This window comes from Paenibacillus sp. AK002 (genome assembly GCF_053903045.1).
The window spans coordinates 734,215-791,885 of record NZ_CP096377.1 but is presented as its reverse complement, the minus strand read 5'-3'; the positions used below and the strand labels follow the sequence as shown (position 1 = coordinate 791,885).

Here is a 57,671-nt window from a genome sequence, read left to right as displayed (position 1 = left end):
GATAACAGGCGGGAGACGCAGGCTACAAGGTAACGTTCGGTTTAGACCAAAATGATCCTGGGGCCCATTGCAGCCGTTCTTACTTCTTTCTGGTCGCAATCGCCTCTGCCGTTTGTTTAACGGCCTGATGCCCGAATACGGCGAACGCCCCCGCAAGGATGCCTTGGATGATATTCTCCACGCTCCAGCCGATCAAGCCGGTTGTCAACAGGATGGATACGACCATAACCACATATACGATGCTCCAATTCGGAACCTTTGGCGTTTGCTTCAGCACGTATCCGATCACCCAACAAGCGGCAACGACCATGAACAGCCGCGGATCGATCAGTTGAAAAATGACGCTCCATTCCATGACAAACCCACCCTTTCCATTCATTTTCTACATCCTATTCCTAGAGCCTATGTATCGGCTTGTACTTATATCCTTATTCCCGCAGGCAAAATAATAGAATCTGCCGATGGAATTCGTGATAGGTTCATGGATGGGCAGACGAAGCGCCAATCGCGTATTCCCGGGTGGGGGGAATACGTAAAGATATTCTTTGAAGTGGCTTTGAAACTAAAGGTCATTGCCTGCCGCTTCAATGATCCCGCAGATCCAGTCGGTCAACCGCCGATCCTTCTCTTCCTGACTGCAGTCCGTTGGAAAGGCAAGGTAGTGCTGATGCTCGGGAATCCGGGGTATCCCCTTCTTCATGACGGCATCCGCCCTGGTATCGTTTTGGTATTCTATAAAACGAAGATCCCTTCCGTCCAATGTCTGATAGGCATAACAGCTGTACTCGATTTCGTCGATGACGGTCCAGTGATGTCCCTGCTTCCTGGGATTGCACAACACATGCGTGCCCTTCAGCTTGTTCAGTGAGTATAGAAAGCCTTGCAGCTGGGCCTCTGTTAAGTGGTAGTCATCCAAGTAATACCGCTGCGAGACTCTGTCCGCATTCGTGTCGATGATCTGATAGTTTAGAATAAACGCAGCCCCTTTGCGCAGCACCGGATCGAAGTAATCCTTCTGAATCCGGCCCTTATGACGGGAAAGACGATCAGACACCAGATCATCCATGTTGCTATGGTCCAGGTTATGACCGAAAGTGATCAAGAACTTGCGATTCTTCATGCAGAACTCTCCCTTATATGACCGATAAAGTGCCAGTATATTCCACCCATTATTATACAAAACAAGGCAGCCTCCTCACCAACGGAAGCTGCCTTGCTCTTAAACCTGTTCAAATATCCCCAATTCCAAACCACATTAAATGTTATACCTTGCTAACCTCGGCTTCATCCGCTACCGCGGCCTCGGTCTCGGTCGTGGACTGACCCTGCCATAACAGCTGCATCTCTTCGCTCGTGGCGAGCAGCTCGGCCAAGCTCCCCTCCGCTTCGATCCGTCCATCCTTCATGACGATGATATGATCGGCCTTGGACAGAGCCGCCCTGCGGTGCGATACCGCAATGCAGGTGACGTCACGCTCCTTGAACATTCCCTCCCATACCAGCTGCTCCGTCTCCACGTCCAGCGCGCTGGACAGATCGTCGAAGATGTACAGATCCGCGCCGGTCATCAGCATGCGCGCCGTGGCCGCGCGCTGGATCTGTCCCCCCGACAGCATGACGCCTCTCGGGCCGACAAACGTCTCCAGCCCTTGATCCAGATTCTCGATGTCCTTCTCCATGACGGCCAGCCGAACGGCCCGTTCCAGCGCTTCCTCGGCCCGCTCTTTCTTCCCTTGCACGATGTTCTCTCTCAAAGGATCGCTGAACAGCCTTGGAACCTGCGGGGTATAAGCCGCCCGAGGGGGCATCAGGAAGGTAGCCGGATCGACTTCTTCCCCGTTCCAGCGAATCGTGCCCGCCTGCTTGGGCAGCAGCCCCAGCAGGGTCCGGACAAGCGTCGATTTCCCGGCCCCGATTCGGCCGGTCACCACCAGAAACTTGCCGCGCTCCAGGCGGAGTTTGATATTCGATATCCCATTCTCCGAATTCGGATAATGATAGGATAAATTCTTTACCTCCAGCTCCTTGAGCTTCTCCCCCGGCTCCCTTCGAATGAGAGGCAGTTCCGGAGGATCTTCGTTCAGATACGTTTCCCTCGCTTCAATAATCCGGTCCTCCTCGCCGGGGCGGAACAGCGAGCGCATACGGTCAAAGGAAACCTTCAGCCGTTTGTGCTGGAACACCATATATCCGAACAAGGAAATGCTGAACCCGATATTGGCCAGGTACGTCGTAAACAACGCAAAATCCCCGACGGTGAAATGCCCGGCTTGCATCTCGGTTGCGCACATCAACAGGATCAGCCCCGTACAAATGCTCAGCACATGCTGGTTCAGGGACCGCATCCATTGTTTGAACAGATTATCCTTCAGCGCCGCCTGCCGGCGGTCCTCATTCAGCTTCGTGAAGCGTTCATGGACATGATCCTCGGCCTGCCCGAGCTTCAAGGCTTGGACCGCGCCGAAGGTTTCGGCAATGAAGCTGGTGATTCGCCCCGTAGCTTCCCGGTTCTTCAGGCCGTAACGCCGCGCGCGGTTGCCGGATAAATTGTTCAGCAGCGTGACCACTACGAGCGGCAGCACGGCCACCAGCATGATTTTCCAGTTAATGCTTGCCATGATGACAACGGATACGAGCGCAAAAACAAGGCGTCCCCAAAAATCCACCCAGGACTCCACGTATTCCACAACTTCATCCACGTCATCGCGGAAGCGGCTCATCGCCTCCCCTGGAGAAGCCGGCAAATTCCGTCCCGGCCAGCGCATGATCCCCGCCAGCATGTTGGTGCGCAAGATAGCCTGGATATGATAAATATACGTTACCCATTGATAGAAAGCCGCAAAGAACGTCCCCACCCGCGTAACCCTTACAACGGCAATAAAAATCAAAGGAACGGCCAGCCATACATAATCCGTGGAATTCGATGTGGCCCGGTCGAAAAACCACTGCATTCCGAGCCCGATCAATAACGGCAGCGAATGAAAGATGCACCACAACAAACCATTGATTAAAAATAATGAGGGCTTGAATCGAAACAGCCGCCCTATAAAACCCGTGATGGTCACGCCAGCTCCTCCTCTCTGCCTGTACTCAGCAGTCTCGCATAATGCGATGCCGGATCTAACGCAAGTGCTTCCCGTGCGCCGAATTCCAGAATTCGCCCGTCACCCAGCACCATGATTTTATCCACCTGCTCCAGGGTAGCCAGCCGATGCGCGATGACGATGCCCGTACTGCTGCTCATCAGCTGATCGACGGCTGCCTGCAGCATGGTCTCCGTTGCGGCGTCCAAGCGTGAAGAGGGTTCATCCAGAATCACGAGGCTCGGCTGCGTCAAAAATACCCGGGTTAACGCAAACAGCTGTGCTTCCCCGGCGGACAACGAGGCCCCGCCTGTGGTCAGATGCGTATCCAGACCTTCCGGCTGCGCATCGATCCACTGCCGAAGCCCGAGACGCTCCGTCGTTTCCAGGATGAATTCGTCCGACACGCCGTAATCGAACAGCGTCAGGTTGTCGCGCAGCGAGCCGTCGAACAGCTGCACATCCTGCGTAACCATCCCCACCCGGCGGTAAAGCGCGGGCAGCTTCAGCTTCGTGATATCCGTGCCTCCGACGCGGATGACCCCGCTGTCGATGTTATACAGCCGAAGCAGAATGCGGCTGAGACTCGACTTCCCGCTGCCGGTACGTCCGATGATCCCCAGGCGTTCACCCGGCTTTACTTCAAAGTTAATGTCCTTTAATACCGGTTTATCCGCGTTGTAACTGAAGTTGACGCCCTCAAACTCCAAACCGAGCGCGCCTTCGGGCAGCTCTTCCTGCTCCCCGTCCACGATCTCGCTCTTGTGGGACAGCAGCTCTCTGGAGCGCAGCATGCCGGATTTCGCTTTCTGAAACTCCTGCACTTGGTCGCCCAGCATCTCGATCGGATCGTTTAACATCTGCGTATATTGATAGATCAGGAACAGGGTTCCCAGCGTAATTTCATCGATCAAATAATAGCGTACCCCCAGTAACAGGACTGCGGTAACCGCCAGGGCAAACAGGATCACCGTGGTGTTCCAGGGTACGACGCGGAGCATCCAGGCTTTTCTCCCCTTCAGGAACACGCTGCGCATCAAGCGGTGAAACCGGTTCATGACGTACGGCACGTTGCCGTTCGCCTGAACATCCTCGATGCCGGCGATGCGTTCCTCAATCAATCCGAACAGCGAAGCGCTGGCTTCCCGTTCGTTCTTGGAGGAATTGACGCCCATATTCCGGATGAACACCATGAACAGAATGGACAGCAGCGTGAACACCGTCATAACGATCGCGATGGGCAAATTGACCGTAAACATGAATCCCAATATGCCGGCAAGCAGTACGAAGCTGCCGATCACCTGCACGATGAACATCGCAAAGAAATTCGAGATATTCGTCACGTCTCCGTCAATCCGCTCAATCATCTCGCCGGGCGTTTTCACATTATGAAACCGCATATCCAGCCGCAAGCAATGCTTCAGAAGATCACCGCGGAGACGGTTCGTCGCGCGCCATGAAATATCGTTCCCCAGATAACTGACAGCTACGGTAATCAGCTGGTTAAACACAGCCACTACCAGGAATAATCCCGCAAGCTGGATCAGCGTGGCTATCACGCCTCCGCCGGCTGCCGTGTCGATAAAGCGTTTGACAATCTGCGGATTCAGCAGCTGCAAGCCGGTCGACGTCAGCAGCATGGCGAGCAGCAGGATCAGCCGTCCTTTTACCGGCTTCAAATACCGAAGCAGCCATGACATGGATACCTTTTCTTTTTTGGGCACAGTGCCCACCCCCATATGCAAGCAAGTATATACGGACCGTCATTCCCCAAACACAGGCATGCCCGGCAGTAAATCATTACCAGTCTACATGAAAACCCCGATCATTCCTAGGTAAAGAATAATTATAATGTGATGATCGTTTATTCTTAATTGCATAAGGAATAAACCGTACAACTGCACGGCCTCTCCGCAAATATATACAATTGAAGGAGGCCGCTTCCGTCTTTTCTTCCTATATAAATCTAGCGAGTCAATACCCGCTTCAAAAAAAAGCGAATCCGATAATTCAGCATACTCGTATATGTATAATAGAGTGACGTGCAACTTTTTGGAGGTGGGCATAATGAATACTGGGATCAGTGGATTAGACGGACTGGATGAAGAGAAGCTATCAGAAATTCGCGAAAATGCCGCAAGGCTCTCGGACATGAAACAAGAGGTGCCCGTGGAAGAACTGTTCTCGGAATCATTTATTCAAAGACATACGAAGTTTTCTTCCATCGATCACTTGCTGAAGGCCGCTGGATACGAGGGAAGCACCGATGAAGATTTTGACGAATTCATACAAGGTCGCACGATTAACCCGTTTATCGTTGAGCATACCCCATTTCGCAGCTGGCAGGATTTTCAGGAATTAGCCGTATCCGCTTATATTACGAAATGGCTGGGATTGTAAATATTCCATCAGTACCGTACCCTAGGTCTTTCCTCTCATAAGGGAAGACAACCAAAGAAGCCCCTCTAACCGATGTTAGAGGGGCTTCTGATATATTATTTAAAAGGGGTGCTTCTATCATATGCCCGAAATATTAAGGGGAGCTTAAATTACGATTAAAGAGACATAAATTGTTCATCATGAACGCATCCTTGTGCATCTGCATCAAGGGTGCGGCTCCATTCGCTTGTGGGAGACACGTCATTCTAAAAATCCCCGGGCCATGGCCTATTCGGTCGTCACCGTAGCCGTTTTGGTCTTGTTATCCCATCCCACCTTGGCGCCTAATGCCTCACCGATGGCCCGGAGCGGTACATAGGTCACGCCATTCTCCAGCCTGCCATCTTCGATCTGCTTACCGTTTACAATGACATTGACCTTATCGCTCACCTCAGTACCCCCCTCTTTCTTCTGAAGTCCCAGGTATTTGGCAATGCCGTTTACATGGCCTCTCGCCAGAGCGTCCATCACGTCCTGCCGTTTCAGCTTGGCTGCATCCGCTGCCACATCGATAAACAGGTTCTCGGTCAACACCGCAGGCATTTTAGATTCACGGACCATATGCAGGTTAGCCGCCTTCTGTCCTCGATCGCTTGCCCCGTAGGATGTAATCGCGCTCATGACCTCCGAATGAATAACATTCTGGAGTTTTACCGAACCAGGGCTTGCGGAGGTATATCGATATGACTCGAAGCCCCCTGCACCGCCGCCTGCGTTACAGTGGATGCTTACCAGGATATCGGTACCGGCGGCGTTTGCCTTATGGGTCCGTTCCGCCAATTCCAGAAACACGTCGGAAGATCGGGAGAGGTATACCTGAACGCCGTCGTAATCGGCTTCCAATCGTTTCTTCACGGCCAGGGACAGCGCTAATACGATATCCTTTTCCTGCAGCCCGTTTCCGGTGGCTCCGGCATCCTTTCCGCCATGTCCTGCGTCAATCCAAACCTTTTTCACGATCATTCACCGCCTTTGTAGGTTGTTGAATAGCCTGGTGGCTAAATACAGCGAAGTAGGCCGCGTCCCTTTCTTCCGCTCATGCTTTCACGTTTACGAGGCAAGCAACTATAGATCCTACTGCAAGGACGAGTATAATATATAAGATACTCCAATGAGGTACGGTCGGTGTTTGCTGGAGCCTATATCGAATGGCCCGGTTACGGTTTTGAGCTGACCTCTTGTGCCCAGCCCCAAGCTTCATTTCATCCGGAATCCCTGATATTATGCATACAATGGAACTTTCCCGGAGATTGCCGTCATGTTTGGCAAGGCGGTGATTTCATCTGTGTTACTTCTATTCTAACCGATCGGAGACGGGTTATATGTCTGGATTCGTACTTATCGTGTTCGCTGCAGCTCTTATCATTCGTGGTGTCATGAGGATACGCAAACCCACATGGGGGTCCTTATATAAAATGTGGAACATAAAGTATGGGTCGGAGCCTGATTCCGACTACATTCACTATATAAAATCCAGCGGAACTCTTCTGGTGGTTCTGGGATCGATCGTACTCGTATCCGGGGTTCTGATGGTTATATTTTGAGCTCCATAACCGATACTTTCATCCCTTTAGGATTTAAAAAGCCCTGCCGACATGAGTCGGCAGGGCTTTTTGTTACGCGAAAGAAACGAAATTATACCCAGAAAGAAGCAGTAATGATGACCAACAAGATGAAGAGAACAAGAATCGCTCCGACAGAGTTATAGCCGCCGTATCCAACTTCGCCCATGAGATTCCCTCCTTTGCTTACGATACGATATAACGTATTCAAAATTTCATGAAGTGTCAGGGCGCATGTACTGCTCATAGACAAAAAATACCTCCGCCAGCCTCTGCCAGCGATCCAAGTGTCACTCGGCGACGAGATTTCCTGTTCAGTCAGGCGGTCATTTATTTTCAATCCCGGTAAATCAAATTTGGCACGATACGTATATAGACAAGCTCGGCAATTAGCTCTATCACGGTTTGCGTGACGATTACCGCAGCTGCAATCGTAGCCATTTCCTCGGGCAGAGTAAATGCTAAAGGAAGAACGACTAATGAATTCCGTGTCCCTGCACTAAATATAAGAGCTCTCCCATCCTTGGGTCCGATTCGAAAAAACGCCGAAGTCGCTCGTGAAATAAATGGCGTCATGATATGGAATAGAACATAAATGGGAATAACCGCTATGATAACGTTGAGATCTTCATACACCCTCCCGATTTGTGAAGCAATGACTACAAAAAGAACGAGTGCCATAAAGGGTACTGGGAGCCATGCGGTTAATTGCAACGATTCTGAACCCTTGGCACTTTTCTTAGCCCAGAACTGTGCAGCTACAGCAAGAAGCAACGGGACGATGATCAAGAAGATAAACGCCTCGACAAATGGGCCGACCTTGACCACTTCTGCTGCTTCCGAGCCAAGGAAAAGCCACAAGTAAAACGGAAGCATAATGATTTGTACTACAAAAAGGATCGGTGTGGATGCAAGAATCAATCGCTCATTCCCTTTCCCTAACTGTGTAAAAACAATAACATAATCAATGCATGGCGTCAGAAGCACAAGGCAAACACCAAGTAAAACGGGAGCCGGTTGAGGAAATACCAAGGTTAGAATATAGACGAGAACCGGTGTTAGAACAAAATTCACAAGCAATAGAGCTCCTATAAAACGCCCGTTGGATAAAGCCTCCCTCAGCTTAAGGAATGGAATTTGACAAAACATGCTGAAAAGAAGAATGGCAATCAGGAATGATATGGCAGGCTCAACAAACATGCCTATGGCGGGACTTAATAAGCCAATTACTGCACCTAATATCAAGGCTGCTGCATAAACGCCTATTTGATTCTTCTCTACACTCTCCAGTCTAAGCATTTGTCCACACTCCACTTTTTACCCGAATTATATCACGGGACCGGCATGGCACTGTAAAATACCGCTTTTGAGGCCGCGCTGCTCTCAACCATTGCTATACCCTATTTAGCACACCCATCTCTGAAAGGGATTAAAGGCGTCCTAACCATATATGGCTAACAGGAAGGTAACTCAAAATCTGAAAGCGCAGTCTAAGGTGTCCACGTCTTAGCTTACCGTTTGTCTTAAGTTATAGGCCCCAGCCCATTTCCGAATCGTTTAATTAGGCGGCAGCATAGGATAATCGGAAAATGATGAAACGATAAAAGGAGAATGAACATGTACCGCGATCCATGCTACCCTTATCAAGCGCTTGATCCAAGATATCAATACTGGAACGATTACAACCGGCTTCATAACTTGAATCCTTATTATTTCAGTTGGTATGATGCCAGTTGGAATCGTGATCATGAAGATATTCAAATAACGGATTATGGACGAGGACCACTTGTACTGAATATTGATCAAGCTGCGAAACAAAACAATACGTACCGAACCGCTTTATGGACAGGGAAGCACTTACAAGTGACCCTAATGAGCATTCATGTTGGAGATGACATTGGACTAGAGGTTCACCCCACAACCGACCAATTTATACGCATTGAACAAGGTCAAGGGCTTGTTCAAATGGGCGATAGCAAAAACAATTTAGATTTTCAACAAATGGCCTATGATGGCTATGCCATTATGATACCTGCTGGAAAATGGCACAATGTAACCAATATGGGCAGCGTACCGCTAAAAATATACGTGATATATGCCCCTCCTGAGCATCCATTTGGCACGGTCCATGAAACAAAAGCAGAGGCCATGTCTGCTGATTAGATCAAGATAAGGGGTAAATGAACGGATTACACAATAACGACTCGGCGATTTGTTAATCTTAGGGTTGTATAAATATATATAAGCCGTTAGAAAGATGAAGCCCGTCAGCTTAATGCTGGCGGGCTAAAGTGTAATACTAAAAATATATAAAGAGACTAAAAAACATAAACAACACGGAATGATGGATAAGAACAGTTTGCTATCTTCACTTTCCCCTCTTTTCACTCCTACAATGTGCATCAGGTATCCGGCACTTACAGACAGTGTTACAAACCCTAAATATAACGTTTTGTGAGAACTGAACCAAACGCATATAACAAAAATAAAGGCTATCCACGTGAATATATATCTCAAAGCTTTAAAAGGTTTATCCCCCAAAATATCACCTCAAGAAAATGTTGCATTCACCTTCTGTACCAACCATTCCATCCATTTCATATCATATCACGCTCCTTCGGAGAAATAAAAAGCCGCTCCAGGAAGGAACGACTTCAGATATTTTAACGAGGTTGGGCAGATTATGACATAAGGTGACGTATTTGAGGTCTATACTGGATGGTAGATTAACGTTACGAAAGGAGAAATAAATCATGACACGAAGAATAATTTTAGATTTAGCGGTTACTTTGGATGGTTTTATTGAAGGGAAACATGGTGAAGTTGATTGGTGCATTATGGACCCTGAGATGGGGTTTAATCATTTTTTAAATCAAATCGATACCATTCTATATGGAAGAAAAAGCTATGATTTATGGGGACATTTCACTCCGGAAATTGGACATACGGATTCTGAAAAAGAGTTTTGGGAATTGGTTCATAGTAAAGAAAAGTATGTGTTTTCCAGGACGCAAAAGGGGACTGATCATAAAGCAATATTCATAAATGATAGCATTCTTGAAGAAGTAAATAAATTAAAGAATAAGCCTGGTAAAGACATCTGGCTGTACGGCGGAGCAAGTCTTATTACGACTTTTATCAATTTGGGACTTGTTGATGAATATAGATTATCCGTTCACCCTGTTGTTTTGGGAGAAGGAAAACCGCTGTTTGTGGATTTAAAACAGAGGTTGAATTTAAAAATGGTGAATACAAGAACGTTCTCCTCAGGCGTTGTACAACTAATTTATCATTTTGATGGGAACGAATAATATTACACATTCGCCAACACGAACAAATAACGGCCCGGTTCCCGAATGATGGAAAGCCGCGCCGTTATTGACTTTATGAAGATGCTGGTGAAGGGAATTGAACCCCCGACCTACGCATTACGAGTGCGTTGCTCTACCCCTGAGCTACACCAGCACATGTGGTTCGATGATATTCCTCTCGAAACAACAAAAATTATTATAATACTTCGGCAGCAAAATGCAAGTCCTAATCTAACGGGAATATCCACCGAATTTGGCGGCATTACCCGCCTAACTTCTCCTGCACGGATTGGATCTTCTGTTTGCTCGAGGAGACCTGGTCCCTGCGGTCGTCAATTTTAACGGAAGTCGATACGCGCTTTGCCCCGGACAGAAAAGGCGCTTCATGCAAAGCCTCAATCGCCCGCCAGATCATGTTAAGCTCTCCCTCGATGATCGTGCTCATCGATGTCAGCTCATAGGAAATCCCGTCCTGCTGTTTCAATATTCGCTGCATCTCGGCGACATAAGCGCTTAAACTCGTGGTTGCGGTTCCGATCGGAATCACCGTTACCTCTGCTATTGCCATCTGAACAACCTCCCTCGTCATATCTCAATCATGTGATACTCTTCCATTTTCCAATTCCAATTCCGGATACGGATATCATACCAATTTCGGTCCGCCATATCAAAGCCCTTCAATTTTAGCTTCACACAAGATATAGTGTATCCTGACCGCCTCATCCATACGGCTATATCCTATTTTGTCAAAACGAGAATATACGCGGTATCTGCGCAGAAAAGGTCGCATTTGGTCACAATCCAGGAAATCTTATCGCCTTTTGACAGTTTCTTAACTGGCACAATGACCGCTCGTTTGCTATAATTCTTTTTGCGTTCAATTTTAAGAATATGGTTTACAAACACAATATATTGGGTTAAATTAGATTAACAACAACCAAATATAGTGTATATAGGTGCCGGATCAACCCATAAGGCAGTCCGGCTTAATAGGGAAGCATGGTGTAAATCCATCACGGTCCCGCCACTGTAAGGGCTCTTAGGCTGTTCATCATTTTTTCAGCCTTCCTCATACGGCATAGCCACCGAAGAATCGGATCAAGGTTTTCGGGAGGCACCGCCGGGAGGCAGAAGCCCGAGTCAGAGACCTGCCTATATACTGCAGACACCAACCTACGGGGCTTTAGGTAAGTGTTCGTTAAACTTGCGTCTGTACATAACATCATGCCCGTTCAAGGGCTTATGTCAAACGTCATTTCCGATCACAGCGCACGGACATTTTCAAGCCTGCCCGCGGGTTTTAGAAAATGTTTTTTTGATGTCCTTTTTCATATTTCCCCCGAAGAAAGCGAGGAATTTATTCATGCCCCAGCTCGTAGTTAAACCGAACAACCGTCAGCTTGCCTTTGATGAAATTCGCCTCTCCGTCTATGCCGACCGGACTCTGAAAGGATTGGACATGCTCGATAAGGAGCGTCTGCTTCGCGGCGTCAATGCCAAATTGCGCGGTGAGCAAGTTACCGGCGAAGAAATCAGCAGCGCCTTCACGATGTCCGCCCTTGAGCTTGTAACCAAAGAGGAGCCGAATTGGAAGTTTGCAGCTGCGCGTTCGTTTCTGACCTCTTTATATAAAAAAGCGGCTACCAACCGCCGATACAAAGCATACCCGGAAGAACCATACGGTGCCTTCTACCCGCTCATTACGGAGCTTGTACAGAAAGGCATCTATCGCGAGGACCTTCTGACCAGCTACACCAAAGAACAAATCGAAGAACTCGGCGAATGCATCGATCCAAGCCGCGATCTGCTGTTTGACTACATCGGTCTGCTGACGCTGGCTGAGCGTTACCTCGCAAACGACTTTGACGGTCGCGTCATGGAACTTCCGCAAGAACGCTACATGGTCATCGCGATGTTCCTCATGCATAACGAGCCTGCCGACAAGCGTCTTGACCTTGTCAAGGAAGCCTACTGGGCCATGAGCAACCTGTACATGACGGCGGCTACGCCGACCATGTCCAATGCAGGTAAAAAAGTAGCCGGCCAGCTGTCCAGCTGCTTCATCGATACCGTGGACGACTCCCTGGAAGGGATCTTCGACTCCAATACGGATATCGCCCGTCTCAGCAAAATGGGCGGCGGCATCGGCGTATACCTCGGTAAAGTTCGTGCACGCGGCTCCGATATCCGCGGACACAAGAACACCAGCTCCGGCGTTATCCCTTGGATTCGCCAGCTGAACAACACCGCTGTTAGCGTGGACCAATTGGGAACCCGTAAAGGCGCCATCGCGGTGTACTTGGACGTGTTCCACAAAGACATCCTGTCCTTCCTTGATCTGAAGCTGAACAACGGCGACGAGCGCATGAGAGCGCATGACGTGTTCCACGGCGTATGCCTGCCTGACCTGTTCATGGAGGCTGTCGAAGCTCGTGAAGAGTGGAGCCTGTTCTGTCCGCATGAAGTGAAGAAAATCATGGGCTGGAAAGACGAGAACGGCCGTCCGCTAGGTCTGGAAGACTTCTATGACCATACTCAAGGCGAAGGCGAATTCCGCCAAAAATACGCGGAAGCCGTAGCGAACCCGCTGCTGCCGCGCATTACCGTACAAGCCATCGACATTATGAAGCGCATCATGAAGTCCCAGCTTGAAACGGGGACGCCGTACATGTTCTATCGGGACACCGTCAACCGTGCGAACCCGAACTCGGCTCATGGCATGATCTACTCTTCCAACCTGTGCACGGAGATCATGCAGAACCAATCTCCGACGGTCGTTGAGCAAGAGGAGCTGGTTACGAAAGACGGCCAAACCCGGATCGTGATTTCCAAAATCCCTGGCGATTTCGTTGTCTGCAACCTGAACTCCATCCACTTGGCTCGTGCCGTACCGGCCGGTGTGCTGGAGCGTCTCGTTCCGATCCAGGTTCGCATGCTGGATAACGTCATCGACATTAACAATATTGAAGTTCTGCAAGCTCAATACACCAACAGCCAATATCGCGCGGTCGGTCTCGGCACCTTCGGTCTGCACCACTTGCTGGCGCTGGAAGGCATCCGCTGGGAATCCGACGAAGCCGTTGCCTATAATGACAATCTGTACGAACACATCAACTACCTGCTCGTCAAATCCAGCATGGAGCTGGCCAAGGAAAAAGGCCACTATCCGAAATTCAAAGGCTCCGACTGGGAGAGCGGCGAGTACTTCACGTTCCGCGGTTATACCGACGGCGAGCATGAAGGCAAGTTCGTGACCACCGAGCAGTGGCGTGAATTGCAGCAGGAAGTGCAAGCGAACGGCGTCCGTAACGCATGGCTGTTTGCCATCGCGCCGAACGGCTCCACCTCGATCATCGCGGGTTCCACGGCGAGCATCGATCCATTGTACGAACTTCTGTCTTATGAAGAAAAAACCACTTATAAAGTGGCGAACCCTGCTCCGGATCTGTCCGAGAAAACGATCTGGTACTATAAAACGGCTTTCTTGATCGACCAGCATTGGTCCATCAAGATGGCTGCCGCCCGTCAGCGTCACGTTGACCAAGCGCAAAGCTTTAACCTGTACGTCCGCCCTGATATCCGAGCTTCGGAATTCCTGGAGCTGCATCTGCATGCCTGGAAAGCCGGCATCAAATCCACGTACTATGTACGCAGCCGCGCGCTGACGATTGAAGAGTGTGAGTCGTGCGCAAGCTAAGAGTTTAGAGTAACCTTTTTCGAACCCACCCAAACCCTCCCTTCCAAGGGAGGGCCCCAAGGGCTCTGCCCTCTGGACACCCGCAAGGTGGGTTGGATGTGAATGAGGCGCTTCTTAAGTTACTTTAGTGGCTAGGAGCGCTTTCTCCCTGCGGGAACGCTGGAATACGGCGCGGGGACTTCTGAGTTACTTCGTACGATTTGTTGAGTTACTGTCTGCTGGGATCGCTCTCCCTTTGGGAATCGCTTCTCATGCGGCGCGGGACTTCTGAGTTATTTCTTACGATTTGTTGAGTTACTGTCTGCTGGGATCGCTCTCCCCTTGGGAATCGCTTCTCATGCGGCGCGGGGACTTCTGAGTTACTTCGTGCGATTTGTTGAGTTACTGTCTGCTGGGATCGCTCTCCCTTTGGGAATCGCTTCTCATGCGGCGCGGGGACTTCTGAGTTACTTCGTGCGATTTGTTGAGTTACTGTCTGCTGGGATCGCTCTCCCTTTGGGAATCGCTTTTCATGCGGCGCGGGACTTCTGAGTTACTTCGTGCAATTTGTTGAGTTACTGCCTGCTGGGATCGCTCTCCCCTTGGGAATCGCTTCTCATGCGGCGCGGGACTTCTGAGTTACTTCGTACGATTTGTTGAGTTACTATCTGCTGGGATCGCTCTCCCCTTGGGAATCGCTTCTCATGCGGCGCGGGACTTCTGAGTTACTTCGTACGATTTGTTGAGTTACTGTCTGCTGGGATCGCTCTCCCCTTGGGAATCGCTTCTCATGCGGCGCGGGACTTCTGAGTTACTTCGTACGATTTGTTGAGTTACTGTCTGCTGGGATCGCTCTCCCCTTGGGAATCGCTTCTCATGCGGCGCGGGACTTCTGAGTTACTTCGTGCGATTTGTTGAGTTACTGTCTGCTGGGATCGCTCTCCCCTTGGGAATCGCTTCTCATGCGGCGCGACAAGCATCGAGCGGCTGCATGCGGAGTCTCGCATAGCAGGCGGGAATAGCTTTCTAATACAGGACTACAAGGGTAAGGGTATCCAATCGGAAGAGTTTACGTCCGCCTTTGGGAGCCCTTTGCAACCTTTAAAATACATTCAGGCAAGGCGGACAACAGCGGCTGGAGATGGATACCCGTCCCATGAATCCGCTAGTGAGTCCCTTCAACCTTCCGCCCTATTATGAAATACAAGGAGAGAAAATCGGCATGCAAATGCAAAAGATATTTAACACCGAAGCACCCAACCGCTCCACTCGCGTCATTGAAGGTGAATGCTCCGGGATCCTGAACTGGAACGACATTCGGATGCCTCATATGTATAAATTGTATAAGGTTCTGCTGCTGAACCACTGGATCGCGGATGAAATCCCGATGTCCAAGGATGCGCAGCAGTTCCCGCGCCTGGACCCTGAAGAGCAGCGCACCTTCAAAATCAACATCTCCCTGTTGGCTGTGCTCGATTCCATGCAGACGATGTTTGTCGGCGACGTCAAGCGTTACTTCACCGACTCGTCGCTCGAAGCCATCTCGGCCATCATCGGTCAGCAAGAGGTGGTTCACAACCAATCCTATTCCTACGTGCTTTCCTCCATCGTATCGGAGCAGGAGCAGAAGGAAATCTTCGAATACTGGAAGCATGATCCGGTTCTTCTGGAGCGCAACCAGTTCATTTCGAACATTTACCAGAATTTCCGCGACAATCCGTCGCCGCAATCCTTCTTCGAAGCCATGGTCGCCGACCTGATCCTGGAAGGGATTTTCTTCTACAGCACGTTTGCCTTCTTCTACAACCTGGCCCGTGACCAGAAGATGATGGCAACCAGCCAGATGATCTCCTATATTCAGCGTGACGAGAACCAGCACTGCTACTTCTTCGCCGAAGTGTTCAAGCAGCTGCTCAAGGATTTCCCTGAGCTGAACACCAAAGAGAACATCGACTACCTGTACCGCACCATTGACCGTGCCGTTGAGCTCGAAACCAACTGGGCCCACTACACGCTCAGCAATGTGCGCGGCATCGATCTGAACGAGTTGAGCGATTACATCAAGTACATCGCGAACCGTCGCATCACCATGATGGGTCTGGAAAAAGCTTACGAAGGCGTGGACGTCAACTGCATGCCATGGATCAAGCCTTTCTCCGACGAAGCCCTCAACGCAACGAAAACCGACTTCTTCGAAGCCAAATCCCGTAACTACGGCAAAGTTGGCGACGACAACGGCTTTGACGATCTATAAGTTTACGATCTATAAGTTTCCTTCCATATACACAAAACCTCCGAGGTCCCCTAAACAGGGATCCCGGAGGTTTTTTATGCCTTATATAAGACGGCTGCAAACCGTTCCACTACATTAAGCGTTACCCCTCGCTGCCCATACCTCGATCTCCACCTGTAGGGACGGCATCGCCAGCGCCGGCACGTAGGCCATTGTCATGGACGGCGCCTTTCCCCCGTGGAATTTCTCCCATACCCGGTGGAAATGATCCCAGTCGACCTCCTGAACCGCCCAAATGTTGATTTTGACGATATGATCCGCCGACATGGCTTCCGAAGCCAATACCCGCTGAATATTCGCCAAGGTGTTCTCTACTTGCTCCTTCATATCGGCCGGCAGGTTCCCCTCCCTGTCGGTCCCCACCTGGCCGGAGAAAACCAGCAGCTCAGCCCCTCTCGCAACCTTGGTTACATGGGTATACGGACCGATCGGCGGGGCGATGACAGACGGATTGTACCGCTGAATCGGGGACGATGCCTCCTCATCGGCTTCATTCAACATAGCCAGTGTCTGATGGTCCTCCCACTTCCCGTTAATCTTCACGTTTTTCCTGGCGATGCCTTCTTTGTGGAAGCCCGCCTTCAGGAGCACTCGGATCGAGCCCAGGTTGTGCGGCATGACGCCCGCCTCAATCCGGTGAAATTTCAATTCCTGAAAGGCAAACCTCACCACCATTTGAACGGCCTCGGTCATATACCCCTTTCCGTTATGGTCCCGGTCCAGAAAATAACCGATCCAGCAGCTCTGCAAATTCCCCCGTACCACTTCCGTCAGCATGATCTCGCCGATGATCGTTTCGGTATCCCGCAGTCCAATCATATAGAGATACGCCTGATCCGCCTTGCTGGATTCCCGGGCCTTTCGAATCCGTTCGAGTTGTCCCTCAAGGGTATAGAATTCGTCGTCCCTTAAGCCCGTGAACCGTTGGAAAAAATCCCGGTTATCCACCTCGAGCTTCCATAGCGCCTCCGCATCCGATTCCTCAACCGACTTGACATAGATCTGTCTTCCTTGCATGAACATGGTCTTCCTCTCCTTTGCTCGTATCATTAGAAACGCAAAAAAACACCACAGCGCACCTGTGGTGTACATGCCGATCTATGCAACCACAAGCCAGCGACCTGTGGTGTTTTTAATTCCACTGTTCCCTCAGTCAATAGAATGAAGGATCCTTGATCGCCGAATATCCGATTTTGGACAGACTTCTCCCGTCATCGGACCGATCAAAGAAAACAGCGGTGGAGTATCCCATGCCTTTGGACAGCGACGCCAATGATCTTTTTTTCATGTGAATACTCCTCCCTGCCAAGATTTCAACCATCTATGTTCATAACAAGTATCTTGCCTTATGGCTCGTTAATTCCATCGTTTCGATTACCCATAGGATACATGATTCTGCATGAAGGATCAAATCCGCTAAGCACAATCACATGACCGTTCCCTTTGGATTGTCCTTGGACGGTCCTCTGCCCTGCTTCAGATGCTTCAGCTGAGCCACAATAATGACGCTGATGACCACCAGCAGGAACCAAGAGCTGATTTTTCCGATATGCACCAGACTCCATGTCCGTTCCTGTCCCGGATAGGTCCAGGCCCCGAGAAACGTGGAGATATTCTCAGCGATCCAGATAAAAAAACCAATCAGCAGGAACGACAGCACCAACGGCATGCGCAAGGTTTTTCCGTCAACGTCGAAATACACCATGGTTCTGCCAAATACCACGAACAACAATACGGTGAGGAGCCAGCGCGCATCCCATACGTAGTGATGGGTAAAGAAATTGGCGTAGATCGCCGCACTGATCAGCACCGTCAGCACAGGCAGCGGCCAGCCGGTGATCCGCAAATTCATTCGCCGCCAAGCCTGGCAGATATAACTGGCTACGCTCGCATACATGAAGCCGCTGTACAGCGGAACGCCGCCGATTTTGCTCCAGCCCTCCTCCGGGTAAGACCATGAGCCCATATGCACTTTATACAGCTCCAGCATCAATCCGATAACGTGAAAGACGCAGATAACCTTCAGTTCATCCCATGTCTCCAGCTTGCTCACCAGCATCCCGATTTGCGCCAAGACGCAGATGAGAAGAATGAGATCATACCGCGGCAAACCCGGAATCTCAACCACCTTGGTCAGTCCCAACGCGCCGAAGATAATCACCGGAAATAGGCAGGACAAGGCCTGCTGATAACCGAAAACCCACAGCTTCCGTATAAATTCCATAAGCTCCTCCTAGCGCCTGCATTCGTATACTTCACCCTACCACAGACCGCGAAATGAATAAAAGAACAGCTTTGTCATATTTCATCCAGGCCATGGAGCGCAAAAACAAAATAAGAGAGCAGCCCCTGCAGCTGCTCTCTCATCGGTTAACGGCCTATCCGACGATCCTTAAGGTTATACCTGCGACATGCAAGCTCTTAGGTTCAACCTTGTTCAATCGCTAGATTATATTCGGGTTCCCGGCGTCTTGCGCCAGGTCTCAACAGCCTGAAGGAACCCCCTCTTCATACAGGCGGGGCATTCCCGGTTAGAGCGCGACATGGCGAGTCGATTTTTCCTTTTTGACCCGTAACAAAAATGTAAGAGGTATGGCTACCACCGCCACCATCGTACCGATCATGAACACGTCATCAATGCCCATGGTCGTTGCCGTACGCGAAGTCACAGCCCCGGCACCCATGTAATAGGATGTTCTGGTTACCACCAGCGCGCTGAAAATGCCGATGGATAACGAAGCCAGCCCTTGACGCGCCCAGTTCGTAATGGACGATGCATGGCCCGAGTACTCGCTGGACACCGCGCTCATCGCGGCGTTCGTTAACGGCATGTTGCACAAAGCGATGCCGAGGCAGCGAACCAGCTGCAGCGTGGAAATGTACAGAACCGACGTATTCGTGCCGATCCCGCTGAAAGCCAGCGTGGCGGCCACAATGATGAGGACACCCGTGATCACCAGCCGGAACGGACCGATCCGGTCATAAAATTTGCCGATAATCGGCGATGCCGCCGCCATGACGATTGCGCCCGGCAGCATGATCAGTCCGGTATCCATCGGGGACAGCTTCAGCACGGTCTGCAAATAGAGCGGCACCAGCAAGGTTCCCGTATAGAGAGAAATTGTCACGATACAGTTCAAGATTAAGCTGTACCGGAATCGGGGAAATTTGAAGACCTTCAGCTGCAATAGCGGCGACGGAATACGAAGCTCCCACTTAATAAAGAACAGCAACAGCAAAATACCGGCGACGAGCAAGGAGATCGTCTTCCAGGATCCCCAGCCCCAATCGTTGCCATGGCTGAAGGAGAGCAGCAAACAGGAGCTGCCCGCCACCACCGTCAAGAATCCGAGGAGATCGAAGGTCTTCTTCCCGGTCAGTCGATAAAAAGGAATGAATTTGCTTACGATGACGATCGATATCAGGCCGATGGGGACATTCAGAATGAATATCGATTTCCAGCCAAAGTATTGCACCAGCCATCCGCCCAGGGTCGGCCCTATCACCGGTGCCAGCATGGAAGCCAGGCTCCACAGACCCATGGCATAGGCCTGCCGCTCGCGCGGGAATACCTGGTAGATGATCGTCATCGTAATCGGAATGATCATCCCGCCGAAGACGCCTTGCGTGATCCGGAACGCGATTAATGTTTCGATGTTCCAGGCGACGACGCATAATAGCGACGAGAGGGTAAAACCCGTCAATGCCAGTACGAACAGCCTCTTATAGCTTAGCTGATCCCCCATGTAGCCGACGATAGGGGCCACGATACCTGTTGCCAGCAAGTATCCGGCCATCAGCCATTGGGTTGTGCTCAGCGTAGTATGAAACTGCTCCATCACCACCGGAAAAGCGACGTTGATGGTGGTAATGCTCAACACCGCGAGAAAATTGCCGAAAAACACGGCGCTCATAATTAACCAAAATGAAGATTTTTCGTCTGTATTCACAAGAAGCCTCCTAAACAAAGTAACCCCGCCCGGATCTGATAACAGAACTGGAGGCAGGATTACTTCAGTTTCATATCGTTTACTCTGTTGGAAATAGCTTTCGGCCAAGCAATCGCAGCAAAATATACAGGTTATCCGCCTCGTCCTCATCCAGCTGCTTGAAGGATTCCATGACGGCATAGTCCCCCTCGCTGCGCGCGTCGAGCACCAGCTGCCGGCCTTCTGCCGTAAAATTGACATAGTGGCTGCGTCCGTCACTCGGATTCGGCGTTCGAATCACCAATCCCCGTTGTTCCAGTGCATCCACCAAATAAGTGATCGTTGCAGCTTTAAGCTCCATGTGCTCAGCCAACCGGTTGGGAAGCCACGGTCCCTGCTGCTCGATCAAACTTAGGATTTTATACTGATTCATCGTCAAATCATTCTTTCTTAAATGACTCAAGAAAGACACGACCCGATGCCTCGTCATTTTATCCGATAACTCACGATACATGTCCATGAGTCTCTCCACGCTTGCTTCTCTTCCGTTCTCCAGAGTTTTTCACCTCGTTCTTATTTTAGTTCAATGATTCTAACTTGTAAACACCATTTTCATGATTTTCATTCTAATTCATCCCAATTATCGAGGTTTAATGGACTAATTACTTAAATCATTCAAAGTTTATTTCGAGATATTGAACTATTCTAATTCTTAAATTCAGAAGCAGAGAAAATTCTTATTCATGCCTTGGCAGGAAACGGTCAGTACAATAACAGGCCCCCAATGAAAAAAAGAACTCGCAAGATCTAGCGATCCACGAGCCCTTATCTTCCCCGTTTATTCCTCATCGTCCGCAAACAATTCATGCAGCATCGATTCCCGGCGATTCACGAATTCCTTCGTGATCATGTAATGATCCGTTTCCTCCAGGCTCGTTTCTTCCACGCCTTCGGATGTCAGCTTGTAGATGATCGAATCCGGATAAGCCATGACAATCGGCGAATGCGTGGAAATAATAAACTGCGAGTCTTCATGAACCAGGTCATGGATGCGTCTCAGCAGCGCCATTTGGCGAAACGGCGACAAGGCCGCTTCCGGCTCGTCCATGATGTACAGTCCGTTGCCGCCGAAGCGGTGTAGAAACGTCGCAAAGAAGGATTCCCCATGGGATTGATGATGCAGCGACTTTCCTCCATAGGACTGCCAAAGCCCTAGCGAATCGACCTCGGAGGCCACGTTATAATAGCTTTCCGCCCTGAAAAAGAAGCCGTCCCGCGGCTTCCGGACTCCTCGAACCGTACGTACATATTGATACAGCACAGAATGCGTCTCGGCCGTAGAAAAGGAGAAATTGATGGTCCCTCCTTCCGGATTAAATCCGAGGGCCGCAGCAATGGCCTCCAGCAGCGTGGATTTGCCCATTCCGTTCTCGCCCACGATATAAGTGACCTTCGGATGAAAGCGAAGTCCGTCCATAGCCGCTACGGCAGGCAAATTAAAGGGGTATTCGTTAAATGACGGGATGCGATCCCTCATTAACACAACGCTTCGAAGATAGGCAAGCATAGCCGAGTTATCCAACCGCTTTCCCTCCTTGAAATCTACGTTAACCGATCATGACAAGTCTACTATATAACATTCCGGCTTCGGTTCCAATTCAGATCATCGCCCGATGCAGGCTGCACACCCTCATAGAACGCATTCTTGGACATACAACGAATCCGAGCAGCCCGCTGTTTGCTGCGATAGCAGGCAGACCGCTTCCTTGAAGCACTTGAAGATGCCCCGATATTCAAAAAAATGCGCCATCACAGGGCTTGCCGGCACCTGGAATAACGCACTTTTTCATCCGATATTGAATCTGTTGTTACGATATGCTATTCGCTTACGATAAATTGATAGAGCTCCTCGACCTTCTCTTCCGTCAGATCGCCGCTGTTATCAAACACCTTGATGGACGTTTGCGGAATATCCCAGTTCACTTCCGGAACGAAATCAACGCGCTTCTTGAAGTCGTCCCAATGATCCAGCTTCCACTGATCCCGCTCGGTCTGTCTGTCAATGATCCGCTCCTTCTGCAAATCCATGTCCTTGAGCGCAACCACGATGACCTTCACATCAACGTCGTTCTTCGTTAATCCCGCGGATGCGATGACCTCTTCAATCCATTCGCGGTTCTTGAGCTCCGCCGTGAACGGCGAGATCATAAAGACATTTTGCCTCGCACCCAGGTTCTCGATGCAAATATCCTTGGTCGTATCATATTCCAGATCGCGCAGATTCTCTTTATAGAAGGAAGAATCGCGGTCGTTCGGATCCAGTCCGTTGCTCTCCAGGAACTTCTCGACAAACCGTCCCCCCACCGTATCACGGTCGAGAAATGCAGCCGGTATGCGGACTGCAAGCTTCTTCGCTACGGTTGTCTTGCCTGTACCGGCCACGCCGACAAAAAACACTAGCTTTTGCAAATGGTATCCCTCCATATGATCTATATCGCTAGAACACCCCTGCCGTCACTCACGCTATCCCTATGCGCGTTCTGTCCGGTAACGGGTTTCTTCAATTAATTCCTCCATCGCGGAGGCCAAACGCTCCTGAAGCACTTCCGCTACGTCAAACCCGCCATCCTCGGTACGCGCCACCTGGGCATCCACGGCGTACACGCCGCCCAGAATATGCCGGGCCCCGATCGAGGAAAGCACGGGCTTGAGCGAATAATCAATCGCCAGCAAATGCGCGAGACTGCCGCCAATGAACATCGGAAGCACGATTTTGCCAGCCAAGCCTTTTTGCGGAATCAGGTCCAAAAATGTCTTAAGCACGCCGGTAAACGAAGCTTTATAAACCGGACTTGCCACAATCACGGCATCGGCCTCGGCCACAAGCCCGTTGGCTTTGACGATATGCTCGCTCTCAAACTTCGTATGAATCAAATCCTCGGGCGGCAGCCCGGCCACGTCGATCCGGCTCACCTCGAAATTGGCAGCGGTTAGTGCCTGCTCCGCAAAATCCATAACCGCATTCAATCGGGATCCGGCTGTAGGGCTCCCGTTAATAATAACAGCTTTCGCCATAATCATTGCTCACCTCAGCTTATCTTATAATGTCACCATTTCATCCATGTATCAGATCGCTATGTAAGGTCCTCTCGATATAGAGTCAGACCGCCATAGCCTGAATCTCAGAAAAAAAGACTCTACAGGATACGGCAAAGTCTTCCGGTCAGCAGTCGCTCTTGCATCCGACATCAACAAGCATAAATCAGAGCAAACTTGTCAGAATTAGTATCATCGTATCAATGTGTCCGCGCTTTTGTCAATCCGGCAGAATGCGTCAAACCGATGTCTCCATTGCCCGCTCCATTTAACCGATCACGAACAGGGCTCCCCATGCGAATACGGTGTAAGATCGGCACCTAGCCCCTCCCTTGATCAAGACGTCACGCTTCCTTGTTCGGCAAGCAGCGGCGAGTACATCATGAGCGCATGGTTCTCGGTAATCCACTCATCCCGAATCCGTTCGCCTTCCCTGTTGAACACTTTGCGGCCAATGACGTTATGCCTCGCATATCCTCCCCAAACTTCCTGGGTAATGCGATGGTCCCGCTCATATACTTCATAGCGATGCAGCGGAGCGGCGCTGGATCGCCATTCCCCGATCAAATCCTCCTCTGATACATATACCGACAGCTGGTATGTATCGTTCGTCGGATTATAAATCTGAAGGTCCAAATAATTATAGGCGCACGTAGCGCCGCTTCCGAACGGCTGGGTCCGGTTCGCATCCGGAAAGACGTCATAGCTGTGCCGATGCCGTTCTTTCACTTCCAGAGGGGTGTGCAGCGTCATCCAGTATATGAGGTTGGACAGCTGGCACAGCCCTCCGCCCATGCCCGCCTTAAAGCCTCCATAGAACAGGACCATGCCGTCGACATACCCTTTCCTGCGAGTCGGGCGTCCAATGCTCCTCCAATAGGACAGCGTCTCTCCCGGACGAACCAGCAGTCCATCCAGATGGCGCACGGCCAGACGCAAGTTGATCACCTTATTATGCTGATACCACATATCAACATCCTTGAGCTGGCGTTTCAGCGGGGTTTGGTGTGTGAACACCGAATATCGCAGCGGCTCAGGACTTTGCGTGCGGGCGATGCCGCCCCTCTTCTTCATCCATGCCCAATAACGCCGGTATGTAAAATACTGCTTGCCTGCCCACAGGCGGAATTTTGAACGCTTGACGGGTTTCATCCGTGACCGTGCCCCCTTGGCCGTATTGATGAATTTGGAAATATTTTACCACAATAGCCCAAAGGACATCGTAAAAAATCCGTAATCCGCGTGTTTGCGCACGACCTTTCACCTATTCTGTTCGCAATCGGCACCCTGGACTGGGCGAATGCATAGAGATAAAGCATCGACGTTCCATGAATAACATCCCGTATACCAAAGGAGGAATGAAATGAATCCCCAACAGCCCATTCCATACGTAGGCTCCAAAACCGAATGCAAGGAACAGCCCATCGCTTTCCCTCCCCAGCATCAAAACTGCCAGCCGGGCCTTGAAAGCCTGATGTCGCCGCGTCCGATCAGCGAAGATCCCGCCTACCGGGGCAGCGGTAAACTGGATGGCAAAATCGCCATTGTGACCGGGGGGGACAGCGGTATCGGCAAAGCGGCCGCCATTGCCTTCGCCAAAGAAGGTGCCGATCTGGTCATCCCATACTTATATGAGACTTCGGATGCGGAAGTGACGAAGCAGCGGATTGAATCCCTCGGCAGACGATGCCTCTTAATGAAGATCGATCTGCGCTACAAAAAAAACTGCGAAGCCGTGGTTAACGAGACGATCGCCTGCTTCGGCAGAGTGGATGTTCTCGTGAACAACCATGCCGTCCAGTACGTGCAGCGCAGCATTCTGGACATTACGGAAGAACAGCTGCATCACACCTACCAGACGAATATCTTTCCGTTCTTCTTCATGATTCAGGCCGCGCTGCCCCATATGAAAGCCGGAGCGTCGATCATCAACACGGCCTCCATTACGGCCTATGACGGTTTAAAGGAGCTCATCGACTATTCCTCAACCAAAGGCGCCATCGTTTCCCTTACCCGATCCCTGGCCCTTTCGCTGGTCGATCAGGGCATCCGCGTCAACTCCGTCGCGCCAGGCTCGGTCTGGACGCCGCTCATCCCTTCCAGCTTCTCCGCCGATGAGGTTGCCGTATTCGGAACGAATTCGCCGATGAAGCGAGCCGCGCAGCCTTATGAGCTGGCACCCGCTTATGTTTACCTGGCATCGTCCATCACTTCTTCTTTTGTCACGGGCCAGGCCATTCACGTCAACGGAGGGCAGATGGTAACCAGCTAGCATGGATGCCGCTAGCATCCGAGGATTCCACGAATAACGTGCAGAGGATGTGTACAATGAACACCGGAATTCCCAAAAGGTCCGCCCGGATGGACATGGGGTTTTATGCATTAAACAAGCTGGCCAGCGCCGGTATCGTCGTGCTGCTGCTGAGTTTGCTGGATTGGGCGTGGCCGTCCGGGGCGGATCAGGCCTCGGAGTGGCTAGGCCTTTACATGCCGCAAGAACACTGGGTGTACGGTTACGCGCTGACGGCCTCTCTCGCGGCCGATGCCATACTCACGTTCCTGCCTTCGCTGCATAAGGGGAAACAGGCAGCCGTGTATGGAGCGGTCGGTTTTCTGTTCTTCGCCCTATTCACAGGCGGTCAACCGGAGCAGCTCTGGCTCCGTGCCGCTGCCGGAACCCTGACGCTGCTTCTGTTCTTGTGGGGAAAGCATGCATTCTCCAGCAATTCTCTGGCCACCCCGTTCTTTGCCCTGGCCGTTCCCCTGCTGTGCTGGGTGATCTGATTCAAGCGCCTATAGCCTCTCCCCCATGGAAAAAGGGCCCTCTGATGAGGGCCCTTGCTCTTTGCTTCAAAGCGCTTCGATGACGTCCCCGGCGATGACCGAGGCGGGGTGCCCCCGATGCCGCGCGGCCCGCTCGCCGGCACGGCCGTGCAGCCACACGCCAAACGCGGCTGCAGACGGACCGGCATGCCCTTGCGCCAGCAGGCCGGCAATGATGCCGGTCAGCACGTCTCCGGTGCCTCCGGTCGCCATGCCGGAGGTGCCGGTTGTATTGATGTAGGTTTGTCCGTCCGGAGAAGCCACGACGGTATGCGCCCCCTTGAGCACGAGGGTAACCCCGTGCCCGGTCGCGAACCCTGCGGCGGCACCGATCCGGTCCCGCTGCAGCTCGGCGGTGGGGATGCCCAGCAGCCGGGACATCTCCCCGGGATGCGGGGTCAGCACTGTGGCCGCGGCACGCGGCTTCCAGGCGCCGAAATTACCAGCCGCAGACAGCATATTCAGCGCGTCGGCATCCACCACCAGCGGCCCTTCCCATTCTTCCCACAGCCGGCGGAGCCACCTGGCGTCTCCTTCAAAGCGGCCGAGCCCCGGACCTACGGCCAGCACATCGCGGGACTTGGCGAGGGCCAGGACCTGCTCCGCGGAGGCCTCATTCCAGCAGCCGCCGCTCTCCTCCTCTGTCGCAGGGGCGAGCATCACCTCGGGCGAGGCTCCGGTCAGCGGCAGCACCAGGCTGGCAGGGAGCGCCCAGGTCACCAGGCCGCAGCCCGCGCGGAGCGCCGCCCGGGAAGCGAGCAGGCCTGCGCCGCTCATCGTGCGGCTGCCCCCTACGGTCAGCACGTGGCCGTAGGTGCCCTTATGCCCGTCCGGCGCGCGGCGGCGCGACACGTCGGCGCCCAGCTCCGTCCGCAGGACATGCGGGGTAAGCAGATGCGTGCTGACGCCCAGCTCCCGGCACAGCGATGCCGGGATGCCGATGGAGCGGACCACCACCCGGCCCGCCGCCCCGGCGCCGGGGTACTGCACCAAGCCTCGCTTCAGGAAGGCGAGGCATACCGTCACCGCGGCCGAAATGCACGGCTCGTGCCGCCCGCCGGTATCGGCGTCCAGTCCGCTCGGAATATCGGCGGACACAATCGGCAGGCCGCTGTCGTTCGCGGCCTGGATCAGCGCGGCGTAAGCGCCGCGGGGCGCGCCCGTCGCGCCCGTCCCGAGCAGCGCGTCCACGATGCCGGTGTACGCGCCGTAGTCCACGGCGGCACGGCCGTGGACCAGTGCCGGGATGCCGAGCGCTGCCGCGGCATCCCGCTGCACCGCCGCCTCGCCGGCAAGCGCGGACGGCTCGGCGGCGTAGAGCAGCGTGACGCTTATGCCGGCGTCACGCAAATGCCGTGCGGCGACCACGCCGTCGCCGCCGTTATTGCCCTTGCCCACCAGAATGAGCCAGTGCTCCTGCTCCGCCAGCGCGGTGGGCAATCGCGCGTCCCCGTCGACAATCGGCGAAGGGCGGCTCATCTCGATAACCCGGTCATTTCCGGTGGAAGGGCCCTCTGCCCCTGACGAATAACCCGATAAGGAAGTCCGCCGGTCACACCTCTCATCCTCCGGCAAGTAGGCTTGATCGCTTCCGTATGTCCGAGCCACCGCCGTGGACGGTAACTGGCTTCCGCCATGGCGCTCAAGGCATAATTTCAGGACTTCCTCGGCAATCGCTTTACCCGCGTTTTCCATAAGCGCGATGGCCGGAATGCCGATTCGGCGAATCGTGTAGTTATCGAGTGCCCTCATCTGTTCGGACGTCACAACATACATCCAAGCTCTCCCCTTTGCTTCGATATATCCTACCCAAACGCTCTGACGACTTCGCTTGATGCCTGTCGATTAATAAGCAACGGTAAATCGGGACTGAATGAACTGCGGATCGTCCAGCTCATCAATCACGGCTACCGCGAAATCTTCAACCGAGATCCGGCTGCTTCCGCTCTCGTCCGTCACCAGGCGGTCCATGCCGATCCGGAATTGTCCGGTACGTTTCCCCGGCTCGATGATGGCCGCCGGACTGATATACGTCCATTCCAGATCGCTTTCCTTATAAAGATCGTAAGCATCCGCATGCGCACGGGCAAGCGGTCTGATCTCTTCCGGAAATTCCGGGGTTTCCATAAGCGGTACGCCGCTGTCGGCGATCAGGCTGCCTGCGCCGCCAACGATCAACAGGCGGGTTACGCCGCCGCGTCTCGTTCCCTCCACAATGGTCCGTGCGGCTGCTACAAGCTCCTCTTCTTGGCCGAACTTCGGACCGAAAGCGCTGATCACGGCATCATGTCCTTGAACAGCCTCTTCCAATGACGAAGGATCCATCACATCCGCTTTGACTTTCTGTAATCGCTCATGCTCCAATTCAAGACGATCCGGATTACGCAGCACCGCCGTTACCTCGCGTCCCCGGCGCAGCGCTTCTTCCGTAATGCGTTTTCCGATCGTCCCGCTTGCTCCAATCAATGCTACCTTCATGTTCATCGCTCCTTCGTTTAAAAATTATACTACATCACCCAGGCTGGTGAATGGTTCTCTTATATCTTAAGTAGTAGTATGAACACCCGGTGCCGCGTATAGCCGTACTTGGTCGATCGCACCTCCTATTTACTTATCCCCTTGCGGACCTCTTCAAACTCCACTTATTCATTTTTCCTCAAAACATTAGATCTTTAGACCTATGAAACAAGATATTGTTTTCACCGATAGAATACATAAGTGCACATTTATGAAAATATATATTTGGCGTAATGACTTCTAACGCAATACTAATGGTATACGCTTGTCGAAGATTGTCCTAATGCTTATGTTTAAATCGTAATGAAAAGGAGAACATCCATCCTATGAAAAAACAATATGTCCGCTTGCTGGCTCTCTGTCTCGCTGGCGGCCTGCTGCTGCTAAGCAGTTTGTCCCTTCATCCTGATGCCGCGGAAGCGAAACCCAGCCAGAAGGCAACCTGGTTCTGGGATACCCCGCAAATCAAAGACTCCGCCGATGACATTCTGAGCTTTGCCGGCAGCCAGGGAGTGAACGTGCTCTACCTGCAGATGAACCGCGACGTCCGTCCCGAGTATTACCGCAGCTTTATCCGCCAGGCAGGAGTGCAAGGGATCGAGGTTCACGTCCTCGGCGGGGCGCCGAACTGGGCGCTGGAATCGGAACGTCACCGGCTGGAGACGTTTATTCAATGGACCGCCGAATATCAAGCGTCCGCTGCCCCGAATGAGCGCTTCACCGGCATCCATGTCGATATCGAGCCGCATGTGCTGGCCGAATGGAAAACGAACCAGTCCTCGGTCGTTAAGCAGTGGCAAGCGAGCGTCCGTTATCTGGTCGATGAAGCGCACAAGCTGAATCTGCCGATCGGCTCCGACATGACCTTCTGGCTGCATACCTACCAGCTGCCGGATCAGTCGATGTCGATCAGCCGCTGGATGATCAAGCAGTTCGACCAGATCGTCATTATGGCCTATCGCGATCAAGCGGATAACATATACAACCTCGCCGCAACCGAGCTAAAGGAAGCCGACGAACTCGGCAAGGAGGCCCTGATTGCCGTGGAGACCAAGTCCAGCAATGAGGGAGCTTACATTACCTTTTTCGAGGAAGGCACGTCCTATATGGAGGAACAGCTGAGCAAGGTATGCACCAAGGCGGAAAAGCACCCTTCCTTCTCCGGGTTCGCCATTCACGACTACAGGTACTGGAAGGAACTTCATGACTCCGATCGATAACGTTGCGATCCTTACATTATGGCATTAAAAAAAGATGGCGTTTCAAGAGGGTGTTTCCTCTGGCGCCATCTTTTATGTTTAGATGAAGGAACTTATCCTATCCTTTGGGTAAAAGGCCTGATCGCCTTCAAACCGTCAACATGAGAAGCAGTACATAACCGACCGTTATTTTCGCGCGTTGAAGCGGCGCTTTTTTTACCTGCATTTCCATCACCCCGGCCCCTCCCTCTCTTCGATGTCTTATTCATATACTATATGCGGCTCGGCCCCTTTTGTTACCTCGAGGAAACATTGTTTACCAAGAGAAAAACCGATCCGTCATGTGAACAGTGGCATACGATCAAGCTTCCTGCACTGGAAGCGAACCCGGGGAGCATGCGGCTCATTTACGATCAGCATAGTGCTCTATGACGTCCTGCAAATATTGTTCTGCTTCCATTACAAGCTGACGCTCTCCAGCGTTCCATTGATCCCGATTGTTATCGACCGCTAAAAAGGCAGCATGAATCCGTTCGTCGCCATGGGTCACGCGTTGAACCATCTGTTGCCATTCTTGGGCTAGGGCCCTGGCTAAACGGGACTCGATGGGGACGTTTGAGGCCTTATAAGCTGCAGCTTGCAGCGATATTTTTCTGAACGTATTGTAAAAATCCATGGCCGCCTGCTCAGAGTCAAATACTTTTTGAAATAGCCGGGCGTCTTCCTCCGAAAATTCGTATTCTTTCCAAGCCGACATATCGACCTCATTCAACGAACGCATAAGATGGGCTAACAGCTCCCAGGGTACGTTGTACCCTTCTTTCATCATTTCCTTTGCCACATGCAATCCGTCAAGCTTGGCTTGGATGCTCTCTTTCTGTGAATAAAGGACCGATGCCTGGTAATCTAGAATATTCTCGATATCCTGCTCCTCCGTGCCCACGATCAATTGCTCTTTGATCTTGCTTAAAGAGAAACCGATGGCTCTATAGAACATAATCTGTTCAAGTACATACAGCTGTTTATCATAATATACTCTATGCCCCAGCTCATCTCGCTCCGCTTTAAGAATCCCTTCATTATCGTAGTACTGAATGGTTCGCGGAGTTATTCCCGACAATTGGCTGATTTCTTTTACGGAATATTTTTTTCCCATGAACCCATCCCTTCCTGTCCCTTACTCGATTTTCGCTAAAAAAGCTTCTATCGTTTCCAGTAACTCTTCAGGGTATTCCCCGTTAATCGCATGCGAGGCATCTTCAAATAAGACCATCTCGCTATTAGGGTCTTTCAAGGCATCCATCCCCGTTTGATACGACTTTTCAGCATGGTGCATCGTCGATTGTCCAGCTAAAATACCGAGCACCGGTATCGTTAGCTCAGCTAATTGTTCCGGCTGGATGGCTTCCGGCATGGGCAGCTTGCTCTTGAATGTCCGCATCCCGGTTTCGATTAATTTGGCGGTCGGATCGCTGTCATCGACTTCAGCCCCGCCGGATATATAGCTGAGCATTTTCTCCCGGATCGGTTTGGGCACCATGGGCACCGTCGCCGGAATGGAGGCCAGTATCATTTTTAATGGAATGGGGCCAAACACATAGACAGGGTCCAGCAATATGAGCGAGTGAATCTTCTCCGGATGCTTGAGCGCCAGATTCGCCGCACTCCACCCGCCGAACGACAGCCCTAATAGGTGGATCTCTGATTCCGGCAGCTGATCCAATACTTGCCCTAACCATGCTGCTTGGTCCGCAGCGGTTTTAATCCGTCTGGTTTCCGTGCTTAAACCCGGTTCTCCTATCAAATCAACGGTGTATACAGGCCGGTGTTCTAAAAAGCCGTTAAGATTGGCCTCCCACATGGGTGTAGCAGATCCCTTTCCGGGAAGCAGCAACAAAGGCGTTTTGTGCGGTGTATCGCTCCCCTGGAACTTGTAAAGCTGAACCACGCCAAAATCGGTATGAACCTTGATCGACTCAACCGGTTCTGGCAAGTGACTCATCGCCTCCTCATAAGCCGCCGCATATTCCTTCTGCCCATCCTCTGTAACAAAACCGCTTAACGACCCGTCATCTCTGAATAGAAAGCCTACTACCGTCAGTATAGCTAGTATCGCAATGAGAATGCTACCCAAGATAATCCATCCTTTTCTTCGTTTCACTTCAATCCCCTCCTAAGGCGACTATAAGCTATGACGTAACGTTATACGCAACCCCCATGCGCTCTATAGCTGCCTGTTACCGAATCGGCTTGAAATCCCTTCCTTCTTGTGCAATAGTGAAAGGTAGAATATTGAAGGAGGGATCCGCTTGTCCCTTACGGAATGGATGGTTGATATCTTTGGCTCGCTGGACGGGCTCGTGGCCGCGCTTCTTGCCACTGCGGTATTTGCGGGCCTGTACATATACAGTGCGTCCCGGCTGCTCGGTGCACGAAAGGATTCGCTCGCCCGCATTCGTCAGACCTTGACGGTCTATGCCAGGCTGGCAGGGCTTCTTGGCACGCTTATCCATCGACCGACCCGGACGGCCGTCCCCGAGGATCTGCTGATCCGGCTTCTGCAGGAATGCAAATCCGCTGACCTGTTGACGCGTGAGCTCCACGAACAAATGGATATCTTTCTAAGCGATCGCGATGAATCCCGATTGACGACGCTTCACAAGCTGCTGGACCGCGAGATCAACAGACTCATGAAGGAGCGCGACGAGCTGGTTGGACGGCTGGAGAAGCCCGGCTGGGGGATGGGCTTGTGGCTGCTCCTAAAACCTGCCGTACCTGCCCTTTCACTGGGTGCCGCACTCCTATGGACGGCGGTCCTTGCGGAGGAACTCAGGCAAACCTCGGCCTGGGCAAGCCCCGAGGTTTGGTGTTTATGGCTCTCCAATATCATTGCCACGATCTCTTTCTACCGTTTATTGATGGATTCGAGAAGAAAAACGCATGGCATGATTTATACCGTGCTGCATCTGCTGATTGTGGCTTCGGCCTTATTTAATCTGATCGGCGGCGAAGCCTCGCCTTACGTTCTGGCTACCCAATGCTTGCTCTATCTGGCGGGTTTCCGGGTAACGGCCACCCGTAAGCGGCGTGAGCGGCCCTACGCCGGCCATCCGGAGCTGATGGAGCAGTTCCTTCATCCTGCTGGGGATCACGATCCTCTAAGCGAAACAACAGGCGCGGGCGAGCAGGAGATCGGCAGCAGCCCGCTCCGGTCGCGATAAGATGCCTGATACATGAATACGATTGACAAACAGCCCGGCCGATTCAACGGCCGGGCTGTTGTATTATTTGTATTACCCTATCTCTAATAGAAAAGAACTTCCGCATGATTACCGAAGCGCGTTCCCTAGTCTACTTGGTCAACACCCCTGATGTCTTTCCCATGTCGACTGGACAGGCTGCACTTCACGTTATCTGGCGGAAGTTCTTTTTACGGTACTTGATCGCTTTTGCTTGGTCATCTTGTATTCGTTCTTCGCTGCTGGCCGGATGCCCGGGACGATCCTGACGTCTTGACCGCTCCGGAGGCCGTATTCTCGAAACGCTTGCGCTCCGTTCGTTCCATCTGAACGATTTGACCCTCATGCACTACGATTTGCAGCGAACCGAATTCCATGTCGTTCAGCAGGCTTGCTATGCGCTCGAGCCACATTTCATCCACTTTTAATGGTTTAGCCATGGATACGCCTCCTCACCGGGCAAAGCCCTCATTTATTGACTCATCTTCATCAGCCGAAGACACATATACAATGTAAACGATCATTATTCATTCTTTTCCAACCTATATAGTATGAATTAACCTTAGCATGGGTTGGAAACGACTGTCAATGGGCATTTTTTCGCGTTAACCAATTTTTAAGCAGCAGCGTAATCACGGCTAACAACAGCAATAAGGAGGCCACCGCGAACGATGCCGAAAACTGATACTCATTGTACAAAATCTCGACATGAAGGGGAAGCGTATTGGTCTCTCCGCGGATATGGCCGGATACGACGGACACGGCCCCAAACTCGCCCATGGCCCTGGCATTGCACAGAATGATGCCGTACAGCAGTCCCCATTTGATATTGGGCAGGGTGACCCGCCAGAAGATTTGCCAGCCCTTGGCGCCGAGCGTTACAGCCGCCTCCTCTTCCTTCGTCCCTTGGTCCTCCATCAGCGGAATCAGCTCCTTGGCCACAAAAGGAAACGTGACGAATAACGTAGCCAGAACGATGCCGGGCACGGCAAATATGATCTTGATATCATGGCTTTCGAGCCAAGGGCCAAACCAACCCTGACGGCCGAAAATAAGCACGAAGATGAGGCCTCCGATAACCGGCGATACCGCGAACGGTAAATCCAGCAGCGTAATCAGCAGATTTTTGCCTTTAAAGCGGAACTTCGTTATGGTCCAAGCCGCGATGACGCCGAATATCGAATTCAGCGGTACCGCAATCGCCGCCACCAGTAAGGTCAACCGCAGCGCGGACAAGGCATCGGGATCGGACAAGGCTGCGATATAAACCTCCCATCCCTTCTTAAGCGCTTCGGACAGCACCGTAACGAGCGGCAGCACAATAAGCCACAGAAGCACAAGGCCAGCCAAACTAATGAAGGTCCATTTCACCCAGGTTTTCTCCGTTGCAGCCGGAGAGGGCGATGTGCCTCGTTTCCCTGCCGGAACGGCAGCGGGTACGGTTCCAGCCATATAGATTCCCCTCCCTAGCGCGCGGTTTTCCGCGTCCAGTGTTGTAATAGATTGATGCCGAGCAGCAGCGCGAAAGAGATGAGCAGCAGAATCAAGGCAACCGCCGTAGCGCCGGCATAATCAAACTGCTCCAGCTTCGTCATGATCAACAGCGGCGCAATCTCCGTCTTCATCGGCATATTTCCCGATATGAAGACAACGGAGCCGTATTCTCCGATCCCCCGGGCAAAAGCGAGCGCAAACCCGGTCAGCAGCGGCGGAATCAGAGTCGGCAGAATGATGGTGCAAAACGTGCGCCACCGGCCAGCTCCTAGCGTGGCTGCCGCCTCTTCCGTGTCCCGCTCCGCGTCCTCCAGCACCGGCTGTACCGTCCGCACGACGAACGGTATGCCGATGAACATCAGGGCCAGCGTGATGCCCAAGGAAGAGAACGCCGCCTTGATGCCGAGCGGCTCCAGCAGTGATCCGATCCAGCCATTCGCGGAATAGATCGCGGTTAATGCCACCCCCGCCACGGCCGTTGGCAGGGCGAAGGGCAGGTCGATCAGGGCATCCCACCATTTTTTGCCCGGAAAATCATACCGCACCAGCACCCAGGCCAACAGCAGCCCCAGTATCGTATCCGCCAATGCGGCCAGCGCCGCCGTCGTCAGACTGACCCGGTAGGATGCCAGCACCCTCGGATCGGTTGCAACCGACCAGAACTTCTCCCAGGTCAATCCGGTTTGGTTAAGAAGCAGTGCCGACAGCGGCACGAGCACAACCAAACTCATATAAAGGACAGTCAGCCCCATGCCGACCCCAAAACCCGGGAGCACCCTGCGATGATTTCTGCCTTGCTTCCGTACGGGGAGTACAGTCATATCCACTCATCCTTTCCTGCCTTCGGCGGTTATGCCGATCAGCTGCCTGGCACGTAAATCTGATTAAAGATGCCGCCGTCATTAAAATGCTTGGTTTGCGTCTCTTCCCATGTTCCAAACACGTCCTTGAGCGTAAACAATTCGATGGCCGGGAATTTCTCCTTGTATATGTCGGCTACGCTGGCAAGCGTCGGACGGTAGTAGTTCTCCGCCGCAATCGTCTGCCCCTCTTCGCTGTATAGGTATTCCAGATAGGCTTCGGCCACCTCCCGGGTGCCGCGCTTGTCAACGTTCTTATCCACGACGGCAACCGGCGGTTCTGCCAGAATGCTGACGGACGGGTTCACGATTTCGAATTTATCCGGTCCCAGCTCGTTAATCGAGAGATAGGCTTCATTCTCCCAAGCCAGCAGCACGTCCCCGATTCCGCGTTCCACAAAGGTGGTTGTCGCTCCCCGTGCGCCGCTGTCCAGCACCGGCACGTGGGTGAACAGCTCTTTCACGAATTCCTGCGCCTTCGCTTCGTCGTTGTTGTTAACCTTGAGCGCATAACCCCATGCCGCCAGGTAGTTCCATCGTGCACCGCCGGAGGTTTGCGGGTTCGGCGTGATGACCTCCACGCCATCCTTGACCAGATCCGGCCAATCCTGGATGCCTTTCGGGTTCCCTTTGCGGACGAGGAAAACGATGGTCGAGGTGTAAGGCGCGCTGTTATGCTCAAACTTGCTCTCCCAGCCTTCATTGATCAATCCGGCCTGACGGATCGCATCGATATCGTATCCGAGGGCCAGTGTCACCACATCCGCCTCCAAACCGTCGATAACCGAACGGCTTTGCTTGCCCGAACCCCCGTGCGATTGCTTAAACGTCACCTTCTGGCCTTGTTCCTTCTCCCAATGCGCCGCGAATGCCTTGTTGTACTGATCGTATAACTCCCGGGTCGGATCGTAAGAAACATTAAGCAGTTCCACGCTCGGCTTGCTTGAACCCGAAGCAGGCGTTGCATCCCCGGCGGTTGCGGCCGTTTCTGTTTTCTGTGAGCCGCAAGCCGTCAGCGCCGCCGTCAGCATGACTGTTAATCCGATGAGAACCCCTTGCTTCAACACCTTTTTCATATCGATCACTCCCCCTATTCTTCTCTACTAAACAGGCCTCATGGCAAAAAAAGACGGAGGAAGGCTCATCGGAACAGAGTCAAGCCGGTTTGCAACCGTGCCTGCCCTTATTCTTCGAGCGTTCCTCCGTCGATACGGTGAGAACAATATATTATAATTCCTACCTGTTTAGTATGTTATGTTGTTATTGTAATAAGTCCCCCTTCTGCTGTCAAACCTTTTTTTCAAAAAATTTCAAGTTTAGGACCATTCGGACCATAGAACCATTTTTGGTACAACAAACGCAGTCACGGCGCGGATTTCCATTTACTGATGGTTGTATGAACCCGTTTCCAACCTTATAATTCTACCCCAAAGGAGTTGATCACGATAAGAAAGCCAATACGGAAAATCATATCTGCTTTTTTCCTTAGTGTTCTTCTGATCCTGCCGACATTCGCCCAAACGACGGAGGCCGCTCCGCTGTTAAAGCCCGGCAGTGAAAACGGGGATGTCTGGGACCTTCAATATCGCCTGAAAACGCTGGACTTCTATAACCAGCCGCTGGATGGCAAATATGGCGCAAACACGAAAGCAGCCGTTAGCCGTTTTCAAAAAGAATACGGCGTGCCAGCCGATGGAATTACCGGTGCGCAAACCTGGAGACAGCTGAAAAAATATACGTTGAATCAATCCGAAATGGACGTCATGGCCAAAGTCATTTACAGCGAAGCCCGCGGTGAGCCGTACAAAGGGCAGGTTGCGGTCGGGGCCGTTGTCATGAACCGCATTCAATCCAGCGAATTTCCGAATGACATTCGGGGCGTCGTCTTTCAAAAAGGGGCTTTTACGGCCGTGGATGACGGACAGTACTGGCTGACGCCGAACCGTTCCGCCTATCTTGCCGCATTGGATGCCGTTCGCGGCTGGGATCCGACTTACGAATCCCTGTATTATTTCAACCCTAAAACCGCAACCAGCGACTGGATCTGGTCCAGGCCGCAAGTGCTGCAGATCGGCAATCATATTTTTGCTCATTAAGGATTCACTCAGTTAATCTTTCATTAGCTGAAACACACGAAGACAGAATTTTCGACGCCTTGTTCCTTGTCCGTCGCTGTGGGCAAGGAGACGCGAATAAAAGAAGCAGCTTGATTCCCTTCCCGGGTCTTCAAGCTGCTTCTTCTTTCATATAAGTTAACGTTTGTTTGCTTTGGCCTTCTCCACGGGACAAATGCACACCGGGCGCGTGACTTCCAACGTATAGCCCGTAGAGACCAGATTTCCCGTATCCGGGTCGATCCGGAAGCTTGCGATCAATCCGTTATCCTGATTCGCCGTAAGCAGGAAGCCATCCGGCAGTATATTGAAGTGGCGCGGCGTTTTGCCGCCGGAAGACACCCAGTTGACGGCACGGAGCGTACCGGCTTCCTGGTCGATTACATATTGGACGATGCTGTCATGTCCCCGATTTGAGGCATACAGGTAACGGCCGCAAGGAGATACCAACAGATGGGCCGATGTATTGCTATCCATCACGACGTCCTCTGGCAAGGTCGAGATATGCTGCAATATTTTCAGATCCCCGAACGTTGCGTCGTTCGCGTATGCCGTTACCGTGCTGTTCAGCTCGTTCGTGCCGTATACCCACTTGCCTGACGGATGAAAAGCCACATGCCTCGGGCCGGAGCCTGGCGGCAGGCTGATCTCGCGGTGGGTCACCAGCTTCCCGTCTTCCAGCCGGTACACAATCACGTCATCCATACCCAGGTCACTGACCAGGATATACTTGTTGACCGGGTCTTGGAATATCGAATGGGGATGCGCCTCCGATTGACGGTCATCGCGAAGGCCGCGTCCGCTGTGCTTGATCTTGGAGGCCAGCTCGCCGACCCGTCCGTCCTGATTCAATGCCAGCACCGAAATCTGTCCATCGCCGTACCCTGTCGTGAGCAGATGCTTCCCGTCCGTTGTGCGGGATACATGACAAGCGCCGGACGAGCCGGTAGACTGAACATTCAGCAGCGTCAATTCGCCGGTGACCAGATTGGCCGAATAAGCCGACACATCGCTTTCGCCCTTCTCGCTTGCTGCATACAATACGGAAATCGAGTCATCGAAATCCAGATAGGTCGGGTTCTCGATGCCTGCCGTACCGCCTAACAGGCGCAGCTCGCCGGTAGCCCGATCCATCGCCCCCCAATGAATGCGATTCTCTTCTTCCGAACCATAGGTTCCTATGTAAAATATCAGTTCCTGTCCTGCTGTCATGTGATCCACTCCTTTGTCTAATGAATGATCCGGTGGCCCGGCCTGATTCTTACTATGTATTACCCATCGGAGCCCCATGCCTACCGCCTTTTTTCAAGTCGTTCCGGCAAGCCGTCACCGCGCTGTCGCTACCAATTACTGCACGCAAAGAAATGTATTGCTACCATTGGTTTTATCATGTACGATTACCACAATTACCTCTCTATTCTATCATTCGTTGAAGGAGATGACAGCACATTGAAGAAAAAACTCAGCCTACTGGCTATCGCTTTCCTGTTCTTGTTCGCAAGCGCGGCCCAAGCCGCTCCGGCTAAGGATCAAGGGAAAATCCGGGTCTATCTCGATAACCAGGAAATTCAATTTGCGGCGGCGCCGATCATGAAGAACGGAGTCACCTTCGTTCAATTCCGCCCTTTGTTCCAAGCCCTGGATTATAAGGTCCATTGGAACGGCGCGAACAAGCAGGTGACGGGTACATATCTCGATCAGAAGCTGCAGATGACGATCGGGCAGAAAACCGCCTATGTCAATGGCGCAAAAACCACGCTGCAGATCGCTCCTTTCACTCAAGGCGGCAACACGCTGGTTCCCCTTCGTTTTGTGGCTGAAGCCACCGGACTCCCGGTAAAGTGGGATTCCAAGGCGCGTACCGTCAAGATTGACCGCGAGGGTGCGACGGCCAAAGCCGAAGACGAGGTGAAGAAGCTTTACCACATCATTGAAGAGGCCGGAAGCGGCAAGAATCTGGACGAAGTTATGAGCGTATTCCACCCCGAATCTCCCGTTCTTGCGGAGGTTAAGCAAAACTATCAGGATCAATTCAAGAACGACAATCATGTATCCGCGGACGTATGGGATGTAGCGGTAGCCGGAACGTCGATCCATGCCTACACCAGTGTGAGCCTAGACCGCATCGGCGGGCCGTTTGCATGGGATGTTACGCTCCATTACGAGAATCTCCTGAAGAAGGATGCGTCGGGCGCATGGAAAATCTATGATTTGAACCTGTACGAGACAGAATATTTCCTCGGAGACAAACTGCTTGAAGCTCGTCCCGTAGTGCCGGAAGCAGAGCAGAAAGCCATCGTGGAGTCCATCGACATTCAGTACAAGGGCTTCAATGAGGAGAATGGCCCGCTGCTCATGTCCGTCATTCACCCGGACTCGGTCTTCCACGAGATGTTCCAAACCAGCATTGAGGAAGGTATCTTCGATGAGGTGAATTTCAATCTCAAATCAGAGGATCTCCGGACGGTCTTCTTCCAAGGAGATGACGCCGTCGTTTATGCCGAAGAAAGCGATGATGCGGACGGCGAAACGATCTATTCGACGTCGCTCTATTGGCTCAAGAAAACCGAAGGCAAATGGCTGATCTATGACGTGCTGGAGCTTGAATAGATTGCGGATATCATGAAAGCTTACGAAATAACCGTGAATTCCCGGCAAGGGAAATTCGCGGTTTCTTTTTTTGCATCTTCTTTAATTAAATCCTCCTCCGTCTAGGTCTACTTCGCCCCAGGTGACATATATCATATTAGTAATCCATAAAGGAGGGGTTTTATGGGGATTAAATTAATCAAAATCGCTGCTGTTTACTTCGTGCTCGGTGTGCTGCTCGGCATGTACATGTCGATCACCCACAGCTACGATTACGCCTCGGTACACGCACACGTCAATCTTCTGGGCTGGGCGTCCCTGGCTCTTGCAGGCGTTATTTATGTTCTGTTCCCGGCTGCCGGGGAGTCCACTGCCGGCAAAGTGCATTTCTGGCTGCACAATATCGGTCTGCCCGTCATGATGATCGGTCTTGCCCTGCTAATGAGCGGCATCGAATCGGTAGAGCCGGTCGTTGCCGTGGGAGGCGTTCTTGTAACGCTGGGCGTTCTCGCTTTCCTCTATAATGTGTTCACCCATGTAAAGATCTCGCAGAGTAGAAGGAAACGCTGACTTTTCTCCTTAAAGAATCGCCTAGTGAGGGTGATTCTTTTTCATGTTTCAAACAGCTCCTCAAGGGAAGATGGGTCACAGTTACCGACTATTGGGTAAAAGTAGATACCTTTCTCTTCGAAGGAGGCAACATAGACATGGAAACGAACTCGGCAATTCAAGTCCAATTCCACTGCCGCCAGTGTCAAACGGAAATCGGGGTTACGTTCACATCCGAACAGTTCGCCACGGTTCACTGCCCGCAGTGCGATTACAGCTATTCACTCATGCGACCGACCATTGGGGAAGAGATATTGCTTGATTGGGAGAAAGAAGCCGTATTCCAAAAAGTCCGCGCAGACCAAACCGAGCATGACAAAATGGAGCTGATGCTCCTCGTCATTAAGGTCGTCGAGCTGCTGACCTGGCGGGATGAAGGCAACGGCCATATCCGTGCCATCGAAACGCTTCGCCAATGGCTGATCCTCAACGGAGTGCCCAAAGCTCTGATCGAGCTGCTGGATGCTAAAGGACCGGCAGGAAGCTCCCCCACCGAACGCAGGGAATAGCGTCATCGGCCTATGATCCAGGATTTAAATAAATGAGAAAAAAGGAACCTCCCCGGCCTTCTTGATCGGGGGCGGTTCCTTTTTTTGTGTCCTATATTCCGACCATCCTGTTTTTCATGCAACGGAACTTACTGTTTAAACCCTACGTAGTAACACTTAAGAAAGGAGCTGATTCACCCATGCTCAATTTCATTTCTGTACTGCTCATGGGTCTTGCGCTCATGGGAATCGGCATACATGCCATCCGCAATCCGTACTCTTGGTGGTTCAGAAGAACGAGAGATGACACGGAACCCAGCGATCTGAGAATATGGTACTTAAAACTTATGGGTAGAGTAACCATGGCGTTCGGCGCATTGGTCATTCTGATGAGCTTTCAGCATCTCTAATCTCATCGAATCGGCACCTCGAATGTCTGCTCCATGACGCCAGGGTAGCTGCTTAACGTAAACGTGAGCGGCTGCGGGTAATCCCCGGGTTTAAGGTGGATATACTGCGTGATGAGGCTTATCCCGGTATCCGAAGAGGATCGGGACGAGGAACTGAGCCCCCCTGCGTCCTCGTTGATCGTATGCTTCTTCCCTTCCCCGTCCACGAACTCCGGCTCAATCGATACGCTGCCCATATGCCGGTCAGCCCGCTCCTCGTATTCCACTGTCAGCGTATGTCCCGTGTATGCTCCGAATCGAAGATCGCCGTCCGGTGCACGGAGAATCTCCTTCTTATCCGTATCGATCACAAGTGACATCTCGGAGGGGTCCACCGCTTGGAATCCGCTCGCTTTCAGCGTGATCGACTCCGGATTCTCCAGTATATTGCTGTCGAAGAAATACGTCATGTCCCCTCCCCCCGCACCGGGCAAAAATGCGGAATCGCTGTTCAATCGGATCTGCTCGCCGTTAACCACGGTTTCCAAATACACGTCCCATAAACCGGATACCTTCATCGTATTGCTGGAAGGGATGTTCGCTTTCAGGACGATTCCGGCAGGGGATAACACGGCTTCCTTCAAATAGAACCTTTGACTCTCAATCTGCAGCATTTTGTTGAGCGGAATCGTGCGGGTAAACTTCTGGACGGTCTCCATATCAACGGATACGTCGATATCCAGAACCTGCTCGCCCTCTGCCGAGGATTGATGCACCGTATTCGTTGTATAGGGGGCGATGCTAAAAGATAACGTCATTTCTTCAGGCACGGATTGGTTCTCGCCCATATGAATGTCCGATCGGGAACGGAACGTTTGCCCGGGCTTAATCTGGCTTCCACCCGACGACCCGATGCTGTATGGCAGCGACTGGCTGGAGCCCTTACGCTTCATCTCGACCCGCTTTAGGTCTGCGTGATACCCCGCATCGTTTTGGATCGTATAAAACACCTCCATCTGCTGGGAGCCTACAAGGATCCCGTTCAGCGTTACCGTATAATCCCCCCGGGTCACCGATTGATTCACCGGCTGGATCATGCCGTGTTGGTTAGCCGTATTCAGCGTAATATCTTCTCCGAGATCAAACCCGGTCAATGGCGGATACGGCCCTTGCGCGGCCATTTGCTCCTTCGGCTCCACGATGCCTCCATCCCCGCCCCATACCACGAACAGCAGTGCGGCAGCTACGGTTGCGATCACGGCAGAAAAGGCAGCCATCCGCGTCCGGCTCCGCTGCATGCGCCGTCCTCTCCGCATTCCGCTTCGAACAGCCGCATCCAATGCTTCATCGGACACAACCGCCGTGTAGATCTCCGCATCCCTATTCATCTCGTTCAGCATCCGCTCTTCCTTCTCATACATGGAATACCGCACCTCCTGGCTCGATTTTTTGCCGAAGCAGCTTTAGTCCTTGATGCAGCCGGGTTTTGACCGTTCCCTCCGGTACATCGAGAATATGCGCGATATCGCTGATCGTCATGTCCTGGTAATATTTCAGGATCAGCACATGGCGATATTTGGGCTTCATGCGGCTCAGCGCGCGCTCCAAATCCAGCTTGCTGTCGCTGACCATTTCCGCAGCCGTCTCCCGGCTGCGCACTTCTTCTACGGGAACCATGCGCTTTTTCCGTTTCTGTTCATCCACGCAGCAGTTAATCAATATCCGAATGAGCCAAGGGACGAACGCCTCCGGATGCTTCAGCTTCCGGCATTTCATCCACGCCCGGCATACCGTCTCCTGCAGTGCCTCCAAAGCGTCGCTCTCGTTATGCAGATAACTGTACGCAATTCCGTATAGACGCCTCCGATGCTCGGTGACGAGTGCATAGAACGCTTCCTCGTCTCCCCTGCATGCCGCAGCCGCCAGCTCTTTAGTTTCCAACATCCGATATACCTTCCCCTCGTTCGACCTGCCTCGCTGTTAACTTCACTCTATATAAAGACTGCGAAGCCATTCAAACGGTTTTTTTATTTTCGCACAAAAAAAGCCCGCCCCGGCAAGGCAGACTTGTATGTACTTCCGATTAACTTCGTCTTCTGCGTCCTTTAAAGAAATAATGGTATCCCAGATAACCGATGCCGCATAGCAACAGCATCAGAGCGGAGATCCAGATGACCGGAAGCAGATATGGCGTGTGCTGGCTGGCTACGTATAGCAGCACTGCGGAGAAGGCATACATCACCATCAGAAGTACGATGCGTTTGAACATATCCATATCATCCGCCCCTCACCCTTCAACTAAATAACCTACAAATTTTTCCGTATATCTATCTTTATGGTAACGCAAATTGGCGAATATTGCACTCAAAATTTGGTAAATATATAAAAATTTTAGTGGTTCAAAGGGTCTATTCATGAAAATGTTAAAATCAGGCTTGCTATAACTAATATCATTAGTTATTATACTAATAACATTAGTTTTAAGCGAAAGGGGTACGGCTTTATGTTAAGAACGACGATTGAACAGGTGACTCAAATTTCTTTTCTTCCTCGCCTTTTTCCGATCAATGTTTGCCTTGTAGAAGAAAGCGACGGGTTTACCCTCATCGATGCAGGGATGTCATTTTCCCAAAAGGGAATCCTGCAGGCTGCAGCCGATATCGGAAAACCCATTAAACGGATCGTGTTGACCCATGCTCACGGCGACCATGTCGGTGCGCTCGACGGGTTAAAGAAGGAGCTTCCGAATGCCTCGGTCTGCGTCTCGCGGCGCGATGCGCTGCTGCTGAAAGGGAATGCCGAGCTCCAGCCCGGAGAGCCGCAAACGCCGATACGCGGGGATATCCCGAAGAACATTACCACCGTTCCGGACGTTCTCCTGGAGGACGGGGACTCCATTGGTTCCCTCAAGGCCATCTCGACTCCAGGCCACACGCCCGGACATATGGCCTTCCTCGATGAGCGCAGCGGCATCCTGATTGCCGGCGATGCTTGGCAGACGCGGGGCGGATTGGCCGTATCGGGCGTCCTCAAACCATGGTTTCCGTTCCCTGCCATGGCCACCTGGAGCAAGGAGCAGGCCTTGGAAAGCGCCGGAATGCTTACCGCGCTCAAGCCCGCCGTTCTGGCTGTCGGCCATGGACGGATGCTGAGAAATCCGGCGGGTGCCATGCAGCAGGCCGTTGCGGAAGCCGAATCAACGTTCAGGAGGAATGCACGATGAGTCCAAGACCCGGCATCGATCGACTTCAACTGCTTCAAACCGCTGCCGAATTAGCGGATCGGGAGGGACTTCACGCGGTGACCCTGGCTGCGCTTGCAGCCAAGCTGGGCGTTCGCTCCCCTTCCCTGTATAACCACGTAGACGGGCTTTCCGGTCTGCATGCCGCCCTGATGCGGCATGGTCTCCAGACGCTCCATGACCAACTGCTTAAGGCTGTCGCCGGCCGGTCGGGCGAGGATGCCCTGCGCCTTGTGTGCCTTACTTATGTCGACTTTGCTCGAACACACCCCGGATTGTACGAAGCCGCATTGCAGCCGGTCCGTCCCGAAGAGCAGGAGACGCAGCAAGTAGGGAATCAGATTGTCGAGCTGCTGCTTCAAATCCTGGCCCCTTACCAGCTCAGCGAGGCGGAAGCGTTGCATGCCGTACGGACCCTTCGCAGCCTATGCCACGGCTTCTCTTCCCTGGAACGCGCGGGCCAATTCGCCATGGATCTGAGTGTTGACGACAGCCTGGATTTCATGATCCGGAGTTTCGTCACCGGGCTCCATCTTCAAGACGGACGGCGCTAGAAGGGCCGTACCTCCTGCGCCTGCCTGATTTTGCCTGGCATCAGAATGTGCTATAATCATAAGGCAGCACATTGTGATGTCATTTTATTTATGGAAAGAGGTCTGAATTGTGGTTAATTTCGATTCCCCAATTCTTCAGATAGGCTCTACGATCGCGATGCTGGTTATGGCGCTGGCCGTTATTTTCATTCGAATGAAGGCGAGCAACCGTCCCGTAACCGTCAAGAAGATTATCATCCCTCCCGTAGCGATGAGCACCGGATTTCTGATGTTCGTTGAGCCGCAGGTACGCATCCCTTTATGGTGGGCAGGGATCGCCTTTTTGGTAGGCTGGTTCATCTTCTCGTACCCATTGATCCGCAGCACCAAATTCGAGAAGGTCGACGGCCAGATCTTCATGCAGAGATCGAAAAGCTTCGTGTACATTCTGCTTGGCCTGCTGGCCGTCAGGCTCCTGCTCCATGGATATATTGAACAGCATATTTCCATCCCGCAGACCGCGGCGCTGTTCTTCATGCTGGCTTACGGCATGATTGTCCATTGGCGCATTTCGATGTACCGCCAGTATCAGCAGTTCATGACGCCGGAGGCGGCGATGTAGCGGACATGCTCCATCGTAAACCAGTCATGAAACTTAGTTTAACGCAAAAAGAAGAGTGCCGATGATCACGCCATCCGGGAGGCAATTGCCCTTCCGGCCGCAAAGCTCCCTCCGAGGAGACTTGCGAAGTCGTGAAATCGACACTCTTTTATTTTGTTGGATGTCACAGGATCAGCTTTGTTCTTCGCTTACCTTCACCAGCTGTTTCCCGAGATTTTCTCCGGAGAACAGCCCCAGAAACGCCTCAATCGTCTTGTCGAAGCCGTCGACGATATTCTCGGTGTACTGAATCTTGCCATCCCTTAGCCATTCGGCCAGCTCCTGCAGCGCCTCATTGTACCTGCTGGCGTAATCGCCGACCAGAAAGCCCTTCATCAGTGCCGTATTGGTCAGCAGCAGGCTCTGGATTCTTGGGCCCGTATCCGGCTTCTCCAGGTTATAGAGCGCGATTTGGCCGCAAATCGGGATCCGCGCATTTTTGTTGATCAGGCGCAGAACCGCATCCGACACCTCGCCGCCGACATTGTCAAAATAGACGTCCACCCCGCCCGGACAAGCTTCCGCCAAAGCCGAAGCCACATCTTCGGTCCGGTAATTGATCGCAACGTCAAAGCCGAGCTTCCCGGTCAGGTATCCGGTCTTTTCGTCAGAACCGGCAATACCGACCACCCGGGCTCCCTTGATCTTGGCAATCTGCCCGACAATCATGCCAACGGCGCCAGCGGCGCCCGATACAACCACCGTCTCCCCTTCCTTCGGCTGACCGATATCCAGGAGTCCGAAATAAGCCGTCAAACCGGTCATCCCCAGCACGCCCAGCGCGGTCGAGACGGGTGCCAGATCCGGGTTGACCTTGCGCAGCGTCCCGGTGCGAACGGCGGCAAAGCGCTGCCAGCCCCAGGTGCCTGCAACAAAATCGCCCTCCCGGTAGGTCGGATCCGTCGATTCCATGACCTGCCCTACTGCGCCTCCGGCGATAACCTGCCCTACCTCATATGGCTTGGCATAACTTTTGGCATCGCTCATTCTGCCCCTCATATACGGGTCCACCGATAAGTATACGGTCCGTACAAGGACTTCTCCGGCTTGAGGTACGGGCAAAGGCTGCTCCTCAAACGTAAAATCCGATTCCTCCGGCATGCCTTGCGGCCGCTTGGCTAGTATAATTCGTTCATTCACGGACATCTGAGTACCCTCCTTTTAGTAAAGCCGTCATCTTATCTTTACCCATTTTGTCCGTTTACCAATTTCCTAGCCTTTGCCACGCCCGTCCTTCATCCCCTACCTGCTCTTTACGAGCAAATTAACGGCTTCCTGCACAAGCTTCTCCGTATCCTCGCCGTTCGCTTCGGCCTTGCGCACGCAGTCCACCAGATTGGAGCTTACGACAACGCCAATGGTCCGGTCGATTGCCGTACGCGAAGCGGATAATTGCGTGATGACCTCCCTGCAGTCCTTGTTTTCCTCCATCATCTTCAAAATGCCGCGAAGCTGTCCTTCAATCCGCTTGATCCGGTTTTTCATCTGATCGTCGTATTGCATATATATTGTCCTCCTCTAACGTATCTGCTTGTCAGGCTTGTCCTTATGCCTTTATTATACAACAAACGCCGGCTCTTTCCTCTTGACTGCCCCTCCCGGCAAGATCTAGCTAAAGAACCTGCGTCGTTCCGGCTTCAAATGCAGCATAGAGGTCAGCCACTTGTACTTAGGGCTTGAATACGCTTAGAACGCGTGGTATATTTTTAATCAGCTAATGAATTCATAAGCAACCCGATTCAAACCTCATAATCTAAAGGCAATGTTATCTTACAAAGGTACAACCTCGGCTATTCATAGTCCTGGCTGTGCCTTTTTTTAATTTCACTATTTAAGGAGGAATTATCGATGTTTCTGGAAGCCATCTATCACCGTCCGCGCAAAAACTGGTCCTACGCTTATAACGGCACGACCATCCATCTCAGAATCCGCACCAAAAAGAACGACATTACCGAAGTGTACGCCCTCGCAGGCGACAAGTACTTGTGGGATCAAACCATGGAATACATTCCGATGACCAAGCTGTCCTCGGATGAAATGTTCGACTATTGGGAGTGTGAGGCAACTCCTCCATACCGCCGCTTGAAATACGGCTTCCTGCTGCAGCAGGGCGACGAGAAGCGCTGGATGACCGAATATGATTTCCTGACGGAGCCGCCGGCCAATCCGGACCGCCTGTTCGAATACCCGTTCATCAATCCGGATGACGTTTTCCATCCGCCAGCGTGGGTCAAAGACGCGATTTTCTATCAAATCTTCCCGGAACGCTTCGCGAACGGGGATACGAGCAATGACCCGGAAGGCGCTTTGCCTTGGGGCAGTGCCGAACCGACGCCGAAGAACTTCTTCGGCGGTGACCTGCAAGGGGTTATCGACCATCTCGACCATTTAAGCGAGCTCGGCGTCAACGCGATTTATTTCACGCCGCTGTTCACGGCAACGACAAACCATAAATACGATACCGAAGACTATATGGAAATCGATCCGCAGTTCGGCGACAAGGACACGCTGAAGAAACTCGTCGATCTGTGCCATGCGCGCGGAATCCGCGTTCTGCTGGATGCGGTCTTCAATCATTCCGGCAGAACGTTTGCTCCGTTCGTCGACGTTCAGAAGAACGGTTTGAACTCCAAATACAAGGATTGGTTCTACGTTCGCTCCTTGCCGCTGGAAGTAGTGGACGGCATTCCGACTTACGATACGTTTGCGTTCGAGCCGCTGATGCCGAAGCTGAATACGGAGAATCCGGAAGTCCGGGCTTATCTGCTTAAGGCTGCGGAGTACTGGATCAAGGAAACGGGCATCGACGGCTGGCGCCTGGATGTGGCCAACGAGGTGGGACACAGCTTCTGGCGCGAATTCCGTCAAGTCGTAAAAAAAGCCAACCCGGATGCTTACATCCTTGGCGAAGTGTGGCATGAATCCTCCATCTGGCTGGAAGGCGACCAGTTCGACGCCGTCATGAACTACCCGTTCACCAATGCCGTACTGGATTTCTTCATCAACCGTACCGCCGATGCCGAGAAGTTCTCGTTCATGCTCGGCAAGCAGCTTGCCGGCTATCCAAGACAGGCCAGCGAAGTGATGTTCAACCTGCTGGACAGCCATGACACCGCAAGACTGTTAACGCAGGCGAACGGCGACAAACGCCTGATGAAGCTGGCCGCCATGTTCCAATTCACGTACTTCGGCACGCCTTGCATCTATTACGGCGACGAAATCGGCATGGACGGCGGGCACGATCCGGGCTGCCGCAAATGCATGGAATGGGACGAGTCGAAACACGACAAAGACCTCTTCCATTTCTACCAAACGCTCATTAAGCTCCGCAAAGAGCATTCCGCTCTTCGCACGGGAACCTTCAAATTTTTGAAGGCCGAGAAGAACGGGGGCAAAATCGCTTACCTGCGCGAGGACGACAATGAAACGATCCTTATTGCCGTCAACAACGACAAAGCGGGCAACACAATGACAATCCCTGTGCTGGACCGCCAGTGGACGAACCTGTGGAACGGCGAAGGCCTCAGCGCGAAGCAAGGCCAGCTGACCGTGAAGCTGCCTGCTTACGGCTTTGCGATCTTGAAAGCCGGGCAATAAACACGAAACTCCCTTTGAATGCCATATAGCCCGAGTATGCGGGCCGGCAGTCGAAGGGAGTTTTTTTATCCGAGCAAAAACTGATCCGCCGAAGTAAACAGCAAAATCGTCAGACTAATCACCTGATTCAGATTGTAGGAGGCAAGCTGCATCCGCCTGCGGCTGGAAGGCTTGATCATGCGATGCTCCACGGCCAGCAGCAGCACCGAGACGGCAATTCCCGTCAAATAGAGCCAGCCCAAACCTTGGATAAAGTAAAGGGAAAGCAGCAGCATGACCATAATCCCGTGCAGCACTCTGGAAATAAGCAGCCCGCCTTCTAATCCAAACGCCCGGGGAATGCTCCACAAGCCGGTCCTGCGATCGAATTCGATATCCTGCGTGGCGTAGATGATATCAAAGCCTGCAATCCATAGCATGACGACGGTACCGATGATGAACGGAATGAAAGCGAATTGCCCCGTTACGGCAAACCATGCCCCGATCGGAGCCGAAGCGATCGTGAAGCCCAGATAGAGATGGCACAGCCAGGTGAAGCGCTTGGTGTACGAGTACGTGCAGATCAGCACGATCGCCGCCGGTGATAGCCCCAAGCATAGCGGGTTCAGCATGCCTGCCGCGAGAATAAAGATGGCAAAGTTAACGACCACAAATACGTACACCTCGCGAGGCAGCAGAAGCTTTCTTGGCATATGGCGGTCCGCCGTTCTCGGGTTGGCCGCGTCGAACTTCAAATCGATTACGCGATTGAAGGCATTGGCCCCGTTGCGGGCGGCCACCAGCGCAATCAACGACCACAGCATGACATGCCATGACGGCACGCCGCCGGCGGCCCAGACCATGGAGATGATCGCAAAGGGCAGCGAGAACAGCGTGTGGGAGAACATCACCAGTTCTCCGAACATTTTGGTCTTATGAACGACTTTATACATCATCTGCATCCGGATCCAACCTCATTCGTTTTATGTTTGGGACAACCCTGCCAGCACCTTATCCAAGGCACGGAGCATCGCCTCGATCTCTTCCTCCGGGATGATCATGGCCGGCTGAAAGGCCAGCACGTTTCGGCCCACCCCATTTTTGCCGATAATAAAGCCTTCATCCTTCATGCGCTCCAGAATGATATCCGTCCATGCTGCGCTCTCCTCGTCGGTCGCACCCCGGATTTCGGCTCCGGCCATAAACCCTTTGCCTCGGACATCGGCGATAAGCTCGTACCGGCCCTGCAGCTCCCTCAAGCCTTCGATGAGCCGCCCGCCAATGCGCAGAGAACGTTCGACCAAGCCTTCCTGCTCGATGTAATCCAATACGGCAAGCGCCGTAGCGGATGATACCGGATTGCCGCCAAAGGTCGAGGCGGAGGGACGATTCAGACTGGCGGCGATCTCATCCGTCGTGCAGAACGCGCCGATCGGCACGCCATTGCCCAAGGCCTTCGCCATGGTGAGAATATCGGGCACGATGCCGTAATGCTCGATTGCGAACATGCGTCCGGTGCGGCCGCAGCCTGTCTGGATTTCGTCGGCAATCAGGAGAATTCCGTGCTCCTCCAGCATCGCCTTCAGCTCGCGGAAATACCAATCCGGCGGAGCGATCATTCCCCCGTTGCCTTGGATCGGCTCTACGATCATGGCAGCAAAGCTGTCTCCCTTCGCAGCGAGCACGCTCGCCAAGGCATCCAGGGAGCGGCGGGCAGCGGCATCCTGATCCATGCCAGGATCATAAGGTCGCGGAATAAACGCAGCCACGTCTTCATCCAGGAAATCGTCGGCACGCCACATCGGGATGCCGGTCACGTTCATGGTCAGGAAGGTGCGCCCATGAAGGCCGTATTCCAGCGCCAGGAAGCTGCGGCGTTTCGTGTGCAGACGCGCGGCGAGCAGCGCGCCTTCATTCGCCTCGGAGCCGCTGTTCACAAAGAACGTTCGCTTTAAGTTGCCGGGCAAAACGCCGTTCGCCAACCGCTCCGCCAGGTCCACCATCGGCTGGGTAAGGTAAATGGTTGACGTATGCTGCAGCGTCTGCAGCTGTTCGATCGTTCTAGCCGTAATGGCTTCATTGCAATGGCCGCAGGCAACGACCGACACGCCCGTGAAAAAGTCGACATAAGCTTTGCCGTCATGGCCGTAAAGCGTATGCATCTTGCCGCCGACGATCTGGGGCGGTTCGCTGTAGAAATGCGCCGTGCAAGGATAGCCGTACCGCCGGCGCTTGGCAGCGACGGCTTCCGGACCGATATGAGTATGGCCTTCATGTTTCATGGATGCTCCCCCTCTTTCGATTATTTCCGTTTTTCCATGTTCCGTGATAGAGACTGAGGAAAACGGTGCCTCGCATCGGATCATCTTCCTGCCCCGTCTCTAAGGGATCTCATGCTTCCGTCAGCTCAAGTTCCAGGGAATGGCCGAATTGGAGCGAACCGAGCGTGAACCCGGCGTATACCGGTGCCATGCTTTGATACAGCCTGCCGCATGCATCCAGGTTCAGCGCAGCTTGACGATATAACCGCACCAGGCTGCGAAGCTGCTCGGTCGTATACGTTTTTCCTTCGATGCGGAAATGATGGACGCCGGCTTCATACAGCTCCTTCAGGATCGGCATGTAGCACAGCTCCTTCGCCAGCGCCAGGTGGTTGCGCCCTGCGGCGTCCCGGTAAACGGGGTTCTCCCCTTTATCCGTAAGCAGCACGAGATGGCGGTTATCCACGAAACGGTTGTCCTCTTCCGCTATGGGCTCGAACTCTGCGGCATTGGCGTATAAATCATGCTCCAGATACATGACGATTGGCGATCCGTGAACGATGATCTCAAGGGGAACCTCCGGATGGCGCAGCAGTTTCGTCAAATCATGGAGCTGAAGCTCAAGGGACGGATTGATTCGGGATATGCCAAAATGGTCCTGATAAAACGAAGCCGCCATATGGTTGTAGATGTTCAGGCTGAAATCGGCGATCAGCGGCAGCCCGATGGATTGAAACTTGTGCATGGCACCGATGTTGGTCGCAAGCAGGCCGTCCAGACCATAATGGTTAAACTCCTTGCCTGCGCTGAGAAACTGATGGTACTGTTCCATCTGAAGCTCATTCATCATGCGGGGCATGCCAAGGACAATCTCCGCGTCCCCTTTATCCGCCGTCAAGGCTTCGATGTCTTCGCGGCCAAACGGACGATCCGGCTGGAATACGTCCCCCGTCAGGTAAATGACGCCTGCTCCTTCTTCTAATGCCGCACGGGCCTGCTCCACCGTGTTGACATGCACCGTAATTTGCGGAATCGACGTGCCCTGCCGTTCCCGCTTCGCATGGCGAAGCGATTCCTTCACCTGGAGCACCCGTTCCTCCTTCGTCTCGCGTTCGGCGGTAGGCGTACTGAACACCTTCCCCGTACTGTAAAACTTGCCTGTTCCCTCATAGCGGCGATTAATGAAGCCCAGTCCCGGCTTGCCGAAGGCATAAGCCGTCGTAAAATCGCGCTTGCGATGTTTATGCAGCGTATCCGCCCCCGCCTCGCGATTGTAGCCCAGCGGATCCGCAATATAACGATCGATGGCGTCTCCGTACGAATTCACGACCATCAGCAAAAACTCGGTGTCTCTCATGCGTCCTTCAATTTTGAAGCTGGTGATGCCGGACTTGATCAGCTCAGGAATGCTCTCGTACATGTACATATCCTTCGCCGCGAGCGGATACTCGGTCGGATAGAGATAACCATCCTTCTTCACCCGGTAATCCCAGCGGCAAGGCTTCATGCAGCGCCCGCGGTTAGAGCTGTTGCCGAACAGCATCGAGCTGTAGAGGCAGTTGGCCCCGTGAACCGTGCACATGTCGCCGTGCACAAAATACTCGAACTCCATCCCGCTCTTGGCCTGCAGCACCTCTGCCGTTTTCAGATCCATTTCGCGGGAAGCCACGATGCGGGAAACGCCCAGTGCTTTGACCGCTTCGATCATTTCCAGGTTGTGCACGTTCATCATGACCGAGGAGTGAACCGGAATATTCGTGTAATTCATCTCTTGGATCAGGGGAAACACGGCCAGGTCCTGCGCGATAATGGCATCCGGGCCGATCTCGTTCAGAAAGGCGAAGTAGCGCTTCGCTTCCTCCAAGTCCTCTTCATTCATCAGGTTGTTCACTGTAATGTAGGCACGCTTCCCGCGGTCATGGGCCAATTGGACGGCCTCGCGGACCTCCTCATAACTTAAGTTGTATCCCTTGCGCATCATGCGCATGTTCAGCGATGGCCCCCCGAAATATACGGCATCGCAGTTTGCGCCAATGACGGTCTTGAATATCTCGAATGTTCCGGCTGGAGCCAACAGTTCCACTTCTTTACCGTTAAAATAACGAGCCACAGTCCGTTCCCCCTACTCCGAAAAATATATTTTTTTCGATTGTAACATAATTCACAAATAAGATTAGTGAATTAATTCACAGCAATATTCACAGTGCAATCCCAGCTTCGAAAAGCAAATCAAGATACGAATCGATTTTTTATTGACCAAACGTTCATTCAATAATAAAATAATGTTCATCAAGCGCTGCACATCATTGAAAATCGAATGGAGGTATTCTATTGGATCTGCACTATGAAGTTCATGGAAACGGTAAGCCCATCGTCCTTGTTCACAGCGGTGGAGCCGATCTGCGGGACTGGAGTTATCTTGTCCCTCTTTTAGCGGAGCATTTTTGCGTCATTGCCTTTGACGGTCGCGGAGCCGGACGCTCTCCCTCTCCCACGCAGCCGCCGAATTATGTTGAAGATTTGTTATCTCTTCTTGATCATCTGGATATTTCGCAAGCTGCGATTGTCGGTCATTCTATGGGCGGCCGGATTGCCACGGAGTTCGCGATCCATTATCCTGAAAGGGTATCGGAACTGATTGTCATAGCACCCGCCCTGTCCGGTTTTCCTTATTCTGAGGAAATGCAAACTTACATGCTCGGGGTAAGCGCCGCTGCCCCTGATATCGAGAAAATGATCGAGCTGTGCATTGAGCCGCCTTCTTATGAAATTACAAGGAACCGCGCCGAGCGGGAGCTGATGGTCCAAATGCTTCGCCATCATTTCGAGCGGTCATTTACCTGGTCCACCTTTGACTCGGTTTGGCCGGAGCCGCCGGCGATGGACCGATTACAGGATATCTCGGCCAGAACGCTGTTCATCATAGGAGATCATGAACTGACCGATAACCAGCAGGTAGGAGAACAATTTCGAAGGGTTCCGAGCATTCGATTTGCCACCATCGCCGGAGCGGATCACATGGTCACGCTAACGCATCCGGAGGAGTTATCCCTTCATATCACCCCATTCGTAAAGGAATGAAGATTTCATGCCACGCTCACCCAGCGAGAACGAACGCATACGCCAGATGGCAAAAGAGAAGATTTTGGAAACCGCCATGGATTTGTTTATCCATCAGGGGTACCATGCCACTTCCATTAGCGATGTAGCCAAGAAAGCCGGCACATCCAAAGGGCTGCTCTATAATTATTTTTCAGGCAAGGAAGGACTGCTTGCCGCTATGGTCGAGGAGCGAATCGCAAGCGTTGCCGAAGTCATGGAGAATTCCGCTTCACTCCAAGCACCTGCGGATCAGCTGAAATATATTTTGGAGCAAGCCATCGACAACGTCTATCAGCAGCCGGAAGTATTCCGTTTTTACTTGCATCTTCAAACACAGCCCGAAGCGGATCAAGAGCTGTTTCCCTACAGCAAGCGTCTTGTGGAAGAGGCTGCACGGCAATTTGAGATACAATGCCGCATATTCGAAAGTCTCGGAGTACCCGAGCCGCGCAAGCGCTCCTTGTACTTTTCTTCTACCCTTCAGGGCATCATGCTGATGATATCCACCTATCCCCTGCACTTCCCCATTGAAGAAGTGAAGGAGCAGATGCTGAAGGAGTTTTGCCCGTAAGGCAAAAAGAGCCGAGGTTAATCCTGTGTTTCAGGATACCTCGGCTCTTTACGCTGCACGCTCTCCATGCATACTGTTGGATATTTATAAATAATGCCTCCACTTTCTTCGTACTATCTAACGTTCCTCTTGCCGTACTCTTACCCTGGGACTCCTCATGCCATCAATCATGGACGGAATGCGCATAAACAGCTCACTTTTTTCAACTTTTTCTCTTCCTTCATGTCCTTAATCAGTTATGCTATGAATAACAGGATCGAAACGTACGTGAGGAGGAAAGAAACGATGGCTATTCACTGGCTGGAACCGGATATCGCCGAATGCACCCGAAGAGGAATCGCCTACTTTACGTCGGAGCTGGAGATGGCGAATGGCCTGCCCTGCAAAATGTACCGCATTACCGAAAAGTTCGGGAGTTTATCCGATCATATGCATGACTATCTTCAAATCTGGTATGTCAGCAAAGGCGAATTCATCCATACGCTCTATGGCCAAAAATACCGGATGGTCCAGGGCAATATATTCGTGCTCCCTCCTTATAGCGTCCATCGCGTGGAGATGATTCCCGGGAAAGAGCTCGAGGTGCTCGGGTGCGAATTCATGCCGGCCTTCATTAACGAACGATTGGAGGGAATGCCGGACGAGCCGCAGCTGTTCGACCTTTCCTTCATCAAGCCTTTTGTCACGACCGAAGACCGCGTCCCGCTCAAAATCACCTTGACCGGCGGCAGCGACCTCGCCGTAAAGGAACTCCTGACCGAAATGCTGAACGAGTTCGGAGGCCGGGGCCCATTCTTCGATATTCTGCTGAAGGCCAATCTGCTGAAGCTGCTGGCGATCGTGAACCGCGAGCATGCCGAGCAAGGCAAGCATATATCGGTAACCGCGGGCAGCGCCCCGTATCGGGAGCCCATATTGGAATCCGTTCAATATATCCACGACCACTTCGATCAGCCCCTGTGGCTGGAGGATCTCTGCGCGCGGACGATGATGTCGCGGACGAGCTTTTGCCGACGTTTCAAGGAAGTGACAGGCTGGACCTTCAGCCAGTACTTGGCCAACTACCGGATACGAATGGCGATGCGGCTGCTGACGGAGCCCGAGCTGACGGTAACCGACGTGTGCTTCAAGGTAGGGTTTAACGAGCTTCCCTACTTCTGCCGCATTTTCAAGAAATACACGGGCACGACCCCCGCTTACTATAAGAAGAACGCTTTTAAAACCGTGGACTAGCGCCTCGGTACGATAATCCAATAAATAAACACGATAGTGAAATCGAAGCGATCGCTCACATGCTATACTCGGGGCAAGCAATAACGAAGAATACAGCGACAGGCTCATGTCATCACTGCATCATCAATCCACGATTTTGGAGGAGAACCGATGAACAAAATTACAATTGCCGTGATTGGCTGCGGCACGATTGCGAACAGTGCCCATATCCCCGCCTACATGGCCAACGAAGATGCCGAGATCAAATATTTCTGCGATATCTTGAAGGACCGGGCCGATGCCGCCGTCGCCAAATACGAATGCGGCCAAGCCATCGAAGATTACAACCAAATCCTGAACGACCCTGAGGTCGACGCGGTATCGATCTGTACGCCGAATGACGTCCATGCTTCCATCGCCATCGATTGCTTGCGGGCAGGTAAGCATGTATTATGCGAAAAACCGGCAGCCCGCACCTACGCGGAAGCGCTGGAGATGCAGAAGGTTCAGCACGAAACGGGCAAAACGCTCAATATCGGGGTGGTCAACCGATACAATGAAAGCGTAAACAGAATCAGAAAAATGATCCAAAACGGCGATCTTGGCGAGCTGTATCACGTATATGCCAGCTTCCGTTCCCACCGTTCGATCCCGGGTCTCGGCGGCGCCTTCACGACCAAAGCCATTGCCGGCGGCGGCGCGCTGATCGATTGGGGCGTTCACTTCCTCGATGTCGTGATGTACTGTACGGGCGATCCGAAGCCGAAGACCGTCTCCGGTCAGGCTTATTGCAAGCTGGGCAAA

At 52.5% G+C, this 57,671-nt stretch carries 56 protein-coding genes, 1 tRNA gene and 1 riboswitch (1 of these 58 running past the window's edge); of the genes, 22 read left to right on the top strand and 35 right to left on the bottom strand.

The annotated features are described in order from the left end of the window. Positions 1–79: 79 nt before the first annotated feature. The 4 genes from M1D70_RS03420 to M1D70_RS03405 form a co-directional block, all read right to left on the bottom strand. The gene (locus tag M1D70_RS03420) at positions 80–379 is read right to left on the bottom strand and encodes a phage holin family protein (protein ID WP_009591821.1); all 300 of its coding nucleotides are present in this window, start codon (positions 377–379) and stop codon (positions 80–82) included. A gap of 183 nt (positions 380–562) precedes the next feature. Beyond that, a complete protein-coding gene (locus M1D70_RS03415) occupies positions 563–1,120 on the bottom strand; it encodes a hypothetical protein (protein ID WP_456289132.1) in 558 nt (185 codons plus the stop codon). A gap of 142 nt (positions 1,121–1,262) precedes the next feature. Further along, a complete protein-coding gene (locus M1D70_RS03410; protein WP_456289131.1) occupies positions 1,263–3,065 on the bottom strand; it encodes an ABC transporter ATP-binding protein in 1,803 nt (600 codons plus the stop codon). Next, positions 3,062–4,807, bottom strand: coding sequence for an ABC transporter ATP-binding protein (locus M1D70_RS03405; RefSeq protein ID WP_456289130.1), 1,746 nt, complete (start codon positions 4,805–4,807; stop codon positions 3,062–3,064). Before M1D70_RS03405 ends, M1D70_RS03410 begins: the two co-directional genes overlap by 4 nt. A gap of 343 nt (positions 4,808–5,150) precedes the next feature. Here M1D70_RS03405 and M1D70_RS03400 point away from each other — a divergent pair, with 343 nt between their 5' ends. Beyond that, a complete protein-coding gene (locus M1D70_RS03400; protein WP_009591801.1) occupies positions 5,151–5,483 on the top strand; it encodes a hypothetical protein in 333 nt (110 codons plus the stop codon). 267 nt (positions 5,484–5,750) lie between these two features. Here M1D70_RS03400 and M1D70_RS03395 read toward each other — a convergent pair whose 3' ends face one another. From M1D70_RS03395 to M1D70_RS03385, 3 genes are all read right to left on the bottom strand, one after another. After that, on the bottom strand, positions 5,751–6,479 hold the full coding sequence (locus M1D70_RS03395) for an N-acetylmuramoyl-L-alanine amidase (protein ID WP_050802815.1): 729 nt from the start codon (positions 6,477–6,479) through the stop codon (positions 5,751–5,753). A gap of 678 nt (positions 6,480–7,157) precedes the next feature. Then, a complete protein-coding gene (locus M1D70_RS03390) occupies positions 7,158–7,253 on the bottom strand; it encodes a hypothetical protein (protein WP_012818867.1) in 96 nt (31 codons plus the stop codon). A gap of 167 nt (positions 7,254–7,420) precedes the next feature. Beyond that, positions 7,421–8,383 carry an arsenic resistance protein gene (locus tag M1D70_RS03385; protein ID WP_009591814.1) on the bottom strand — a complete coding sequence of 321 codons (963 nt, stop codon included), beginning with the start codon at positions 8,381–8,383 and terminating at the stop codon, positions 7,421–7,423. A gap of 318 nt (positions 8,384–8,701) precedes the next feature. Here M1D70_RS03385 and M1D70_RS03380 point away from each other — a divergent pair, with 318 nt between their 5' ends. Both M1D70_RS03380 and M1D70_RS03375 read left to right on the top strand, forming a co-directional pair. Continuing rightward, on the top strand, positions 8,702–9,247 hold the full coding sequence (locus tag M1D70_RS03380) for a cupin domain-containing protein (protein WP_456289129.1): 546 nt from the start codon (positions 8,702–8,704) through the stop codon (positions 9,245–9,247). A gap of 590 nt (positions 9,248–9,837) precedes the next feature. After that, positions 9,838–10,395, top strand: a complete 558-nt coding sequence (locus M1D70_RS03375) for a dihydrofolate reductase family protein (protein WP_456289128.1) — start codon at positions 9,838–9,840, stop codon at positions 10,393–10,395. Between the two features lie 82 nt (positions 10,396–10,477). Here M1D70_RS03375 and M1D70_RS03370 read toward each other — a convergent pair. Further along, a tRNA-Thr gene (locus M1D70_RS03370) sits at positions 10,478–10,549 on the bottom strand. 108 nt (positions 10,550–10,657) lie between these two features. Continuing rightward, positions 10,658–10,963 (bottom strand): MTH1187 family thiamine-binding protein, encoded by a 306-nt coding sequence (locus M1D70_RS03365; protein ID WP_036664605.1) that lies wholly within the window; start codon positions 10,961–10,963, stop codon positions 10,658–10,660. A 369-nt stretch (positions 10,964–11,332) separates the two neighbouring features. Beyond that, positions 11,333–11,565: riboswitch (cobalamin riboswitch) on the top strand. Positions 11,566–11,758: 193 nt separating this feature from the next. Here M1D70_RS03365 and M1D70_RS03360 point away from each other — a divergent pair. Both M1D70_RS03360 and M1D70_RS03355 read left to right on the top strand, forming a co-directional pair. After that, a complete protein-coding gene (locus M1D70_RS03360) occupies positions 11,759–14,092 on the top strand; it encodes a ribonucleoside-diphosphate reductase subunit alpha (RefSeq protein WP_012818853.1) in 2,334 nt (777 codons plus the stop codon). Between the two features lie 1,201 nt (positions 14,093–15,293). After that, entirely contained in the window at positions 15,294–16,325 is a 1,032-nt protein-coding gene (locus tag M1D70_RS03355; RefSeq protein ID WP_036670897.1) for a ribonucleotide-diphosphate reductase subunit beta, read from the top strand. A 114-nt stretch (positions 16,326–16,439) separates the two neighbouring features. Here the strand turns inward: M1D70_RS03355 and M1D70_RS03350 are convergent, their stop codons facing one another. The 9 genes from M1D70_RS03350 to M1D70_RS03310 form a co-directional block, all read right to left on the bottom strand. Then, on the bottom strand, positions 16,440–17,387 hold the full coding sequence (locus tag M1D70_RS03350) for a GNAT family N-acetyltransferase (protein ID WP_456289127.1): 948 nt from the start codon (positions 17,385–17,387) through the stop codon (positions 16,440–16,442). Positions 17,388–17,517: 130 nt separating this feature from the next. Then, positions 17,518–17,652 (bottom strand): hypothetical protein, encoded by a 135-nt coding sequence (locus M1D70_RS03345; RefSeq protein ID WP_009589291.1) that lies wholly within the window; start codon positions 17,650–17,652, stop codon positions 17,518–17,520. 138 nt (positions 17,653–17,790) lie between these two features. Beyond that, positions 17,791–18,588 (bottom strand): DUF817 domain-containing protein, encoded by a 798-nt coding sequence (locus M1D70_RS03340; RefSeq protein ID WP_009589285.1) that lies wholly within the window; start codon positions 18,586–18,588, stop codon positions 17,791–17,793. A gap of 307 nt (positions 18,589–18,895) precedes the next feature. Beyond that, a complete protein-coding gene (locus tag M1D70_RS03335; RefSeq protein WP_009589286.1) occupies positions 18,896–20,314 on the bottom strand; it encodes an MDR family MFS transporter in 1,419 nt (472 codons plus the stop codon). 79 nt (positions 20,315–20,393) lie between these two features. Continuing rightward, positions 20,394–20,765 (bottom strand): MarR family winged helix-turn-helix transcriptional regulator, encoded by a 372-nt coding sequence (locus M1D70_RS03330; RefSeq protein WP_456290381.1) that lies wholly within the window; start codon positions 20,763–20,765, stop codon positions 20,394–20,396. A gap of 366 nt (positions 20,766–21,131) precedes the next feature. Next, positions 21,132–21,875, bottom strand: coding sequence for an AAA family ATPase (locus tag M1D70_RS03325; RefSeq protein WP_456289126.1), 744 nt, complete (start codon positions 21,873–21,875; stop codon positions 21,132–21,134). 296 nt (positions 21,876–22,171) lie between these two features. Continuing rightward, on the bottom strand, positions 22,172–22,762 hold the full coding sequence (locus M1D70_RS03320) for an AAA family ATPase (protein ID WP_009589294.1): 591 nt from the start codon (positions 22,760–22,762) through the stop codon (positions 22,172–22,174). A 60-nt stretch (positions 22,763–22,822) separates the two neighbouring features. Next, the gene (ssuE, locus tag M1D70_RS03315) at positions 22,823–23,368 is read right to left on the bottom strand and encodes an NADPH-dependent FMN reductase (protein ID WP_009589288.1); all 546 of its coding nucleotides are present in this window, start codon (positions 23,366–23,368) and stop codon (positions 22,823–22,825) included. A gap of 357 nt (positions 23,369–23,725) precedes the next feature. Beyond that, positions 23,726–24,541, bottom strand: a complete 816-nt coding sequence (locus tag M1D70_RS03310; RefSeq protein WP_009589287.1) for a VanW family protein — start codon at positions 24,539–24,541, stop codon at positions 23,726–23,728. Between the two features lie 211 nt (positions 24,542–24,752). Between M1D70_RS03310 and M1D70_RS03305 the strand changes: the two genes are divergently transcribed. Both M1D70_RS03305 and M1D70_RS03300 read left to right on the top strand, forming a co-directional pair. Next, positions 24,753–25,661 carry an SDR family oxidoreductase gene (locus M1D70_RS03305; RefSeq protein ID WP_012818842.1) on the top strand — a complete coding sequence of 303 codons (909 nt, stop codon included), beginning with the start codon at positions 24,753–24,755 and terminating at the stop codon, positions 25,659–25,661. 89 nt (positions 25,662–25,750) lie between these two features. After that, positions 25,751–26,173, top strand: a complete 423-nt coding sequence (locus M1D70_RS03300) for a hypothetical protein (protein WP_456289125.1) — start codon at positions 25,751–25,753, stop codon at positions 26,171–26,173. A gap of 66 nt (positions 26,174–26,239) precedes the next feature. Here M1D70_RS03300 and M1D70_RS03295 read toward each other — a convergent pair whose 3' ends face one another. Both M1D70_RS03295 and M1D70_RS03290 read right to left on the bottom strand, forming a co-directional pair. Next, positions 26,240–27,988 (bottom strand): NAD(P)H-hydrate dehydratase, encoded by a 1,749-nt coding sequence (locus tag M1D70_RS03295; RefSeq protein WP_456289124.1) that lies wholly within the window; start codon positions 27,986–27,988, stop codon positions 26,240–26,242. A 69-nt stretch (positions 27,989–28,057) separates the two neighbouring features. Then, a complete protein-coding gene (locus tag M1D70_RS03290; RefSeq protein ID WP_456289123.1) occupies positions 28,058–28,690 on the bottom strand; it encodes an NAD(P)-dependent oxidoreductase in 633 nt (210 codons plus the stop codon). 365 nt (positions 28,691–29,055) lie between these two features. On the opposite strand from M1D70_RS03290, the gene M1D70_RS03285 reads away from it, so the two are divergent. Then, positions 29,056–29,949: a hypothetical protein gene (locus M1D70_RS03285; protein WP_433938282.1), complete on the top strand. Its 894-nt coding sequence runs from the start codon at positions 29,056–29,058 to the stop codon at positions 29,947–29,949. A 382-nt stretch (positions 29,950–30,331) separates the two neighbouring features. Here M1D70_RS03285 and M1D70_RS03280 read toward each other — a convergent pair whose 3' ends face one another. After that, positions 30,332–31,084 carry a MerR family transcriptional regulator gene (locus M1D70_RS03280; RefSeq protein WP_456289122.1) on the bottom strand — a complete coding sequence of 251 codons (753 nt, stop codon included), beginning with the start codon at positions 31,082–31,084 and terminating at the stop codon, positions 30,332–30,334. A gap of 21 nt (positions 31,085–31,105) precedes the next feature. Further along, positions 31,106–32,089: an alpha/beta fold hydrolase gene (locus M1D70_RS03275; protein ID WP_456289121.1), complete on the bottom strand. Its 984-nt coding sequence runs from the start codon at positions 32,087–32,089 to the stop codon at positions 31,106–31,108. A 148-nt stretch (positions 32,090–32,237) separates the two neighbouring features. Here M1D70_RS03275 and M1D70_RS03270 point away from each other — a divergent pair, with 148 nt between their 5' ends. Further along, a complete protein-coding gene (locus M1D70_RS03270) occupies positions 32,238–33,149 on the top strand; it encodes a hypothetical protein (RefSeq protein ID WP_009595951.1) in 912 nt (303 codons plus the stop codon). A 236-nt stretch (positions 33,150–33,385) separates the two neighbouring features. Here M1D70_RS03270 and M1D70_RS03265 read toward each other — a convergent pair whose 3' ends face one another. The 4 genes from M1D70_RS03265 to M1D70_RS03250 form a co-directional block, all read right to left on the bottom strand. Further along, positions 33,386–33,607, bottom strand: coding sequence for a YezD family protein (locus M1D70_RS03265; protein ID WP_009595967.1), 222 nt, complete (start codon positions 33,605–33,607; stop codon positions 33,386–33,388). A gap of 145 nt (positions 33,608–33,752) precedes the next feature. Then, positions 33,753–34,619: a sulfate ABC transporter permease subunit CysW gene (gene cysW / locus M1D70_RS03260; protein WP_456289120.1), complete on the bottom strand. Its 867-nt coding sequence runs from the start codon at positions 34,617–34,619 to the stop codon at positions 33,753–33,755. Positions 34,620–34,633: 14 nt separating this feature from the next. Then, complete coding sequence (gene cysT / locus M1D70_RS03255; protein WP_009595943.1) at positions 34,634–35,482, bottom strand: sulfate ABC transporter permease subunit CysT; 849 nt, start codon at positions 35,480–35,482, stop codon at positions 34,634–34,636. A 38-nt stretch (positions 35,483–35,520) separates the two neighbouring features. After that, the gene (locus tag M1D70_RS03250; protein WP_456289119.1) at positions 35,521–36,597 is read right to left on the bottom strand and encodes a sulfate ABC transporter substrate-binding protein; all 1,077 of its coding nucleotides are present in this window, start codon (positions 36,595–36,597) and stop codon (positions 35,521–35,523) included. 360 nt (positions 36,598–36,957) lie between these two features. On the opposite strand from M1D70_RS03250, the gene sleB reads away from it, so the two are divergent. Next, complete coding sequence (sleB, locus tag M1D70_RS03245) at positions 36,958–37,617, top strand: spore cortex-lytic enzyme (RefSeq protein ID WP_456289118.1); 660 nt, start codon at positions 36,958–36,960, stop codon at positions 37,615–37,617. Between the two features lie 156 nt (positions 37,618–37,773). On the opposite strand, the gene M1D70_RS03240 is transcribed toward sleB, so the two are convergent. Then, on the bottom strand, positions 37,774–38,847 hold the full coding sequence (locus tag M1D70_RS03240) for a lactonase family protein (RefSeq protein ID WP_456289117.1): 1,074 nt from the start codon (positions 38,845–38,847) through the stop codon (positions 37,774–37,776). Between the two features lie 237 nt (positions 38,848–39,084). Between M1D70_RS03240 and M1D70_RS03235 the strand changes: the two genes are divergently transcribed. The 4 genes from M1D70_RS03235 to M1D70_RS03220 all read left to right on the top strand — a co-directional run bounded on the left by M1D70_RS03235 (position 39,085) and on the right by M1D70_RS03220 (position 41,731). After that, the gene (locus tag M1D70_RS03235; RefSeq protein WP_456289116.1) at positions 39,085–40,245 is read left to right on the top strand and encodes a stalk domain-containing protein; all 1,161 of its coding nucleotides are present in this window, start codon (positions 39,085–39,087) and stop codon (positions 40,243–40,245) included. A 162-nt stretch (positions 40,246–40,407) separates the two neighbouring features. Then, the gene (locus M1D70_RS03230) at positions 40,408–40,794 is read left to right on the top strand and encodes a hypothetical protein (protein WP_009595958.1); all 387 of its coding nucleotides are present in this window, start codon (positions 40,408–40,410) and stop codon (positions 40,792–40,794) included. 137 nt (positions 40,795–40,931) lie between these two features. Then, positions 40,932–41,342: a hypothetical protein gene (locus tag M1D70_RS03225; protein WP_009595959.1), complete on the top strand. Its 411-nt coding sequence runs from the start codon at positions 40,932–40,934 to the stop codon at positions 41,340–41,342. A 179-nt stretch (positions 41,343–41,521) separates the two neighbouring features. Next, positions 41,522–41,731 (top strand): hypothetical protein, encoded by a 210-nt coding sequence (locus M1D70_RS03220; RefSeq protein ID WP_456289115.1) that lies wholly within the window; start codon positions 41,522–41,524, stop codon positions 41,729–41,731. 2 nt (positions 41,732–41,733) lie between these two features. Here the strand turns inward: M1D70_RS03220 and M1D70_RS03215 are convergent, their stop codons facing one another. The 3 genes from M1D70_RS03215 to M1D70_RS03205 all read right to left on the bottom strand — a co-directional run bounded on the left by M1D70_RS03215 (position 41,734) and on the right by M1D70_RS03205 (position 43,985). Beyond that, positions 41,734–43,131 carry a DUF4179 domain-containing protein gene (locus M1D70_RS03215; RefSeq protein WP_456289114.1) on the bottom strand — a complete coding sequence of 466 codons (1,398 nt, stop codon included), beginning with the start codon at positions 43,129–43,131 and terminating at the stop codon, positions 41,734–41,736. Continuing rightward, on the bottom strand, positions 43,124–43,654 hold the full coding sequence (locus M1D70_RS03210; protein ID WP_404563588.1) for a sigma-70 family RNA polymerase sigma factor: 531 nt from the start codon (positions 43,652–43,654) through the stop codon (positions 43,124–43,126). Before M1D70_RS03210 ends, M1D70_RS03215 begins: the two co-directional genes overlap by 8 nt. A gap of 139 nt (positions 43,655–43,793) precedes the next feature. Beyond that, positions 43,794–43,985 carry a hypothetical protein gene (locus tag M1D70_RS03205; RefSeq protein WP_009595964.1) on the bottom strand — a complete coding sequence of 64 codons (192 nt, stop codon included), beginning with the start codon at positions 43,983–43,985 and terminating at the stop codon, positions 43,794–43,796. Positions 43,986–44,213: 228 nt separating this feature from the next. Between M1D70_RS03205 and M1D70_RS03200 the strand changes: the two genes are divergently transcribed. From M1D70_RS03200 to M1D70_RS03190, 3 genes are all read left to right on the top strand, one after another. Beyond that, positions 44,214–44,933 (top strand): MBL fold metallo-hydrolase, encoded by a 720-nt coding sequence (locus tag M1D70_RS03200; protein ID WP_456289113.1) that lies wholly within the window; start codon positions 44,214–44,216, stop codon positions 44,931–44,933. Then, positions 44,930–45,505, top strand: a complete 576-nt coding sequence (locus tag M1D70_RS03195; RefSeq protein WP_009595954.1) for a TetR/AcrR family transcriptional regulator — start codon at positions 44,930–44,932, stop codon at positions 45,503–45,505. The genes M1D70_RS03200 and M1D70_RS03195 overlap by 4 nt, the downstream gene beginning before the upstream one ends. Before the next feature lie 109 nt (positions 45,506–45,614). Then, positions 45,615–46,106, top strand: coding sequence for a cytochrome c biogenesis protein CcdC (locus tag M1D70_RS03190; protein ID WP_456289112.1), 492 nt, complete (start codon positions 45,615–45,617; stop codon positions 46,104–46,106). A 171-nt stretch (positions 46,107–46,277) separates the two neighbouring features. Here the strand turns inward: M1D70_RS03190 and M1D70_RS03185 are convergent, their stop codons facing one another. Together M1D70_RS03185 and M1D70_RS03180 are read right to left on the bottom strand one after the other, a co-directional pair. Next, complete coding sequence (locus M1D70_RS03185) at positions 46,278–47,291, bottom strand: NADP-dependent oxidoreductase (RefSeq protein ID WP_009595945.1); 1,014 nt, start codon at positions 47,289–47,291, stop codon at positions 46,278–46,280. Positions 47,292–47,387: 96 nt separating this feature from the next. Continuing rightward, entirely contained in the window at positions 47,388–47,648 is a 261-nt protein-coding gene (locus M1D70_RS03180) for a metal-sensitive transcriptional regulator (RefSeq protein ID WP_009595948.1), read from the bottom strand. A gap of 345 nt (positions 47,649–47,993) precedes the next feature. Between M1D70_RS03180 and M1D70_RS03175 the strand changes: the two genes are divergently transcribed. Then, positions 47,994–49,742, top strand: coding sequence for an alpha-glycosidase (locus tag M1D70_RS03175; protein ID WP_456289111.1), 1,749 nt, complete (start codon positions 47,994–47,996; stop codon positions 49,740–49,742). Between the two features lie 65 nt (positions 49,743–49,807). On the opposite strand, the gene M1D70_RS03170 is transcribed toward M1D70_RS03175, so the two are convergent. The 3 genes from M1D70_RS03170 to M1D70_RS03160 form a co-directional block, all read right to left on the bottom strand. Further along, positions 49,808–50,683: a UbiA-like polyprenyltransferase gene (locus M1D70_RS03170; protein WP_456289110.1), complete on the bottom strand. Its 876-nt coding sequence runs from the start codon at positions 50,681–50,683 to the stop codon at positions 49,808–49,810. Between the two features lie 21 nt (positions 50,684–50,704). Then, entirely contained in the window at positions 50,705–52,003 is a 1,299-nt protein-coding gene (locus M1D70_RS03165; RefSeq protein ID WP_009595952.1) for an aspartate aminotransferase family protein, read from the bottom strand. 109 nt (positions 52,004–52,112) lie between these two features. After that, complete coding sequence (locus M1D70_RS03160) at positions 52,113–54,092, bottom strand: peptidase U32 family protein (RefSeq protein ID WP_456289109.1); 1,980 nt, start codon at positions 54,090–54,092, stop codon at positions 52,113–52,115. A 221-nt stretch (positions 54,093–54,313) separates the two neighbouring features. Here M1D70_RS03160 and M1D70_RS03155 point away from each other — a divergent pair, with 221 nt between their 5' ends. From M1D70_RS03155 to M1D70_RS03140, 4 genes are all read left to right on the top strand, one after another. Continuing rightward, positions 54,314–55,063, top strand: coding sequence for an alpha/beta fold hydrolase (locus M1D70_RS03155; RefSeq protein WP_456289108.1), 750 nt, complete (start codon positions 54,314–54,316; stop codon positions 55,061–55,063). Between the two features lie 7 nt (positions 55,064–55,070). Then, positions 55,071–55,655: a TetR/AcrR family transcriptional regulator gene (locus M1D70_RS03150; protein WP_009591341.1), complete on the top strand. Its 585-nt coding sequence runs from the start codon at positions 55,071–55,073 to the stop codon at positions 55,653–55,655. 285 nt (positions 55,656–55,940) lie between these two features. Further along, positions 55,941–56,888, top strand: a complete 948-nt coding sequence (locus M1D70_RS03145) for an AraC family transcriptional regulator (RefSeq protein ID WP_009591343.1) — start codon at positions 55,941–55,943, stop codon at positions 56,886–56,888. A gap of 150 nt (positions 56,889–57,038) precedes the next feature. Next, positions 57,039–57,671 carry the 5' portion of a Gfo/Idh/MocA family protein gene (locus M1D70_RS03140; protein WP_009591335.1) on the top strand. It continues 450 nt past the right edge of the window, so 633 of the gene's 1,083 nt are visible here — the first part of the coding sequence; the start codon lies at positions 57,039–57,041; its stop codon lies beyond the right edge, outside the window.

What these genes read in the sequence shown, in the direction of transcription:
- M1D70_RS03420 (WP_009591821.1), bottom strand. Translation starts at nt 379, where the DNA reads ATGAATGGAAAGGGTGGGTTTGTCATGGAATGGAGCGTCATTTTTCAA.
- M1D70_RS03415 (WP_456289132.1), bottom strand. Translation starts at nt 1,120, where the DNA reads ATGAAGAATCGCAAGTTCTTGATCACTTTCGGTCATAACCTGGACCAT.
- M1D70_RS03400 (WP_009591801.1), top strand. Translation starts at nt 5,151, where the DNA reads ATGAATACTGGGATCAGTGGATTAGACGGACTGGATGAAGAGAAGCTA.
- M1D70_RS03390 (WP_012818867.1), bottom strand. Translation starts at nt 7,253, where the DNA reads ATGGGCGAAGTTGGATACGGCGGCTATAACTCTGTCGGAGCGATTCTT.
- M1D70_RS03385 (WP_009591814.1), bottom strand. Translation starts at nt 8,383, where the DNA reads ATGCTTAGACTGGAGAGTGTAGAGAAGAATCAAATAGGCGTTTATGCA.
- M1D70_RS03380 (WP_456289129.1), top strand. Translation starts at nt 8,702, where the DNA reads ATGTACCGCGATCCATGCTACCCTTATCAAGCGCTTGATCCAAGATAT.
- M1D70_RS03375 (WP_456289128.1), top strand. Translation starts at nt 9,838, where the DNA reads ATGACACGAAGAATAATTTTAGATTTAGCGGTTACTTTGGATGGTTTT.
- M1D70_RS03365 (WP_036664605.1), bottom strand. Translation starts at nt 10,963, where the DNA reads ATGGCAATAGCAGAGGTAACGGTGATTCCGATCGGAACCGCAACCACG.
- M1D70_RS03360 (WP_012818853.1), top strand. Translation starts at nt 11,759, where the DNA reads ATGCCCCAGCTCGTAGTTAAACCGAACAACCGTCAGCTTGCCTTTGAT.
- M1D70_RS03355 (WP_036670897.1), top strand. Translation starts at nt 15,294, where the DNA reads ATGCAAATGCAAAAGATATTTAACACCGAAGCACCCAACCGCTCCACT.
- M1D70_RS03350 (WP_456289127.1), bottom strand. Translation starts at nt 17,387, where the DNA reads ATGTTCATGCAAGGAAGACAGATCTATGTCAAGTCGGTTGAGGAATCG.
- M1D70_RS03345 (WP_009589291.1), bottom strand. Translation starts at nt 17,652, where the DNA reads ATGAAAAAAAGATCATTGGCGTCGCTGTCCAAAGGCATGGGATACTCC.
- M1D70_RS03340 (WP_009589285.1), bottom strand. Translation starts at nt 18,588, where the DNA reads ATGGAATTTATACGGAAGCTGTGGGTTTTCGGTTATCAGCAGGCCTTG.
- ssuE (WP_009589288.1), bottom strand. Translation starts at nt 23,368, where the DNA reads ATGGCGAAAGCTGTTATTATTAACGGGAGCCCTACAGCCGGATCCCGA.
- M1D70_RS03310 (WP_009589287.1), bottom strand. Translation starts at nt 24,541, where the DNA reads ATGAAACCCGTCAAGCGTTCAAAATTCCGCCTGTGGGCAGGCAAGCAG.
- M1D70_RS03305 (WP_012818842.1), top strand. Translation starts at nt 24,753, where the DNA reads ATGAATCCCCAACAGCCCATTCCATACGTAGGCTCCAAAACCGAATGC.
- M1D70_RS03300 (WP_456289125.1), top strand. Translation starts at nt 25,751, where the DNA reads ATGGACATGGGGTTTTATGCATTAAACAAGCTGGCCAGCGCCGGTATC.
- M1D70_RS03295 (WP_456289124.1), bottom strand. Translation starts at nt 27,988, where the DNA reads ATGTATGTTGTGACGTCCGAACAGATGAGGGCACTCGATAACTACACG.
- M1D70_RS03290 (WP_456289123.1), bottom strand. Translation starts at nt 28,690, where the DNA reads ATGAAGGTAGCATTGATTGGAGCAAGCGGGACGATCGGAAAACGCATT.
- M1D70_RS03285 (WP_433938282.1), top strand. Translation starts at nt 29,056, where the DNA reads ATGAAAAAACAATATGTCCGCTTGCTGGCTCTCTGTCTCGCTGGCGGC.
- M1D70_RS03280 (WP_456289122.1), bottom strand. Translation starts at nt 31,084, where the DNA reads ATGGGAAAAAAATATTCCGTAAAAGAAATCAGCCAATTGTCGGGAATA.
- M1D70_RS03265 (WP_009595967.1), bottom strand. Translation starts at nt 33,607, where the DNA reads ATGGCTAAACCATTAAAAGTGGATGAAATGTGGCTCGAGCGCATAGCA.
- cysW (WP_456289120.1), bottom strand. Translation starts at nt 34,619, where the DNA reads ATGGCTGGAACCGTACCCGCTGCCGTTCCGGCAGGGAAACGAGGCACA.
- cysT (WP_009595943.1), bottom strand. Translation starts at nt 35,482, where the DNA reads ATGACTGTACTCCCCGTACGGAAGCAAGGCAGAAATCATCGCAGGGTG.
- M1D70_RS03250 (WP_456289119.1), bottom strand. Translation starts at nt 36,597, where the DNA reads ATGAAAAAGGTGTTGAAGCAAGGGGTTCTCATCGGATTAACAGTCATG.
- M1D70_RS03240 (WP_456289117.1), bottom strand. Translation starts at nt 38,847, where the DNA reads ATGACAGCAGGACAGGAACTGATATTTTACATAGGAACCTATGGTTCG.
- M1D70_RS03230 (WP_009595958.1), top strand. Translation starts at nt 40,408, where the DNA reads ATGGGGATTAAATTAATCAAAATCGCTGCTGTTTACTTCGTGCTCGGT.
- M1D70_RS03225 (WP_009595959.1), top strand. Translation starts at nt 40,932, where the DNA reads ATGGAAACGAACTCGGCAATTCAAGTCCAATTCCACTGCCGCCAGTGT.
- M1D70_RS03220 (WP_456289115.1), top strand. Translation starts at nt 41,522, where the DNA reads ATGCTCAATTTCATTTCTGTACTGCTCATGGGTCTTGCGCTCATGGGA.
- M1D70_RS03215 (WP_456289114.1), bottom strand. Translation starts at nt 43,131, where the DNA reads ATGTATGAGAAGGAAGAGCGGATGCTGAACGAGATGAATAGGGATGCG.
- M1D70_RS03210 (WP_404563588.1), bottom strand. Translation starts at nt 43,654, where the DNA reads ATGTTGGAAACTAAAGAGCTGGCGGCTGCGGCATGCAGGGGAGACGAG.
- M1D70_RS03205 (WP_009595964.1), bottom strand. Translation starts at nt 43,985, where the DNA reads ATGGATATGTTCAAACGCATCGTACTTCTGATGGTGATGTATGCCTTC.
- M1D70_RS03200 (WP_456289113.1), top strand. Translation starts at nt 44,214, where the DNA reads ATGTTAAGAACGACGATTGAACAGGTGACTCAAATTTCTTTTCTTCCT.
- M1D70_RS03195 (WP_009595954.1), top strand. Translation starts at nt 44,930, where the DNA reads ATGAGTCCAAGACCCGGCATCGATCGACTTCAACTGCTTCAAACCGCT.
- M1D70_RS03185 (WP_009595945.1), bottom strand. Translation starts at nt 47,291, where the DNA reads ATGTCCGTGAATGAACGAATTATACTAGCCAAGCGGCCGCAAGGCATG.
- M1D70_RS03180 (WP_009595948.1), bottom strand. Translation starts at nt 47,648, where the DNA reads ATGCAATACGACGATCAGATGAAAAACCGGATCAAGCGGATTGAAGGA.
- M1D70_RS03175 (WP_456289111.1), top strand. Translation starts at nt 47,994, where the DNA reads ATGTTTCTGGAAGCCATCTATCACCGTCCGCGCAAAAACTGGTCCTAC.
- M1D70_RS03170 (WP_456289110.1), bottom strand. Translation starts at nt 50,683, where the DNA reads ATGCAGATGATGTATAAAGTCGTTCATAAGACCAAAATGTTCGGAGAA.
- M1D70_RS03165 (WP_009595952.1), bottom strand. Translation starts at nt 52,003, where the DNA reads ATGAAACATGAAGGCCATACTCATATCGGTCCGGAAGCCGTCGCTGCC.
- M1D70_RS03150 (WP_009591341.1), top strand. Translation starts at nt 55,071, where the DNA reads ATGCCACGCTCACCCAGCGAGAACGAACGCATACGCCAGATGGCAAAA.
- M1D70_RS03145 (WP_009591343.1), top strand. Translation starts at nt 55,941, where the DNA reads ATGGCTATTCACTGGCTGGAACCGGATATCGCCGAATGCACCCGAAGA.